Source organism: Candidatus Saccharimonadia bacterium (assembly GCA_035544015.1).
Lineage (GTDB): Bacteria > Patescibacteriota > Saccharimonadia > UBA4664 > UBA4664 > UBA5169.
Genome location: DATKIP010000082.1, coordinates 1 through 55,373 on the forward strand (window position 1 = coordinate 1; position 55,373 = coordinate 55,373).

The window sequence follows — 55,373 nt, forward strand, 5'->3', positions numbered from 1 at the left end:
TTGGGGCATGATGTGGTGTTGAATAATACGGGCACAGGACGGTATGATTTTTGGTGACGGCATTTTTGTTTCCTTCCCGAAACGTTTTGCCGTCATTTTTGTGCCTAAACGATGGTTATGTCAAAAGTGAGGGTGGGTCAGATCCCTCGTGGCTTGTGATGAGTGCCAGGTGGGTATGTAATGGAGATATCTTCGCTTAGCCGAGCGAAGATATCCTGTCCCGACGAGCGAGGGGAGCCTACTATGGCTACTACTGCTTCTCATCCGGCCCGGAGTCCCCCGGGCTAGCGCGCCATACTTGTGCGAGCCCTTCTTTGAGCGGCGGATGCCCACATCCACACTCAAAGATGGAGGCTCAAACCGTGGAACCGATTCGTGACAACGATGGTCTGCGCTGGCGCAAGTCCACCTACTCTGGAACCACTGAGTGCGTGGAAGTGGCGAAGGCCGCGGGCGGTGTCGTGCTCGTGCGCGACTCCAAGGACCCGCAAGGGCCCGCACTGGGCTTCAACGGCCCGGAATGGGCGGCCTTCTTGGCCGGGGTCAGGGGTGGCGAATTCGACGCCTGATCTAGCCTTCGGCTAGGAGCGGTACGGCGATGAGACCGAGGGTGCCGATCAGTTTGGCGCCCTCGGTCTCCCGAAGTTTTTGAGCTGAAATTTGTCGGCTAGCCTAGCTAGGGACTAAAATAAGGTTGATGAACATTCTGATGATAGCTGGCGAGGTTGCTCCTTATGCCAAAACGGGCGGCCTGGGGGAGGTAATGGCGGCGCTGCCCAAGGCGGTGCGGCGGCTGGGTCATGATGTGCGTGTGTTTATGCCGCGCTACGGCACGATTGACCGCCAAACGTATCCGCTCGTGCCGATCGGCAAGACGACGAATCTGGTGGTGGGCGGCGAAAAAACGCCGATTAGCTTCTCGGCTAGCATATTGGCGCAAGAGGTGCCGATTTATTTTTTGGAGTCGGCCGTGTACTTTCCGCCGGATCAGGCGACGATTTACGACTCTAAGCGCGGCAATTTGCCGTTTTATGCGTTTAATTTGAGTGTGTTTCGGCTGCTGGAGACGCTCGATTGGGTGCCGGATATCATTCATGTGCATGATTGGCACGCGGGACTGATACCCAACATTATCAAATACCTGCCGGCCAGTTCGCCGTTTGCGGGGATTGCGACGGTGGAGACGATTCACAACAGCGCGTATGTGGCGATTGCCGACCAGTGGGCGATTCCGGAGGCGGAGCGTGATTGTGGTGAGGGCCTGCCGCCAACGGATCTTTCGAAGGTGAAATATATTAACTTTTTGAAGCGGGGCATCGTCAATGCCGACATCGTGACCACCGTCAGTGAGCAGTATGCCAAAGAGCTCGTGATTCCGGGGACGAGCCATGGTCTGAGCGAGGCGCTGATCCCCCGCCTGCGGACGTTTTTTGGGATTCGCAACGGGGTGGATTATTCGTATTGGAACCCGATGTTTGACCACCACCTGCCGGTCAACTACGACTACGAGATTATGCACCGCAAGTACGACAACAAGCGCGCGCTGCAGCATCGGCTAAACCTGCCGATTTTGGATGTGCCCATTTTGGGCATGAATTCACGGATTACGGAGCAAAAAGGCTTTAGCCTAATTTTGAAAATTTTCGATAAGCTGATGGAAAAAGGGGTGCAGCTGGTGGTTGTAGGCGATGCTACCTCAGGGTCGTCATATGTGGAATTTTTGACCGAGAAAATGAAGCTGTATCCGAATCAGGTGTCGTTTCGACCGTATTCAGAAGAGCTGGGGAGCTTGGTGTACGCGGGGTCGGACATCTTTTTGATGCCGAGCCTGTTTGAGCCGAGCGGGCTGGGGCAGCTGGTGAGCCTGCGGTACGGCACGATCCCGGTGGTGCGGCGCACGGGGGGGCTGGCGGATACGATTTCGGATTACAATCCGCGCAACCACACCGGCAACGGCTTTGTGTTTGATGAATATACGGGCACGGCGCTGGCGGAGGCGATTTGGCGGGCTTTGGATTTGTGGGATCAGAAAGACAAATGGTGGAATTTGATGCAGCACGGTATGGCGCTGTCGTACTCGTGGGAGATTCCGGCCAAGAAGTATGTGCGGATTTATAAGGCGGCGCTGAAGGAGAAGGCGGGAGCGAGTTGGTCGATTCCGAAGCGGTGGTGAGGCGGGGTTCATTCTTTTTGGTACACTGGATTGGTAATTGGAAGCCGCCAGATGTTTTGGGCGCAAATTTTGCATTTTTATCAGCCGCACGGACAGAAGCGCGAGATTATCGACGCGATCGTGGCGCAATGTTATCGGCCGGTGGGCGAGGGAATTTTGGCGGAGCCGGCGGCGCGGCTGACGATTAACTTTACTGGCGTGCTACTCGATCAGCTGGCGGAATATGGCTACGACGACGTGATCGCGCTCTACGTGGAGGCGGCGCGGCGGGGGCAGGTGGAGTTTGTGGGGTCGGCCAAATATCACACGACTTTGCCGTTGCTGGAGCCGGGAGAGGCGCTGCGGCAGATTGAGATTAATGATGAGACGGCGCGGCGGCACCTGGGCGACGTGTATGGGCGGCGGGGGATTTTTTTGCCCGAGATGGCGTGGGCGCCGGAGCTGGCGCCGGTGCTAGAGCGCGCCGGGTTTGATTGGGTGCTGCTTGATGAGCTGGCCTGCGACGGCAAGATTGGCACGGTGGATTACGCGGCGGGCTACGCGATCGAGGGCACTGGCCTGCGGGCGCTGTTTCGCGAGCACCGGCTGAGCGCCAGCATTATGAGCGCCGGGCCGCGCGATGTGGCTGGGCTCAAGGAGGCGGCCGGGCCGGCACTGCACGAGCGGCGGATGATCGTGACGGCCATGGACGGCGAGACATTCGGTCACCACCGCGTGGGGCACGAGCAGCTGCTGTTTGGCATGTTTGCGGACCCCGAACTTAATCTGGTGCGGGCTAGCGATGTGATCGATGAATTTCCAGTGACGCGCACCGTGCCGACCGTGGCATGCACCTGGGCTTCGAGCGAGGATGACATCGAGCGCGGCCTTCAGTTTGTATCGTGGAACGACCCGAAAAACCCGATTCACCAGCTGCAATGGGAGCTCATGAATCTGGCAACCGCGGCCGTGCAGAGCGCCGATGCGGCGACGCCCGGCTCCGCCGTCGCCCGGCACAAGCTTGATCCGGCGCTGGCCTCGGACCAATTCTTTTGGGCGACGGCCAAGCCTTGGTGGATGATTGAGCACATTGAGGCGGGAGCCAATGCGCTACTCGATACGCTGGAGCACGTGCCGGCGGTGAGCCCGGAAACGGTGCAGCGCGGGCTGGATTTGTACCGGCAGATCTTGTGGCTGGCGTACGATTGGCAGCGCAATGGGACGGTGGACGCGCGGGCCGACGGCGACAGCGATACGGCGCGCATTCCGCTGCGCGAACGTACGCTGGAGCGGGGCGGCGAAGGCGCGGCGGTGTGGGCGGCATGTCTGGATTTGCTTGGCGACGAGGAGCGCAAGGCGGCCGCGAGCGGCGATTACGAGGCGGCGATTTTGTGGCGCGATGCGGCCTACAAACTAGTGCATAAGCTCGACATTTACGACGCTTGGTATGTGACTGATTTGCTCAAACACAAGCTGCCCAACGGCCGCATGCAGGAGGTCATCGACCGTTACCGGGCGGAGTACGATCATATTCGCGGCGGACAGGTGGAGCAGCGCAGCAATTAGCGGTCGATGCCGCGGGCGATCAGCTCGGCGCGCAGCTTGGTGAGGCCGTCGTAATGGATGCCGGCCAGCCCAGCGGCCTCGGCGCCGGCTACGTTGTACTCGCGATCATCGACGAGGAGGGCCTGCGCCGGTGACACTCCCAGGCGCTCCAAGGTTTGCTCAAAGATGCGGGGGTCCGGCTTGGTGGCGCCGGCTTCTTCGGAGCACAGCACCACATCAAACAGTCGGGCTAGCCGCTGCCGTACCACCTCGGCGTACAAGGCAGTGGTGGCGTTGGATAAAATAGCCGTTTTGAGGCCGCGGCGCCGCAGATGCCGGATGTATTCGACCAGTCCCTGGTGAGCCACCCCATGAATGACAAACTCGGATCGTACTGCGGCCTCGGGCAGGTCAGCGATTTTGGCGAGGCGGGCGAAGAATTCATCGCTGCTGAGGCCGGCATCTTGGTCTTGGCTGAGGGCCTCGATGTCGGCGGCGTGCGTGGCCTCGACGGCCGGGTGGCGCTGTAGCCAGGCCATGTACCGGTCGGTGGTGAGGACGCCGTAGTAGTCGAAGATAATTGCACTAATCATTGCCGGTATGGTAGCACAATCTGGCGCAGCCTAGGCATAATCTGGAGGCAGCTCGTCGAGTCGCTCGGTGCGGCTGCGCCGGACGAGCCCATAATACTGCCCGCCGCGCAGATCGGGGACGGGGGCTAGGGGGTCGGCGGCTAGCCGGATGATGTCTTGGGCCAGCAGGCGGTAGAGCGAGGGGCGCAAAATTGGCTCGGTGATACTGCCGCCGATGGCTAGTTTGGCCAGTTGATATAACCCGTAGAGCGGGAGATAAAATCGCAGCCGCACGAGCAAATCGTCGCCGAATTCCGCCTCGTGGGCCGCGGTGATCTGGCGCATGAGCGCCTGGAGCCGTGCGCCATGATTAGCCGCCGACCAGAAAAAGTTGCGGCTGGGAAAGGCGTTTTGGGAGAACCATACCTCGATGCGCAATTTGGCTATGTCTTCGGCAGCGTCGGCGCGACGAACCTCGTCCCAGTCGATGAGATAGGCTCCCGTGGGAGTGGCGATGATATTGGGCCACCAGAGATCGCCGTGAATGCGAGATTTTTTAACTCGAAAGGCCTCGGCGTGCTCATCGAGCAGGCGCTCAAGATCGCGAAAGAGCTGCTGGTATTGGGCTTGGTCGAGACCCAGCGCGGTCCATTGATCGAGCGCGATTTTGCACTGCCGGAGCCGATGCCGGAGGCTCGTCACCGAAACGCGCTGCTTAAACCGCACGCGATGCAGCTCAACCATTTGCTCGACCAACGCCTGCATGCGCGGCGGAGTAAGATCGGCCGACCGGAGCTGGTGGCCGGGGGGCATTTCGACAATAAAGAAATGGAAGATACTTCCCTCTTGTGGCTCCTCCCAGATGAAGAGCTGGCGGTCGGGCGGAGTGATTTTGCGCAAATGGCGCAGCTCTGCGTGCATGCGGGTCTTGGAGCTGTACACTTTGAGTACGTGGTAGACGCCGTCGATGGTAGCCGAAAACACGGTGGCATTATTGCCGACACCGAGCAAGCCGATGAGGCGCAGGCTCGACGGCATCAGGCCTTGGGCACGCAGGGTGGCCAGAAGTTCCTCGAGAATATGGGGAGATGTGAGTAACCGAGCTCGGTTCATAATAAACTACGCTATGATAATGTTAGTTGAACAAGGGTGCCCATGAATAAGCCTACCGTTGCCTATTTTTCGGCGGAATACGCCATCGCGGACGACATGCCGATCTATGCAGGAGGCCTGGGCGTGTTGGCGGCGGATATGGTGCTGGAGGCCGGAACCCAAGACTGCGAGTTTTATGCGGTAGGGCTAGTGTACCATTTAGCCTTCACCGGTGACGATCCGGATCAGCGGCCGATGACCGAGCGGTTGGCGAGCGACGGCTTTCAGGTGGCACGCGATAGCGCTGGTAAGCGATTGCTAGCCGAGGTGCTGGTGGCAGATCGCACGGTGGCGCTGCAGGCTTGGGTAAAGCGTTGGGGCCGCACGCAGCTGATTTTGCTCGACACCAACCTGAGTCAAAACGCGCCGGCCGACCGGGCGATCTGCGACCGGCTGTACGCGGCCGATCCGCAGCTGCAGCTGGCGCAGGAGATGTGTTTGGGATTTGGCGGGGTGCGGGTGCTGGAGCTGTTGGGGCTGACGCCCGAGGTGTACCATCTCAACGAGGGCCACACGGCCATGGCGGGCTTGGCGGTGGTGCTGCGGGAGCAGCGTGAGCGAGGTGAGGGCTTCGCGGCCGCGGTGGCGACGGTGCGGCCGCGGCTGGTGGGCACCAAGCACACGATTTTGGCCGGCGCCGGCATTTTGCTCGATTGGGGCAGCGTGGCACATCAGTTGGAGCCGACGCTCGCGGCGCATGGGGCGAGCATCGATGACCTGCGCGCGATGGCGGGCCTGCCGACCGGCGATTATTCTGACACCAAGCTGCTCATTGAGCTAACGCGGTTGGTCAACGGGGTGTCGGAGATCCACGTGGCCGAGGAGCTGGAGGCGCACCCGCAAAGCCGGCTCATTACCATTACCAACGGGGTGTTTCAGGGACGCTGGGCGGCGGCAAACTGGGGAGACGATCCGTTGGCGCTGGATGATGATGAATTATGGATGCGCCACACCGAAAATCGGCGGCGTTTATTTACCTTGATCCGCGAGCAGACGGGGGTGGAGCTGGATTCCGACGCGTTGACGGTAGTGTGGTCACGGCGGATGGCGGCCTATAAGCGGCCGGATTTGCTCGTGAGTGACATGAAGCGGCTGGCGGGGCTGGCCCACGATCCCGAGCGCCCAGTGCAGTTTGTGGTATCGGGACGCGCCAATCCGGCCGACGCGGTGGGCGTGGAGCTCATGCAGCGGGTGATCGCAACTTCCAAGCAGGCCCGGCTGGCGGGTCGGTTTGCGTATGTGCCGCGATTTAATCCGGTGACGGCCAAGATCATGGTACGCGGCGCCGATGTGTGGCTCAACACGCCGATCCGGGGGTACGAGGCCTGCGGAACCTCGGGCATGAAGGCTAGCATGAACGGCGCGCTGCAGTTTTCGACCTCGGACGGCTGGCTCGACGAGGTGAAGATCGGGCCGATCGGGTGGCGCCTGCCGGTGGATAACCCGGCCGCGGAACTCTACGCACGGCTGGAGCAGGAGATCGCGCCACTGTTTTACGAGCGCGGCGAAGACGGATTGCCACATGCTTGGATCAGGATGATGCGCGCCAATATGAAACTGGTACTTGAACGTTTTACCGCCAAGCGCATGCTCGATGATTACTACGCTAAGCTGTACGAGCCGGAGGAATCAGCGAAATCTGATGTGCGTGAGTAATGGCTATGGCAAGCCCATCAGCGGCGTCGTCGGGCCGGGGAATCTGTGGTAATTTGAGCAACGTTTTGACCATTTCCTGAATTTGCGGTTTTTTGGCGCCGCCGTAGCCAGTGGTGGCTTGTTTGATTTGCATGGGGGTGTATTCGGCGGGGATGAGCCCGGCCTCGGCGAGCGTGAGCAAAATGACGCCGCGCGCCTGGCCGACGGTGATGGCGGTGGTGACGTTGGTGGCAAAAAATAGTTGCTCCACCGCGGCTTGCTGCGGTTTGGTCTCGGCGATCACCTGCGCCAACTCGGTGTGAAGCGTGATGAGGCGCTCGGGCATGGGCTGGCCCGGAGGCGTGGTGATGACGCCGGCGTCGACGAAGGTGAGCCGGCCGTGATCGTGCTCGATGATGCCGAAGCCGGTGGTGGCAGTGCCGGGGTCGACGCCGATGATTCTCATGAGGTTATCTTAGCAGTTATCGAGGAGACGTTTGGTTTTGCTTCCGGGCAGGCACCATTTTGCTCAAAACGAACTCTTTCTCTTGGCTGGGTGGGGGCGTTGTTTTGTCAGGCGTTTTGGGCAAAATGGTGCCTGCCCTCTCGCCTATCCTATTCGTCTCACCGAGAACTTTGTCGCCTTAACGGCGGCGCTGGCGGAGGTAGACGGCAAGGCCGGCGGTCGAGGCGAAGGCGAACGCGATGAGCAGCAGCGTGAGGTTGGCGACTTCGCCGACCGCGGGGAGGGTGCTAGCGCCGAGGACCGAGCCGGTGGTGGGAGTTGGGGTCGGGGTGGCACTAGCACCGAGCACAATGCCGGCAGGTGCAGGGCTTGGGGTGGCGCTGGGAGTCGGGCTGGGGCTCACGGACGGCGATGGGCTAGGCGAGGGCGTGGGGTCTTGGACGACGGGCAGAGCGCCGGCGTAGATCTTCGCCGGCCAGGTGGCGCCGGCCAGAGCCGTGACGGCGGGCGTGGTGTCGAAGATATCGCCGACGCCGGGGGTGAACGACGAGGGGAACGAGCCGTCGGGTAGCTGTTGTGAGCTGAGGTAGCCTTGGGCGGCGGCGCCGGCGGTGGCATCGCCGAGGCCGAGGGCGTTGAGGGCGATGAGGGTCCAGGCCGAGCTAGAGACGTTGGAATCGGGACCAAAGGCGGGGTTAAACGGGAACCCACCGTCGGCGTGCTGCAAAGGCATCACGTAGCTCTGGGCGGCGGCGAGCGCGGTGGCGACAGCGGCGGTGCCGGCGCCGGACGCCTGGGCGGCGCGCAGGGCGGTGATGGCGGCGGCGGTGTCGTCGACGTCACTGCCGGTGGCGGGGCCGGTGGTGTAGGTGAAACCGCCGTCGGCGTGCTGGTACGAAAGTACGGCAGCGACCTCGTCGGCCAGCACCGGATCGGTATTGGGGACGCGGGCGGCGGCGAGCGCTATGAGGCCAAAAAAGTCGTCGTTGGTATCGGTGGCGCTGCCGAGCTGGTGGCCGGTGGCGAAACTTTTGAGCTTGGCGACGTAGTTGGTCCCGCCAAAGTCGTAGGGATTTTGGCCGTCGGCGGTGATGGCGATGATGCCGCGCGCCCAATCGTTGGGGGTGGCGGAGGCACCGGGCACATGGCCGGCGAGGTACGCGCGCAGGCTGGTGCCGCCGGCGGTTTGCACGGTGCCGAGGTCGCGACCGGCGGCGGCGAGCGCTACGGCCGACCAATCGGTGTCGCCGGCGGGCGCATTGCCGATGTGACCGTCGGCGGCCTGCAGGCCGGCGAGGTAGGCGCCGCCGTTATCGACGGCCGTCTGGTTGGCAGCGTTTACGGCAAAGGCGAACGGGGACAGGGCGAAGGTGAGGGCGGCGGACAAAACGGCTGATCTGACGAGTACTGCTTTCACTGGTATCTCCACGTTACGTTATCGTTTGGTTGGGGGCTAACTAGCGAACAACCTTTCGGTGATACCCCATTTAATTTCACCGTCCAGTTGTTCGCGTAGGAATTGATTTGGCGCACGTAGGCGCTGTGCAAGGTGGCTAGGTAGGAGTAATCGATGTCGACGAAGCTGATTTTGCCCTCGTTTTTGGCCTGAATGAGCACGCTGCAGGCATCGGTGCCGGGCAGAAGCCGCACGGTGTAGTGGAACGTGCCGTCGGGATCAATGAGGGTGAGCGTGATGGTGTCGGCGGCAAGCGTAGGCGCGGGAGTGGCGGCCGGCGCAGCTGGTTGAGCCGCCAGCTTGGCGACGGGCGCCGAGCTGGCAGACGGGGCCTGCGTGGCCGCACCGGCGACGGCGGGCTGGCTGGTGGCGGCCGGCGCGACGACGGGGGCCGGCGTGACCGCGCTGGTGGCCGCCGGCGTGGCGCGCGTCGCGTTGGCTACTTCGGCGGCGCGGTGCGGCGCCTGAGCCAAAACCGCCGCGCCGGCTACCAGCACGGCCCCCGCGGCGAACGTGAGTATGGTAGTAAGTTTAATTTTTGGTCTACGCAGAGCCATAAAATCCCCTTATCGAACAGCCGACGGCAAAAGGGGCGAGCAGTAAAAAAGCTTCTCGCGGGGAGAAGCTTGGTACCTAAACTAAGCCACTCTCTCCTTTGATCCGAAGGATAAGTGAACGACCTGAGGTTTGGTCCGGCTTTACGGTAGCGGTACTGCTCTGAATCTCACAGATGCTTGCCTCAGGCGAACGAATTGTTAAATCTCTCGGGCACGGACGGTATGACTGATCTTAGGATTGGCTTGGGGCGGTGTCAAGCCTTGACAGGTACCCGAGCTTGGTGAAGTACTCGATGGACGGCGGGGGTAATTTGTGGTGTTTGAGCTCATCTGGTTTTACCCATTTGAGGGTGGGGAGTTCGGCCGAAGGTTGGACCGGAATTTTGGCGGCGGGGAGCGGAATGTCGACGCGGAAGTTGATGAATTTCATTTTTACATTCACGCGCTCGCCGGTTTCGAGTGTTTTGGGGGAAGTATGGTCGGAGGGGGCTTCGAGCGGGGTAATGGGATACGCACCGATCTTGAGCCCAACTTCCTCGAGGACCTCGCGGTGAAGAGCCTCAAGGGTGGTCTCGCCCGGTTCAACGCCGCCGCCGGGGATGAGCCACGAGCCGTCGGCGTAGACAGCGCCCGAGGCGGGGTCTTTTTGCCCGAGCAAAATTTTGCCGTCCGCCGAGATGATGAGCGCGCCGACGATATCGCGGTTCACCCGGCGAGCTGCTCCATTACGGCCGCTGAGATGTCGAAGTTGGCGTAGGTATTCGTAACGTCGTCGAGCTCGTCGAGGGCGTCCATGAGGCGCACAAGCTTGCGAGCGGCGGCTTCGTCGGTGATTTCGACGGTGGTGCCTGGCTCGAATGACAATTCGGCTTTTTCGGGCTGGTAGTTTTTGGCGGCGAGGGCCTTACGAACGGCGTCGAGCTCGGTGGGCTTGGTGTAGACGATGAGCTGGCCCTCCCCCGCCTCGGCGGATCTTCGACCCTCTTCCACGTCCTCGGCGCCGGCTTCGATGGCGTCCATGGTGGCGGCCTCGAGATCGGCGGCAGGAATTACGATAACCCCGCGCTGGCTAAATTGGTACGCCACCGAGCCGGGCGTGCCGAGGCTGCCGCCGTGCTTGCTGAAGGCGCTGCGGACCTCGGGGGCGGTGCGGTTGCGGTTGTCGGTGGCGGTTTCCACGATGATGGCGGCACCACCGGGGCCGTAGCCCTCGTAGGTGATTTCCTCGAAGGTGCCGGCGTCGTCTTGGCCCGAGCCGCGCTTGATGGCGCGCTCGATGTTGGCGTTGGGTACGCCCGATTTGCGCGCGAGGTCGACGGCCAGGCGGAGTTTGAAGTTGGAGTCGGGGTCGGCGCCGGCACGGGCGGCTACGGAAATGAGGTTGGCAAATTTGGTAAAGCTGGCGCCGCGGCGGGCGTCTTTGATGCCTTTTTGGTGCTTAATGGAAGCCCATTTGGAGTGTCCGGACATGGGATAGTTCTCGTTTACGGATAGAATTCGGCTTGTATTATACCATTTTTGAGGGTGGTTGACAGATGGGCAGGGGTGCTTATACTGAGAGTTACAAATAGGCAATGCCCCGCCCCCCGTTATCTTCCCAGAGGCGGGGGGAGAACTTTTTGGGGCCGGCAATAAGAGTTGCTGTGCGGTGGCGAATAATTCCGAGGTCGGCGTCGCTGACGCGGCCGGCCAGGTTGATGAGACGACGCGCGTCGAGGGCGCGGACCTGTGAAATGAGCGCGGTCGTGAATTGGGGAGACGACTGAAACCCATAATAATGGCGGCCGATGTGCGGTTGGGTCGATAGCGGGACGCCGAGAAAAAAGCGGTAATTGAACTTGCGTAGAATAAGCACGGGCCGGGAAAAGTCGACGTTTTTGCCATTTTCCTCAAAGCCGATATTGAGGCCGAGGGCAGTCCACCAAACTTCTTGTTCGTAAAAATATTGCGTGCTCTGCCGCCCTTGAAGGAGGGTCTTTTGATCATGCCAGGCGATGTAATCCTTGACGTCCATGCCGATATGCTACCGAACTAAAAGCGAACACACAAGCTCAGACATTATGCCTGGACGGGCTCGAGGAGGTGAGAGGACGGCGCCTCGGCATGGCCGCGACGGGTGTTGATGCGCTTGAGGGCTACGGTACCAGCCAGAATGAGCGCGTACATGGCCAGCATTCCGGCCAGGCTGATGTGCTCGGTGCGGCCGGCCCAGGGTAGGGCGGCGAATTGGTCGATGACCTTGGTGATGAAACCGAGCACCAGCATGGCCGGCCAGGCAAACCAACCCGCAAAGGCGGGCACGAACATGCCCGCCAAACCGGCCGCAAAGCTCACGGCCATGGCCAGCGGTACAAGCGGTAGGATGAGGACGTTGGAGAGCGGCGCGACGATGGAGAGCTGGCCGAACATCCATAAAATGAGCGGCAAGGTGAGGATGTGGGCCACGAACGACTCAATGAACAGCCGGACGATGACCGACCGCGGGTGGTGCAAGCGCGCTTCGACAGCCGGCGCCACCACCAAGATGCCGAAGAATGCCAAAAACGAGAGTAGCCAGCCGAGGTCGGTGAGGTAGCCGGGATCGAAGGCGGCGGTAATGCCGGCCGCGACGAGAATGAGGGCGAGCGGGTTGAAGCGACGGCCGTAAAACGAGGCCAGCAGCGAGAGCACGGCCACCAGACTGGCACGCACAATACTCGCGGAGGCGCCGGTGACAATGAGGAAGCCGGCGATGAGCCACAGCGAGGTCACCAGCGCCACGCCGCGGCCCGCGCGCTTGAGGGCCCGGTCGACGGCAGCGACGATGATGGTGAGGTTGTAGCCGGAGACGGCCACGAGGTGCGACAGGCCCACGAGCGTGAGCTCGGTTTGCATGGGCTTGGGTATGAGGGCGCGGATGCCCACGAGCAGGCCGAGGCCAAATGATGACAGCGGCTCGGGTAAGGCGGTTTTGACGCCGGTGAAAAAGCGCTGGCGGGTCTGCTCGAGCGGGTCTTGGTAGGTGGACAGCACTTCAAGCTTGGGGAAGCCGAGCGAGGCCACCGCCGTGCCAAAGCCGGCTTTTACCGGGCCGGTGAGGCGCACCCGGTAGCCCCGCTGGAGCCGCACCGGATACTGGTGCACGCTGAGGCTGCCGGGCAGGTGGCGGCCATCCACGGTGAGGTCCGAGAGCTTGAAGTCGACCTGGCCGGTGGTGCCGGTGCTGGGATCGTCGGCGACCGATCCGGTGACCGTGATGGTGTGGCCGATGAGGTTGGCGAGCTGGTGGCGGCCATCGGCCCACGCGGTGGCACGCCACAGGCCGAAGGCGGCCAGGGCGAGCAGGAGGCACGTGAATGCCAGGCGCGTGCGGCGGGCAAACAGGGCGGCGGCCAGGGCGAGCGCCAGCAGCTCGGGCCCGGCCTGGAGCCCGGCGCGCCCCAACGCCGCGCCGACGACGAGCGCGGCGAAACTGAGGCTGATCTGGGTAGTGCGACGCATGGGGCGATTATGTGCGAACTAAAAGCGAACATCAAGCATGAGCGGCGAAATTATTCGGCCGGCTTGGCTCGACGATTGGCCCGAATGCGCAGCACCAGCCCCAGGATCAGCATGAGCGGCGCTGCTCCGAGCAGGATCAGGGCGCCGAGGTTGATAAGATCCCAATAGGCGTAGGGCTGGCAGTCGTTTTTTGAGGAGACGCAGCGGCCCAAAAGATCATACATGTAGCTAATGTTGGCCGCCAAAATAACGATAGCCAAGGCGGCTACCATGCCCGAGGCCACGAGGGTTTTGTTCGCAATGGTCATTTGATGCCAGTATAGCAAACCACTTTTATAACTCGTCACGAGAAGAGCCCCCGGCGCGAGGCCAAGGGCCTTCCCGCTGGGGGCTACTTGTCATGGTTACTGCGACAGAGCACCGGCGATGGAATTGGCCGAAACCAGCGTCCAGGTCGCGCCGATCGATCCATCCTTCACATACAGGCTGCCTCCGCCCCAGACATCGACACGCGTATCCGAGACGCTGAAGCCATCGGCACCGCCGGACACCATTGTCCAGCTTGCGCCGATGGCGCCTTCCTTGACGCTGAGGTAGCCATCACCGTCAAGCACCGCGATGCGCTTGGGTGACATGTCGAAGTCGATGACGTTGGTGGAGACGGTCGTCCACCCGGCCCCGAGGGGTCCTTCCTTGATGGACAGGTCGTTTCCGAAGAGAGCGCCCACCCGGTTGTCGGTCACCCGGAAGGCGCTGACGTTCGTTCCTACGGTGACCCAGGGGGCATTCATTGCCCCCTCCTTGATGGCGAGGGTTGACCCTTGCAGGATCGCGATGCGGTTGAGAGAGAGCCCGAACTGGTCGACACCCGTCGCTACCTGCGTCCAGACAGCGCCGATCGCCCCCTCCTTGATCCACAGCGTGTGGCTGCTGTCGAGGCTGGCCACGCGCGGGGGCTGAGGCCCCTGCACCGGCTTGCAGCTCGGAAGCTGCGTATTGACGCTACCCGAGCCCGTATTGATGGCATAGGCGCAGACCTCATGTGCGCCGCTCCCGATGGCGTACTGGGCTTCGTAGCCGTGATTGTTGCCGTAGCCGGGGTAGGCCGCCCCGATGTCGGGGCGCGACATGTTGGCCGTGGTTGCACCAGCGTAGGCTCCGTCGATGTAGATGTGCACGGTGATTGAGCTCGTCGTATCGGGGTCGATGGCCCAGCCGCGGACACGAACCTTGGCTTGGTCGGCTACCGACCCGGCCTCATCGAGGCTGCCAAACGGGTTGCTGGAGGGGGCCGGCGCTGGTGATGGCGCAATGTCCGTTGACGGCGGCGTCGAGCTAGTTGGCGTTGCCGATGAGAACTCCCACCAACGATAGCCATCGAAGATGAGCGACACGTTGTTGTTGTAGGCATGGCTGAGATATACCCTCGTTTTGCCGAAGACACACTCAGCATCGCCCATGGATTGACGCCACAGAGCGCAGAACCCCTGCTCTGCGACGCTCGAAGCCCAGTAGCTTGGCACCCACTCGATTGAAACCCGTGGGCTTCCGTTGGCAGGAACCAGCGGTTGGTTGAAGATCACATCCGCGTGATACTCGGTCCCCGCCTGGAGGTCGGCTGCGCGGATGCGAGTCAAGCCAGGAGTGGCGTCGTTGAGCGCGTAGTCCATCGTAGCCACATCGTGAATGGCGCCCGGAATGTTGGTCGACACCGAGTAGCGGTCCCACTCTGACGGTGTGCTGAACCCGAAGATATGGAAGTCCAGCTCCAGGTAGGGCGACACGCATTCCAGCGAGTTGATCTGAGACTGCGTCATCTTGAAATCCAGCGTGGCGACGTAGTTGTCGCCCGAGATGTGCGTGGTCTGGAAGTAGCCCGTAGAGGGCCAGAACCGACCACAGTCCGCGAGATAGTGCTGATCTGCCGGCAACAGGAAGCTTGTGTCCGCCGCATGCGCAGCGGAGACCCCCATCACCGCGCCAGTGGCTGCGAATGTGGTGACGAGCATAAGCCTCGCCCACAGTCGCCTTGATCGATTCATGGTGGCCTTTCTGATCGGCTTGGACCGGGGATGTGAACGTACAAAAACAAGCACCTTGTGGATGCCTGTTCCATGCGGTTGCTATCGCTTTTTGGGCGAATGCTCAGCAATTATAGTTTTTCTACCTTATCTAAGCAAGAAACGAACTATTTGAAGTAACCCTCATCAAGCTGCAAAAAGTCACAGCCTAACTCAGTTACCGATTTGGATTCAGCCTCAAACAACTTGTGCAGACTCATTACAACGGCGTAGTAACGGGGGTCATTGGGGTCATCGCTGACGTAGGCAGAGTTTGTGCAATATTTGGTTTTCTCGTCAGACGATATCGCCCTCACTTCATCAACATGTATTTGTTGGGTAAAGCTGGGCATAGGGCTGACACTAGAATTCTTCTGCTCAAAGCTCAGTGCCTTCTTTGCAACTTCTTGTTTTGCACCCGTAAGTTTCTCAGTCCCATCGTGGCGGAACAGCGCGAAAGCGCCGCCAGCGGCGAGGGCAAGAGCCACCAAAGCAGCCGCACCGATAAGGATCATTGATTTTCGAGAGAACCTGCGATTGCGTTGACCTTGGCTTGCATTCATATGGCAATATTTTAGCATCAAAAACAAATTAAAAGGTAGCGGTATATGCGAGCGGCGCCTGACCAATAAACTTAATATCGTGCCGTGGGGCAGTGGCCATATAGGCGCTGGGGCGGATGAGGCGCTGGTTTTGGCTAACGGGCAACTTTGCCGCCTACGCCCCTATCCACTTCTGCGAGTCGAAGGACATGCGTGTGAAGCGGGAGATTCTCATGACATTATGTGAGAATTTTGCGTCGAAAGACTAAAAGCGGCACTAAATAATTCCTTGGAGGGCCCACTGGGACTCGAACCCAGGACACGCTGCTTAAAAGGCAGCTGCTCTAACCAACTGAGCTATGGGCCCATAGCTGTTAAACCGCTCAATAGTACCGGATTTGGGGCATTTTGGCAACGCTAGTGGCCTTTGTGCTCTTTGCCGTGCATGAAGCCCATTAGTAACGCGACGACCGGGAGTAGGCCGAGGATCCAGAGGTGAAACTGCTGGAGATTGAGCGCGAGGAAGGAATCGTTGTCGATGGCGGACATTTGGCTGGTGGGGAGCAGCTGCAGGGCGCTTGAGACGATGAGCGCGCCGGTGCATAGGCCCACGAGCAGGTTGGCGATGAAGGCGCCTTTGTCGTGGGCTTTTTTGTGCGCGATGCCGACAATCCCAAAGATAACGATGGGTAGGCCAAACAGGAGCCAGGCGACCTGATCGGCGCCGAGCATGGGCAGGTGCGGCGCCAAAGTGTCTTTTAATTGCCCGGCCAGCACGATGCCGACGTACACACTGAGAATGAGAATGCGCAGGCGCTGCTTGCCGGCCACAAGCCCGTAGAGCGCCGTGACGATGAGCACGGCGATAATGATAATGTTGGCGTTGAGGGCGGGCAGCTGCATGGGCGACGTTGACGCTTATGGTTGCCAGTATATCACTGGCGGCTGGCAACCATGGGCGCTTGACGCGACCACTTGCCGGCGGGGTCGGTGGCGGCGGCGACCATAAACCTGGCCACATCGGCGCGGCGGGCGGTGGTGAAGAGACCAATTTTGAGGTAACCAACGCGATAATGGTGCGTGGCCGCGCCGCCGGTCATGACGGGTGAGCGCACGAGGGTCCAATCGGCGGCGCTTTCGCGCATGAGGCGGGCATGCGCGGCGCCGTCGGCGTAGAGGCCGCCGGGCACGAGCTTGATGCCGGCGGTGACGAGGCGCGCGCCGAGGGTTGGCGCTGGGTCCCTGGGGTCGGACACGCCCTGGCCGGTGAGGCTGACGAAGCGCTGACCGGGCTGGAGGGCGGCGAGCACCGCGCGGGTGGCGGCGGTTTGAATGTCGGATTTGGCGAGCGATTTGTGGCCGAGGGCGCTGATGACAGCGTCTTGGCCCGCGAGGGCCTGGCGCATGACGTCGGGGTCTTTGAGATTGCCGGTGATGACGGTGAGGTGCGGGTGGGTTTGAGCAACTTTAGCGGGATTACGCACGAGCGCCGTGACGTCATGGCCGCGAGCAAGCGCTTCGGCCACTACGAGTCGGCCGACCTTGCCGGTGGCACCGAGGATGAGGAGATTCATAGTGGCATTATACGTTTTTGGGGTCATCTTTGCTGGTGAGCTTGATGATTTTTGCCCCTCCGGGTCATCTTTGCTGAGTGCAGAGCCAACCTAGGGTTTCAAGGTGATGCATTGAAAGCTTGGGTTGGCGACAGAGTAGATCGCCGGGGTCTGCGGTGGCGGCAGGGGAAAGAAATGGTGCCCGAGATACGGGTTCATTTCACCGGGCCGAAGCCCGTCCGTGCCGCCGAGGGCGGGTGGATGCGTCAGTTCATCCTGCGGCCATCGGGAGGACCCGATTGAGGATAGCCGCGGAGACGATCTCCACCTTCTCCTCCGGGGTCGCGGAGCGGCACAGACGGAGCCGAGCCGAGCGGTTGGAGATTTCCGTGGCCCACAGGGGCCAGCGGCCATGCTTTACCGTGACGGTCCAGGCTTCGTTGATGCTGGAATACGTCGCGGTGAAGCCGGAGCTCTGGCCCGTGCTCGAGTTGAGCTCGGCTGTCAGGCCGCGTGGGTTGAGGCCGTATTTCTCGATCAACTTCCGCGCCAGCTTGGTGACCTGGCGCTGGTCGTGGTGGCGCCCCAGGGCGGTGCCACGAATGACACGGCGCCCGGCCCAGCGAAAGGGCTGGGACAAGAAGACGCCGGCGAGGGCAGCGGCGAAGGCGACGACGACTTGCGGCGTCATTGGGGCTCCTTACACGAAGAGACGGGACGGAAGGTGGGAGCGAGACTACTCTGTCAGTGCCTCCAGAGGAGGACGGCATTCATACTACCATTATTCTTATGTTTTGTCAATGGCGGCGACGGACGTTAGCGCTTGAAGAAGCCTTTTTTGCCCGCGGTTGATTCGGCGGCGAACTCTTCGAGGAGCTGGCGTTGTTTGGCGGAGAGTTTGGTGGGGATGTCGACGGTGACGGTGACGAGGTGGTCGCCGCGTGATCGGCCGCCCAGTCCGGGCACACCGCGGCCGGAGAGCTTGAAGACCTTGCCGCTTTGGGTGCCGGCCGGAACTTTGAGCGTGACGGGGCCGTCGACGGTTTCAACGCTCACCTCGGTGCCGAGGGCAGCTTCGGTCATGGAAACGCCGGTGTCGGAGAGGATATCGCGGCCATCGCGCTCAAAGCGGCGGTCACGGCGAATGCGGATCTGGACGTAAAGGTCGCCGCGCGGGCCGCCGCCACGAGCCGCGGCGCCTTGGCCGGTGAGCCGCATGGTGGCGCCGTCGTCGACGCCGGCCGGGATTTTGATGCTGAGTTTCTTGGATCGGCGCAGCACCCCGGCGCCGCGGCAGACGCTGCAGGCCTTCTCGGGCACTTGGCCCCGGCCGGCGCAGGTGGGGCAGACGCTGGCCTGCTGCACGGCGCCCAGAATGGTCTGCTGCACACGCACCACCTGCCCCCGGCCTTTGCAGGTGTCGCAGGTCTTGAGCTTGGTGCCGGGCTCGGCGCCGCTCCCCGTGCAGTGCTCGCAGGCGTCGTCCATAGTGACGGTGACATCGGTCTCGGTGCCAAAAACAGCGTCGGCGAAATCGATGGTGACCGAGACCTCCAGGTCGCGGCCGCGCGCCGGGCCGCGAGTGGCTCCCCCGCCGCCGGCGCCGCCCATGAACTGGTTGAGGATGTCGGAGAAATCAAACCCGGCGCCGTTGAAGTCGAAGCCGCCAAAACCCTGGGCTCCACCGGCCTGGCCGCCTCCCGCGCCGCCGCCAAAGGGGTTGCCGCCGGCGCCGGCGTGGCCAAATTGGTCGTAGCCGGTCTTTTTTTGCGGGTCTTTGAGCGTGTCGTAGGCCTCGCCGATTTCTTTGAACTTGGCATCGTCGCCGCCGTGCTTGTCGGGGTGGTGCTCCATGGCCAGCTTGCGGTAGGCGCGCTTAATTTCCTCGGCCGTGGCCGATTTGCTCACTCCTAAAATGTCGTAATAATCACGCTTGGTCGCCATCGGGCTGGTTCTCTTTTTTTACCTTGTCGAATATCTTAATGAGTTGGCCGTCCTGATACGTTTGCCACTCGCCGGCCTGGCGGGCGAGGCCCCAGGTGAGCGAGTCGGCGGGCGCCAAAATTTTGACGCGGGCTCCCCGGCCTTTCACCACCTCCACGGCCGGCACGAGGTCGGCGTCGGAGCTCCAAATGACGAGGGTTTTGTCGGTTTCGGAATCGACGACGAGATCGACAGCCAGGCGCACGTCCACGCCCTTTTCGCGAAATATTGGCTCTCGAAAGCCACAATTCTTGCAGACATGCCCATCTTGCACGCGGAGTTTACCAGCCTTGATAATCTCAATTCCTTGATCCATGAGGTGATTGGTCCAAAGAGCTGTCCAGGCGATCATTTCTTGGCTGCGTTTTTCGAGTTCTTCGTCGTTTTTGGCGACCGAGAGGGTGGTGGTGTAGTACTTAACCTTGAGCTCGCGCGCGCCTACGAGCTGCTTGATGAGCTCCACGAGGTTGACGTTGAGGAGATCTTCGCGCGACTTGAGCCGCCCGGTGCGGCGCAGCACGTCCATGAGTTGGTGAACGACGTTTTCGCCGTCGAGATAAACGATCATGCGGCCTCCTGTATACAAAAGCCCCGCGAGGCTGGACTCCAAGCGGGGTGACTTGGATTAAGATTAACCTGATTAGGGCCGGGAGTCAACGTCATTCTTTGCCTTTTAATTCCTTTGGGGCTTTGCCCAGCCGGCGCTTGACCTTGCCGATATCTTCTTGAGCCGCGAGTGCTTCAGGTTTAATACTACGCTCTAGCAGCGCTTGGCGCACGGACCGGTTGTTTTGGTCGTGCTCGCGCTTGACGATTGGCTTGCCCTGGAGCTCGTTTTGGAGCGTGTTCACGCTGGTCATTTCGGTGGCGAGGTCCTTGGCTTTGAGGGTAATGGTTGGCAGGTAATCGGCCAGGGGTTTGGCCGAGGGGACGCCGTATTTGGACTTCATGTCCGCAGTGGAATGGCCGCCGAAGAGTTCTTGGTCGCCCGAAGAACGGATTTCGGCAATGCCTTTGCTATCGACGCCATGGGCATTGAGGACGCCGGAGAATTTCTTTTCGGTGGCCGTGAGGCGTTCGCGGGCTTCGACGCGCTTGACCTCGGCTTGGTGTTGGTCGGTGAGCTCCTGTTTGCGGGTCTGAGCGGCAAAGTACGTTTGGGCTTGGGCGATGGCTTTTTTACGCGGGTCGCCGTTTTGGGCGATGAGGTAGCAGGCGTAGCGGGTGAGTTTGTAATCGGTTACTTTGCGTTCTGCTCCACTGCCTGTCAATACCAATTTCGCGGCGCCGGGAAAATGGTCCTCTAGCGATGCCCCGGATGTCTGGGCCGCGATTATGGCACGCTTAATAGCGTTTTCAAACTTCTCCCAAGTGGTGTATTCGAGGAGAGGCATAAGCTCGCGCGCCGACCAAAACTCAACGTTGTTTTCGATGTGCTTGATCTCTTCAAAACTAGCTTGTGTGGCTTCGATTTGCTTGTCCAATGGTTATCCCCCTTGTCCGTTATTTATGCTCTCATTTTAACACGATTTGAGGCTAAAAGCGAACTAAAACCGATCACTTTATGGATTAGCTGGTCCACTTACTTCTGTCTACGTTCCCCGACTACTTCGCCCTCGATAATCCGACTCCCAATGACCGGCCCGCGGCCGCTCCGGGGACCACGTGCGGAACGAAGTGCGAACACCACGATAGCCACGAGGATGGCGGGAGCTATGAGAATGATGAGCAGAATAGCAAGGAGGACGCCCTGCATTACTTCTTGTCCGGGCCGCCCTCGTCGACGACTTCGCCCTCGACGGGGCCGTCGGCCGGCTTGTCGCTGGGCTTGCCGTCGGCCTCGGTGGCGCCGACTTCTTCCGGTGCGCCCTCGGTGCCGGGCTGGCCGGCGGGTTCAGCGGCGCCGGCGGCATACATGGCGGCGCCGACTTTTTGCATTTTCTCGCTCAGGTCACTAGCCAGCGATTCGAGCTTGGCCTTGTCGTCGGATTCGAGCTCGGCCTTGGCAGCGGTGATGGCTTCCTCGACGGCCTTTTTGTCTTCTTCGGGCGCTTTGTCGCCGGCGTCTTTGAGCGTCTTTTCGGCAGTGTAAACGAGGCTGTCAAGGTGGTTGCGGGCCTCGATGAGGTCCTTGCGGGCTTTGTCGGTCTCGGCGTTGGCCTCGGCTTCTTGCTGCATGCGTTTGACTTCGTCTTCGCTGAGGTTGCCGGAGTTTTGGATGGTGATGTGCTGGACTTTGCCCGTGCCTTTGTCCATGGCCTTCACGTTGACGATGCCGTTGGCGTCGATGTTGAACGTGACCTCAACCTGCGGGACGCCGCGCGGGGCGGGCGGGATGCCGTCGAGCACGAAGCGGCCGAGGGATTTGTTGTCCTGGGCAAACTCGCGCTCGCCTTGGAGGACGTTGATTTCGACCTGGGTCTGGGAATCGGCAGCGGTGGAGTAGACCTGGGATTTACTGGTGGGGATGGTGGTATTGCGCTCGATCATGCGCGTGGCAACGCCGCCCATGGTCTCGATGCTGAGGCTCAGCGGAGTGACGTCAAGCAGCAGCACGTCTTTGACGTCGCCGGCTAGCACGCCGCCCTGCACGGCGGCGCCGATGGCAACGACTTCGTCGGGGTTCACGCCCTGGAGGGGCTTCTTGCCAAAGAGTTCTTCGACCTTCTTCTGCACAGCCGGCATGCGGGTCATGCCGCCGACGAGCACGATTTCGTTGATGTCGCCCTTGCTGAGGCCCGCGTCTTTGAGCGCGGCTTCGCAGGGGCCGGCGGTCTTGGCGATGAGGTCGCCGACGAGCGATTCGAGCTTGGCGCGGGTCATGGCGTATTGGAAGTGCTTGGGGCCGGAGGCGTCGGCGGTGATGAAGGGCAGGTTGATTTCGGATTCGTTGGTGGTGCTCAGCTCAATCTTGGCCTTTTCGGCAGCTTCTTTGAGGCGCTGCACGGCGGCTTTGTCTTCTTTGAGGTCGATCCCCTGCTCGCGCTTAAATTCGTCTACGAGGTGGTTCATGATGACGAGATCGAAGTCGTCGCCGCCGAGGTGGGTGTCGCCGTTGGTGGATTTGACCTCAAACACCCCGTCGCCGAGCTCGAGGACCGAGACGTCGAAGGTGCCGCCACCGAGGTCGTAAACCACGATCTTCTCTTCTTTTTTCTTCTCCAGGCCGTAGGCGAGGGCGGCCGCGGTGGGCTCGTTGATGATGCGCTTCACTTCGAGGCCGGCGATTTTGCCCGCGTCTTTGGTGGCCTGGCGCTGGGCGTCGTCGAAGTAGGCGGGCACGGTGATGACGGCTTCGGTGACGGTGGTGCCGAGGAAGGCTTCGGCGTCGGCCTTGAGCTTGCTGAGAATCATGGCCGAGACTTCCTCGGGTGTATAGGACTTGTCTCCCATTTTGACCTTCACGCCGCCGGCGGCTTTTTCGATCTTGTAGGGCATGAGCTTAATGTCGCGCTGCACCTCGGGGTCTTCGAATTTGCGGCCGATGAGGCGCTTGACGCTGAAGATGGTGTTGTCGGGGTTGATGACGCCCTGGCGCTTGGCGACCTGGCCCACGAGGCGCTCGCCGTTTTTGGACATGGCTACCACACTCGGGGTGGTGCGGCCGCCCTCGGCGTTGGCGATGATGGTAGGCTGGCCGCCCTCCATCACGGACATGGCTGAGTTGGTGGTGCCGAGGTCGATTCCGATAATTTTACCCATAATTCTCCTTCTCAATTCGCGCGGGTGGCGTGTGATTTGCGATTATTTTAGCACTCCCCGGGTGGGGCTGCTGATACGTTCTCATATTAGGAAATTGGCACTCGGGTGTCAAGAGTGCTAATGAGTGGGGTGGGTGAACTTCAGACAATTTTGCGTATTGTTGCATTCTTTGCTAATTTGTTGTATAATTTCGCGGTCAGATTTTGGACCTGAATAACCTATACCGATCAGATCGCTTGTTTGCGGCCATGCCGCCCGACCGAGGAGTGATCAATGGACACCAACACGACCACCAGCACCACCGACGAGGCCATTCGTGCCCACTTGCGCGAGTGCAAGCACATTACCGAGGAAGTAGTGCGCTACGCGCTCACCGAGGGCGGTAGCGTCGACCTGCTCGCCAACCGGCTGCTGATGAACTGGTTCGTCTACAGGCAAGGTGCCGACGACAACCCCCGCGTCGAGAAGACCCACCTGTACGCCCAGTTGGCGCGGGAGGTGCGCGGTGACGACTTCGCGCGCGGCCTCGTGCGGCGACTGTGCTGCACGGAGAGCTACGCCGACCGGTACCACCGGATCACCTTCTGGATGGACCCGGCGGCGCAGGACCTGTTCGGCAGCGAGAACAATGTGGCCTACGAAATGGCCATCGCGCTGGCGCGTCTGGACCCGGGCGACGTCATCAGCCACCACCGCGAGACCCTCGCGGCCTGGTTCGCCCGCGTCAGCATGGGCGCGATGGGGCCAGGCTGGGTCGATCTCGTGCTGCGCGAGGCGGCCAGCCATTTGCGCTACATCGACGATGCGGCGCAGCTGGAAGCCGCCCTGGCGCTGCCGTGGGACAAGCTCCTGGCCGTGGCGGCGCGATGCGAGCCCAACGGGTGGAACCTCATCCTGATGGGCTATGCACTGGCGAGGGGCGGCAACCCGCAGCTGGTCGGGGCCATCGAGCGCTCCATCTCCCAGCAGCTCGAGAGCTACCCGCACCAGGCGCCGCTCGTGTGGCGCTGGGTGGCCGAAGGGTTCCGCCGCGAGGCGGAGAAGTCGCTGGAGGAGTACCCGGACACGGATCTCACGGTGGACGCGCTCTGGCGACTGCGGATGTACCGCAGCGCGTCGGGGCCCAGCTCGGTGCACCGCTTCGTCACTGCCCTGGGCTGGCAGATCGTCACCCTGGGCAAGGGGCTGCAGGCGACCGTCACCGTGCCCGGCCAGCGGCCGATCGTGTTCCGGCACGTCGCCACGGCGGAGGGCGACGAGGTGCTCCACGAGGGCGACGAGGTGCTCGTGAGCGTGAAGGCGCTCACCGAGGGCCGCACGCCCACCGTGACGCCGGCGGGCCGGATGTACCCGGTGGTACTCATGCCGGCGACACCGCCCACCGCGGAGATGCTCGCCGAGCGTCTCTACTTCTACGTCGGGCCGCGCTACCGGCGGTGGTGGCCCGGCATGGGGCCGCCCACGAGGGAGAGGGCGAAGTAGGTCTGACGAAGTCCCGGAGCCGCGCGAACCTGCGCGGCTCCGGGGTCAACCTGGCGACTCAATTTTTTGAGTCTTGAGGTTGATGTGATGCGGATCATTCCTATAACAACGTTTCGCCGCGAGCGAGCATGTCCACGAATTTAGTGATGCGGGCGGCGCGAGTTTCAGGGCGCTTGGCGTCTTGGATTCGGTACAGAATCGCGTAACGGTTGCTGCCGTTGATCGCGGCGAAGAAGGCTTTAGCTTTGGGATTGGCCTCAAGCGCGACGGCAAGGTCGTCCGGGACGGTGGCGGTGCTTTGGCTGGCATAGGCCTTGGCCCAGCGACCGTCCTGTTTGGCGACTTCGACTTGGGCGAGACCGGCCGGGTGCATTTTGCCGGCAGTGATGAGCTGCTCGGCTTTAGCGGCGTTTATCTCCGACCAGGCGCTTTTGGGCCGGCGGGGGGTGAATTTTTGGAGCCAAAAATGGTCGTCGAGAGCGTTTTTTTGACCGTCGATCCAGCCATAACAGAGGGCTATGTCGAGAGCCTGCGGGTAGGTTACGGATGGGGTATGTGAGGATTTTTTGGCTATTTTGAGCCATAATCCGCCGGAGGAGGCAGAATTCTTAGCCAGCCACTGCTCCCAGTCGACGGGAGTGGCAAAGGCGAGAATGGGGAGGTCTGGGTTGGTAGACATGGTTCTAGAATAACAAAAAGCCGCGGCGGCGGCTTTTTGCTTAGATCATGAGATTATTTTTCGCTCTTGTCGGCTTTTTTGCCACTCGACAGCTGCAGACGCTTGGGCTGCGGGGGCTCTTTGCGGTCGAAGGTGACGCACAGAACGCCGTTTTCGAACTTAGCATCGGCGGAGTCGGTGTCAATGTCTGAAGGCAGCATAAACTGGCGGTAGTAGCTCGACTGGGTGCTTTCGCGGCGCAGGTAGTTGCGGTCTTTTTTCTCGTCTTCGGAGCGGTGCTCGGCTTTGATCTCGAGGCGGTCCTGGTTGATTTGTACGTTTACATCATCGTCTTTGAAGTTGGGCAGGGCGGTTTCGACAACGAGCTTGCCGCCCTCTTCGTAGATGTCGGTGGCGGGTGCAGCGGGTAGGCCGGTGCCGACACCGGTGAGACTGCGGCTGACGAGCCGGTTCATGTGGTCGGTCATGTCGTCGAGCTCGCGGAACGGGTCCCAAGTGATGAGTGAATTGGCCATAATAGTACCTCCTTAGGGGCTTAAGGTTTACTATTTTTTGTACGATTTTAGGTTAGGAAATTGGCACTCGGGTGTCAAGAGTGCTAATTACTAGCGGCGCGTTTTGCCAGTAAGGTCTCATACCGCCGAATCTCGGGAGAAAGCATGTGTTCGTGGATATCATCAAAACTGGCTTCCACCGTAATTTGCTTGCTGTCTGGCATGCTTTCATCAGGCATAGGGTCGGCGGCAACGAACCCAAATCTCTTAGCAATAGTGGCCATCGTTGGATTGGTTTTGCCTCGAATTTTTGTTGGCCGAGCGATATACCCGGCGTCTACGAGTAGCAGGTAATCCTGCATCCCGCGTATACCCATCAGCATGATACGTGTCATATCTTCACGCTGGGGGGTGCGGGCAACTACCCCATTGGCCGTGGAAGGCGGAAGGAAATCAATCCTGCTGGTTGACTCATCCTCTAAATCTGGTGGATGAATTATTAATCCTTCGTTATCGTACGGGCTTTCTTGGCCGCTAAACTCGCTTTTATTCGTTACCTTGTCTCTGGCTACTTCTACAAGCCTTTTTAATCGGTCTAAATCAAGGGGGATTTCATATTCGCGAGCGGTTGACATGATGGCCCGGGAAGCGCTTTCCTCGTCGAAATGGATTTCTTCCGGGGCAGCGGGCCGACGCCGCTCCTCACGTGCGGGCGCCTGATTTCTATTGGAATTCCTTCGGAATACCTCTCTGACCGATTCCCGGACAGCTTGTAGGGGTCCCTTGCGCCGGGCTTTTGGGGCTGGGCTAGAGTCCTCGTCCGCCATACTATCTGAGCCATGGGTGGTGCGGCCCTCTGGGCTGGCTGGCTGAGAGGCTTCGGCCGGCGTTTTCGGGAAGGATGCGGCTTCGACGGCTACGCGAGCGGCTTCGACGCGGGCTTGCGTGCGCGGGTCGTCGGGACCCCAGTCGGAATCTTGGTCGCTCCAGCGATCGTGATGGGCGGGGCGGCCGGAAGCTTTGACCGGCGAACTGTCGACATGGCTAGCGGCTTGTTCCGGGGTTGTGCCTGGGGTTGGCCAATCCTCAAAGGCATCACTGCGACGCCGGACTTGATCATTGAGCGAGGGAAGGTGTTGGAGCTCCCAATCGGTGGGGGTCGAGTCGTGGGGCGTAATCGAGGATTCGGGAGGTGGGCCTTGTTGCCTCATAGTACGATTATGATAGCAGATCGGTTTACGCTGCGGGCTCGGACGAGCCGCCCACTTCCACCATGGCGGGGCGCAGGATGGTGTCGCCGAGTTTGTAGCCGGCCTGGAGCTCTTTCGTGACGGTGTCGCCGGCGCCGTCTGAGGCGACGGCCTCGTGGCGGTGGGGGTCGAAGGATTGGCCGACAGACTCGAAGCGCTCGACGCCGAGGTTGGATAGGGCCTTGTCGAACTGCGCACGGATGGCGTCGATGGAGGCGGCCCAGGCGGCGTCGAATTTGGCCGGGCGGTGGGCCTGCTCCTGGTCGAAGCTGTCGCGCACCGCCAAAAATTCGCGCACCACGCGGGCGGTGGCGAAGTTGGCGAGGTCGGCGCGCTCGGCGTCGGCGCGGCGTTTGTAATTGATGAATTCGGCCTGGAGGCGCTGGAGGTCGGCGGTGAGTTCGGCGACTTGGTCGTTGGAGACGGTGCCGGGGGTTATGGTCTGCTCGGAACGAGCTTCAACGTGGACTTCGGTGGTGGATTGGTTTTGGGCTTCGGACTGCTGATCTTCGGTCTTTTTGGCCATAATTTCTCCTAATTGAGGGCTTCCTCTAATAGTTTACCGGTATATTGCACCAGGCCAATGACCGGGCCGTAATTTTGGCGGGTGGGACCGAGGACGCCGATGTAGCTACGGCTCGAAAACGGCGACTGGAAGCGGCTGATGATGAGGGTGGCGCCGGAGGCCCGGCCAATGGGGTTCTCGCGGCCGATGTAGACGCTGATGGGCGCGTTGGGGGCGGCTTCGGCGAGCCATTCTTCGAGGCTGTCGAGCAGGCGAGCGACTTCGTAGGCCTGGCGGCCGCCGTTGAATTCGGGGTGCTGAAACAGCCCGGCCATGCCGGTGAGGTAAAGGTTGGCGCCGATGGTGGCCAGCCCGAGATTGGAGGTGACGTGCGCCAGCGACTCGACGGCGTTTTTGATGGTGCGCTCATGCTCGCCGGAAGTGCGGATTTGGTGGGCGAGCGCCTGCTCGTGGCGGCCGTCGTGGGTGGGCTCATCGAGGGCGTTGACGTAGGCGCGGTAGCCTTTGTCGGTGGGGACGCGGCCGGCGGAGATGTGGGGCTGCATAATGTAGCCGCCGGCTTCGAGCGCGGCCATCTCGGCACGAATCGTAGCGCTGGAGGTTTCGAATTGCTCGCAGAGCGCCATGGAGCCAACTGGCTCGGCGGTTTTGGCATATAGCTCCACGATGGCGCCGAGAATGTCTTGCTGGCGGGGTGTCATAAGATTATTTTACTGGCTTTGGCACTCATGCGTCAAGAGTGCCAATCTGGTGAAGGACTGTAGTTTTTGATGAGGCTAGGCTTATTTTTGGTTATCTTTTGTAATTATGCACAAAGTAATGATGCTTTAAGCAAGGCAAAATCACACGAGTAACTGGAGGGAAGTATGATTTATACCATAATTGTGGTCCTGGTGATTTTATGGCTACTGGGGTTGATCGGTCATATTGGTGGCAGCCTTATTCATATACTGTTGGTGGTGGCGTTGGTCGTGTTTATCTACAATCTGATCACGGGGCGCCGAACCGGGGTGTAGATTTGTGCTAGGATGCGTCCATGAAGATCTTTCAGGCGATGCGAAGCATAACCTTGGTGGCTGCGGCAGCCTTGGTGGCGCCGACCGGTCTGGCGCAAGCGGTAACGGCGGCGCCATCGGCCGCGGTCACCAGGTGCGCGCGAAACCCCACCACGCCGGCCGGATGGCAGGCTTTGTTTCGTCAGCTGCCGCGGGCCGGTGACGGGGCTCTCTCGACCCTACTGCCGGATGGTCGAATAGCCTGGATATTTGGTGATACGGCGCGGCTCGATAGTCATGATTTTATTCATAATATGGTGGTTTTTACCTGCGGAACGCAGATCCAGCAGTTGGGGACCGCCGAGGCGATTCCGAATCAGGCCGACGGAAGCTACTACTGGGGTGGGCCGGCGGTGGTTGATGGGGGCAAGCTGTACATGATGGCGCCGCATGTGAAGGCGTCTGATAGTTGGCCCTATTTTGCCGCACTCGGCACGGATATGGCTAGCTTTAACGTAGGAACGGCGGTGACCCCCGCCTTTACCGGCTTTGCCCCCACGCCGTCGACCGGCCGGGCCGGGGGCGTGCAATGGGGAACCGGCGTGATGGCAACCGGTGGATATGTGTATATTTATGGAGCCTATTTGCCGGCCGGGGCGTGGGGATATTCGGTGCGGGTGGCGCGTGTGCCCTCGGGCCATCTCGCTACAATGTCGGCGTGGCGTTTCTGGGATGGTCATAGCTGGGGGACCTCTGAGCCAGCGGCCACGGATATCATTAGCAGTAGCGTAGATGGAACTGATAGCGCGTTTTCGGTGCAGCTGGAAGGTGGCAAAGTGGTGATCACGACGAAACGCGGCGGGGCTTTCTCGGCGGATGTGGGTCAGTTTGTGAGCGCCCAGCCGACCGGACCCTTTACCTGGACGCCGCGGGCAAACGTACCTACTACCGAGCTGCTTCATACCTACCTGGCGGCGGATCACCCCGAAACCGGCCTGCGCCTGATAACGGTAAATCAACAGCCCCAGGGACGGGCCTGGCCAGATGATGTCTGGGCAAATCCCGATGATTACCGGCCGCTATGGCTGGGGTACTAGGGCTTTGAATAGGCCTACTTGAGGGCTTTGAGGCCGTCGGCGATGGTTTTGGCGGCGGCGCGGGCGGCGGTGAGATCGTCGCGGGCAGTCACGAGTACCAGGCGGTTGGCCTCAAGGATGCCGCGGTCGGCGTTGTAATCGGACGGCTGGAGTGCGAGCAATTTGACGCCGAGACCGCTGGTGCGGCTTTGCGACGCGGCTAGTTTGGCGTCGAAGGCTTTTTTGGCGGCGACGAGCGGAGCGGTGTCTTTGCCCGCGGTCTTGGCGGCCTCGAGGCGAATTTGCAGCTGCGCTTGGAGCTGGGTAAATTTGGCTTGCGCGGCCGTGATGCGATCGTAGGTGGCGACGAGGCGAGTTTTGGGGAGCACCAGCGCGTACACGCGGTAGTCGCTGACGATACTGGCGGCGTCGGTGCGGGCGGCGGCAAGGACGGTGTCGGCTCTGAGCTTGGTTTGGAGGTTGGCAAGGCCGGTAAGTTCGGCGTTGATTTGGGCGGTAAGCCCCGCGAGATCGGCCGGGGTCAGCTTATTGCTGGCACGGAGTTTTTCGGAGGCGGCGGTGAGGCTGGCGATGCGGCGCGTGATTTCGGCATCACCTTTGACCTTGAGGTTGGTGAGCCGCTGAGCATTGTCGGCCGGGGCGGCGGGGGTGGCGCTCGCGACACCGTTGACGGTGGCGTACGGCATAGCCGATAGCAGGGCGGCGACGAGAAGGCGGCGAGTAATGGCGCGGTAGGTCATTCGGTGAGGTCTCCGGCTTTATCATTCAACGCGCTACTGGTGTTGTCCAGGCTGGTATTGGCGTCTCCCAGGCTGGCATCGGCGGCCTGCAATGAGGCGTCGACGCCGGCGGCGTAGTTGGTGATGGGGGCCTTTGGCGCGGATGACGGCCCGAGCCCGACCTTGGATTTGATTTGGTCGCCATACAAGAGATAGACGGCGGCGAGCAGCGCGACAAGGACTACCGGAATGAGTAGGGCAATGATTCCGCCAAAGCTGCGCTTGCGTTTGATTTGTTCGGGCGGAGGCGGCCCGCCGCCGGATTCAAACGGCTGAACGGTGGGTGATGGGGGCGGGACGACGGGAGCGGTTTCGGGTGGTGCGGTTGTATCAACAGCGCCGGATGTGTTGGTTTCGGGTGGTGTATCGGTTGGTGTATCAGTCACGATTCATCCCCTCGGTTAGATGGCTCTGGTTCTAGTTATACCACTTATGGTACGTTGATGCTCAAGAGGATAGTCATGAAACCTGCCCCCGATTTTCGTTTGCCAGATCAGAGCGGAACTATTCGTAGCCTTAAGGATTATGCTGGCAAATGGCTGGTGCTGTATTTTTATCCGGAGGACGACACGCCGGGTTGTACCATTGAGGCCTGCGCCTTTCGCGATGACTACCCGGCGCTGCAGGCCAGGGGCTTGAGCGTGGTGGGCGTGTCGCGCGATTCGGTGGAGAGCCATCAGCAGTTTGCCGAGAAACACCACTTGAATTTTCCGATTTTGGCAGACGAATCGCGCACCGTGCATGAGGCGTATGGGGCTTGGGGAAAGAAAAAGACTTTAGGCGTGGAATACGTGGGCGCTACGCGCAAAACCTTTTTGATCAACCCGCAGGGACAGATCGCCAAAGAATACCCCAAGGTGACCCCGATGGGACATTCGGCGCAGATTATGAAGGACTTTACGAAACTGGCGGGACCGGAGGGGTCGAAGCCGGAGGCGTAGGGTCTTTGGGGCCACGCCCGGCGCGGTGGCGGACTATCAGCACGATGGCGATAATGATGGCGACCAGCGCCACGAGCAGGCCCGAGGCGGCACCAGCGCTGAGGCCCAGCACGCGCGTGGGTTTGGCGGCCGGGCTGGCGGTGGGCGACGGCGAAGCGCTCGCGCTGGGGCTGGCGCTGGCCGAAGCGCTGGGGCTCGCGCTGGCGGCCGGCGGGGTGGCCGAGGCAGCAGGGGCCGGCGTGGCGGTGGCGGCCGCGGCCGAGACCGTTACGGTGCCGTCGCCCTTGTGGCAGCCGCTCGAGGGCCAGTAGCCGGAGAACGAGATGTTGGAGCCGGCGGTGAAGGTGGTGCTAGCCGAGCCGCCGCGGGCTATCTGGAAGGTGCCGCCGGGAAAGCCGCGCACCTCCATGCCGCCGGCATAGGGATCGTTGGCCGGCACCGAGAAGGTGAGCGTGACGGATTCGCCCGACGTGGCGGAGATGGACGGCGGCGTAAAGTAGCCGCCAGAACCGCAGCTGGCGCCATTGGTGCCGGCCGTGATGGCGTGCGTGGCGGCGCTGGCGGCGAGCGGAATGAGGCTCCCCAGAGCAAATAATGACATGGTGATGGATTGAACTAGTCGACGCATAAAACTTACCCTCGTTTTGGGGTTAGTTTAGCACGGTCTGGCGGGGTGTGGCCTGGTATTATGGTGCGAACATTTCGGCGAGGCGGTCGAGGATGAGATTGAGCTGGTCTTCTTCGAGCCGGCCTAATTTTGACACAATCCGAAGCGGACTCAACGCCCTGATTTGGTCAAGCTGAGCCTGCCCTTGCCTCCCTCGAAACTGGCAATCGACGCGGCTGGGATAGCGACGATGCTGCGAGGAGAGCGGCGCTATGATGAACGTGCCCGCCCGACGATTGAGGTCATCGGGAGATATCACTACGCACGGCCTGGGCTTGCCGACTTCGTTGCCCATGACTGGATCGAGGTTCATCAGGTAGACCTCACCGCGCATTACTCCCACCAGGGGTCCTCGTCGGCCGGCAATTCGTCGGGGAGAGATTTCATGTTGAGCCAATCGAGATCTTCTTCGGTGAGTTCGAGATCGCCGCGCGCGTAGGCGGCCTCCATGGCTTCGGCCCAGCCTTCGCGGGGACGACGATGGTTGGCGATGAGGATTTCGCCGTCACGGGCGATGAGCTCGAGCTCGCTGGCTTCGGTGAGGCCGGCCTGCTCGATGAGCGCCTTCGGGATGCGAATGCCGCGGGAATTGCCGATTTTGGTGAGATGGGTGATGGTTTTGGGTCGAGTGGGCATGACTACATTGTAATTACTTACTGGTGTAAAGCAATTGTTTGACGACCTTCGGGGGCGGCTACCTGGGCGGGAGGCTGGTGGTGAAACGGGGTAACCAGTTTGCCCTGAACGCCATGATGGTGCTGATGGTCGTCTCGGGTTTGGCATTGATACTCGGCGCGCTCTTCTAGGGGCCCGGAAGGGGCTCGAGCGAATTATCCCCTGTACCTGTCTGGGTACAGGGGATTAAAATATTTACTGACCGGGCACAACTCTACCCGGGCACAACTCTACGGTAACTGGATTAACCCGAACTCATACGCAACAAATAACCCCCAGCCAACAATTGCGAGATAGGTACCGAGCTTGCGGGCGAGCCAAAGCCGCTTGCGACGCTTGAGGTCCTGTGTGCGACGAGCAAGGATGGTGAGGACTACGAAGGCGAGGATCAGAACGACGAGGAATATGCCGGTGTAGGCTTCGTAGGTGTGGTAGCGGTGGGCCCAAAGTGAAATCCAATATGGGTCGTCGGGAGAAAGTGCGAAAAATGGTGCTGAAAAGTTCATGTCCAGATTATATACGAAAGAGCATAACAATTTTTTCATGTCTAGCTTTGCGACCTCCCGACGATGACTGGAAACGTCACCGTCGGGAAGCCGTGCCCGAGTTACCTCAGGCCGTCGTTTGCCAGATTGGCAATTCTGCTTTGTCCGCTATCGTCGGGGTGGGGATAGCCGTAATATCTGGTCTGCTGGAGCTTCGGGAGAGGGTTGTCGCCAAACCCGGAGCGGAGATCGACATGGATCACGTCGGCCCCAGTTAGCGTCAGATGAAGATCATCGAGGGTATCGACAACGCTCCCAGCCCCATGCCATGTTGTGGTCTGCGTGGGATCGCTCGGGTTTGGGAATATTTGCCGGTCGAGCTGACAGATGTTGCCGGCCTTCAGGACGTATGGGTATAGGGCGTCCAGGAAGCGTGTGGTGTTTGACGCCGCGCGCCCAGTCACCAGGATTTGCGTCAGGTCGGTCCTGATGATGTTTGACTCGCTCAAGGCGCGGGCATACATCGCCTGGGTATCGGGGCAGTCGGCCCACTCAGTTACATTCCATGGTCGGGGCCTACCGAGCTTGTGCGCGCTGTAGAAGTCCGACAGCATGTCGTCGAGCTTGGCGTTGTTCGCGCCGCCGGTGAAGCCGACGATGCTCCAGGTGCGGCCGCGGGCGGCGAGACCCTGAGCCATGGCGGCGATTTGGCCCTGCTCGAACATCTGGCGGGTGGTGGCACCGCTCTGCGCTAGGTCTACTACGCGGTAGGTCCAGGCGGGCGGGATACTGGCGTTGAGTTTGCGCCCAAGCCGTGTGATCCACGAGAAGTCAGAGTCGTTTTCGATGAGCGAGACGGGATGACAGGGTCCGATCACTGGCAGTGATTGCGGAACGCAGAGCGGGTTGTCGACATCCTGGTGGTGGCCGCTGGTGTACGAATCGCCGACCCCAATGAGCGCCGGGGCGAAGGGAACGACGAGATGCGCATTGCCATCGTCACCGAAGCCCGCCTCCTTGGAGCGCGCGATGTAGGCGACGACGGTAACGGTGGTGCCGGGAGTGAACTGATGGTTGGCGTTGAAGACCTTCCAGTTCAGTGCCAGCGTAGCCGGACTGTTGCCTCCATTATCACAGATGGAGGATCGCTTTTCCCAGGTGTCGATCGCGAGCACGAGCGTGGCCGGACAGGACACCGCGGCGAGCCCGACCTGTACATCCATGTTCCACAATGGCGTGGTAGCGCCGACCGACCAGGTGACGCTGGTGACGCGTCCCCGCTGCTTCCCGGGAGGCGGAGTGCTTCCTGGGCCGAGGATCAGGAGCGGGACGGACCAGTCGCTGATGAAGCCGCCCTGGAGGTTCGCCCGCATCATGAAGTAGAGGCTTGCCTCGGGATTGTGGTCGGCAACGTCAAGAGTGAGATCGACGGGGCGATCGAGTGGCTCGTCTGGCGGCGCGATGGAGACGATGTTGACGTTCTCGTCGTCGGGGATCACGGCCGAAGGGCTTGAGGCGTACCCGAACAGGTACGAGGTTGCGAAGTACGCACCTGCCCATCCGGGCGGAATTTCGGCGTGTACTACGCGCTGGGTCGCCACTGGCTGTGCCGATGCCAACGTGGCGATTGGTCCGGGCGGAATGGTTACTTGGGCGGATGCCCAGGAGGCGGGCACGAGGGCCAATACGAGGCCCGCGATGATCGCCAGCAGCACTTTCGTACTGCGAACAGCGAAGGGATGCGGCACGAGGACCGCTCCTTTCTTGTCGGAGGAAGTTCGGCTTTTGTTCTGCCGAACGCGCAAATCCTAGCCGATGGCGGTGCTGGAGTCAAGCAAAGGAATTTTGAATTAGCTATCTTTGCTCACCAGGATCATGAAGGCTTCGGCCGGGATGTCGAATTTGCCGACGCGTTTCATGCGTTTTTTGCCCTTCTTTTGCTTGTCGAGAAGCTTGTTTTTGCGGGTGACGTCGCCGCCGTAGAGGCCGGCGATGACGTCTTTGCGCACGGCTTTCACGTCTTCGCGGGCAATGATCTTGCCACCGATGGCGGCTTGGAGGGAGACCTCGAAGTTTTGCTTGGGGATGAGGGTTTTGAGCTTTTCGACGATTTGTTTGCCGGCGCGGTAGGCTTCTTCGGAGTGCGCGATCATGGACAGCGCGTCGACGGGGTCGCCGCCCACGAGGATGTCGAGGCGGACGAGTTTTTCGGTGCGGTAGCCGGAGAGCTCGTAATTGAAGCTGCCGTAGCCGGAGGTGATGGATTTGAGGGAGTCGTAGAAGTCGGTGAGGACGTTGGCAAGCGGGGCGTCGAAGGCGACGAGGGCGAGTTTTTCGTCGACGTAGGTGAGGTTGGTTTGGAGGCCGCGGATTTGGTTGATGAGCTTGATGACGCCGCCGATGTAATCGCCGGGTACCACCACTTCGCCTTTGATCCACGGCTCACGGACTTCGGCGATGTGGCTGGGGTCGGGGAGGTCGGCGGCGTTGCGGATGGTGCGCTCGGTGCCGTCGGTGGCAACCACGACGTAGTCGGTGCTGGGGCTGGTGACGACCATGTCGAGGCCGTATTCGCGCTCGAGGCGCTCGCGGATGATGTCTAGATGCAGCAGGCCGAGGAAGCCGACGCGGTAGCCGAAGCCGAGGACCTGCGAGGATTCGGGCTCGTAAATGAGCGCCGCGTCGTTGAGCTTGAGTTTTTCGAGGGCGTCTTTGAGTAAGGGGTATTGCTCATTTGAGGTGGGGAAAAAGCCGGCGAACACGAAGGGTTTGACTTGGCGGTAGCCGGGGAGTTGGTCGGTGGCGCGGCGGGCGGTGAGGGTGACGGTGTCGCCGACGCGGGCCTCGGAAATGGATTTGAGGTTGGTGACGACATAGCCGATTTGGCCGGTGAGGATTTCGGGGGCGGCGGTTTGTTTGGGCGCGAAGGTGCCGACTTCGACGGCGAGGCCGTCGGCGCGGGTCGCCATGAGGATGATGGTATCGTGGCGTTTAATAACGCCATCGACGACGCGGATGAAGAGGATGACGCCGCGGTGAACATCGTAGATGGAATCGAAAATGAGCGCGCGCAAGGGGGCATCTGGGTCGCCTTTTGGCGCCGGGACCTGCTCGATGATGGCGTCGAGGACCTCGGGCACGCCTTGGCCGGTTTTGCCGGAGACGCGCAGGATGGTGTGCGGATCGCAGCCGAGGAGGCTCGCAACTTCGCCGGCGACGCGCTCAGGGTCGGCGGCCGGGAGGTCGATTTTGTTGAGCACGGGGATGATTTCGAGGCCGGCTTCGATGGCGAGGTAGACGTTGGCGAGGGTTTGGGCCTGAATTCCTTGCGACGCGTCGACTACCAATACGGCCCCTTCGCACGCCGCTAGCGATCTGGACACTTCGTAGCTGAAATCGACGTGGCCTGGTGTATCAATCAAATTTAATGTGTACTCCCCTTTTGCTATGTAGGCTGCGGAAGATTCGCCTTCGCGTCGGCGAACGCTATCCGTCTCTTCGGGGAGTGCGGTATCTGAACCAGCGCCTCCGTGCTCAGGCGAATCTTCCTCCGCACTACCCGTCGCGCCACTGGGGGTCCACTTCATCTTTACGGGCTGGAGTTTGATGGTGATGCCTTTTTCGCGCTCGAGGTCCATGGAGTCGAGGAGTTGGGCCTGCATGTCGCGGTGTGCGACCGTGCCGGTGAGCTCAAGCATACGATCGGCCAAGGTGGATTTGCCATGGTCGATGTGCGCTATGATGCAAAAATTTCGGGTGTGGGATTGATTCACGGGATTTGATTATACCTTACGCGAGCTTGTTGTTAGGAGGGACGGGCGGTGCAGGGACCGCCCGTCCTTGCGTCCAGGGTGGTCAGCGATTGACCCATTGTGCGCAGACGAATCCGACGACGGCGCCCACCACGATGCCGACGACCATCGCCGGGCTTCCGATGGGGCCGAGGCTGGCGCCGAGAATTGCGCCAAAGGCGGCAAAACCGGCAACTATCGGCTTTTTCACCGATCTCTCCTCTTTGGGTCGGGGGGGGCGAGTAGTGGTGTGGGCCTAGCGGGGAGGGCCTTGGCGGCGGGGGTAGATGATCAGGAAGAAGATGCCGCCTATGAGGCCTCCTGCGATGAAGCCCCCTTCGCCCCGCCCGATCGCGCCACCGATTAGAACGCCACCAACAACGGCGGCGACAACCCATAGGGCAGCTTTCAGGTTCACCGACTCCTCCTTTGAGGGGTTTTTGCGAGGGCTTTGTCCACCTGGTTTGGACTTCTATTTTATAGCATATGATCAGAACGTAAGAACCCCGGAGGGGTCACCCCGGCACCGTAGCACCGGGGGACCCCATCCGGGGGTGGAGCGCCCGAGCGAGAGCCCAACCCCGAAGCGCGGGGCATCAGACTCGGGTTTGGGCTAGGATCAGCCCGCGAACCGGCGGCGGCGTCGCCGCGCCGGGACCCCCTGGAGCGCGAGCAGCTTACGAGGCTCCTCGCGCAGGGCGTACCGCCGGTTGCTCTCCGTCTTCACGACGGAGTCTTCCTCGAGCCGCTGGATGATCCAGGCGATCGTCCGCGCGAGCACGAAGCCGTCTTCTTCCCCACGGTTCGCGCTCTGGACGATCTTCCGGAATCGGTAGGACTGCCACACCTCGACGAGGGTGGCGTTGAGCTGAAGATTCAGCTCGTCCAGCTCAGCCAGCAGGCCGGGGGTGTCGCAACCGTCACTCGCGTACCAACCCTCCAGGATCTGGAAGGCGGTCTCGTGAATGGTGGCCGCGACGAGCAGGGTGAAGGGGCCGTAGTTGCCCTCCTCGACCCGCTCGAACACCGGGCTCGCCCCGAATAGCTCGCACGTGCGCGCGAACAGCTCGTCCAGGATGGAGCCCTGGACGAGCGGGGTCGGAACAACGGTGAGGTGCGACATGGTGCTCTCCTTCATTCACCCTCTCCCCTCTGGAGAGGAAGACCGTGTGCTGCCGAACACAACGGTCTGATGTGAAATGAGGCGATGCGAGCGATATGTGCGCATGAGGTAATTTCAAAGGTGGTGCATGTGTTTTGAACCGGTGAATGTTGCTTGCAGAGAATTCCGGTCCGGCAGCACGTAGACATGCTACATTAACTTTTGGGTTTTTGTCAAGGTTGGGCGACCTGAGTCTCGAAACCCCCTAAATCTTCCTCGCTCTCACTGAGTCCATTAGAACGGATAGGCAAAAAATGACAAAAATTGTCAAAAATCACCGAGTCACTCGAAATAAGGCTGGGGTTTTGAGATTCAGGTTGGGCGGAGCGGTCTATTGGGGCAAGGTGAGCAACACTATGGCGGCCAGGGCGGCGGCGAGGCCGGCGGCTTGGGTGCGATGGAGGCGTTCGGCGAGGAAGATGCGGCTCAGCAGCACGGTGGCGGCCGGCGAGAGCGCGATAACGGTGCCGGCCACGGCTAGGCTGCCGCTGCGCACGGCGGCCAGAGCGGCGACGGTGGCCACCGTAGAGGCCAGGCCGTCGCCGACCGAGAGCCGGATGGCGACGGGGCCGGCGGGCCGGGAGCGGGTGACCACCACGGCGCCCCAGGCGAGCACGGCCACCACGGTTTGGGAGGCTAGGAGCGGCCAAAAGGCAGTGGTGTGGTCGGTGTGTGAAATCAGAACGTGGTAAATGCCAAAGGCAGTGCCGGAGCCCGCCGCCAGCAACGCGACGCGCAGATCGGTGCGGGTTTCGCGGGGCCAGCCGAGCACGACAACGGCGGCGAGGGCTAGTGCCAGGCCGGCCGCGGCGAGGGCGCTGGGCGGACGGCCGGTGGCACAGCCGGCAATTACCGGAACGGCCGCCGCCGTGGTGCCGAGCAGGGCCGCGGCTACGCCGATAGGGCGGCCGAGCGAAAAGCACACGTAGGCGAGCAGCGCACCGGCAAAGGCCAGCACGCCGGCCGTGGCGCCGAGCATCAGGGAGCCGGGTCGGCCGCCGGCCTGGGGCGCCATGATACACACCATGAAAAAGGTGGTGATTTGGGACAAAAACATGGTGATGGCGGCCGGTTGTCGGCGCGAAGCTAGCCCGCCGAGAAAGTTGGCGGTGCCGTAGCCCAGCGCCGCGACGAGAGCGGCGATGATGAGTAGCATCTAGGGCGCAGGAGTGGGCCGATAGGCTGCTAGTTGTGCCGCGACGTATTTGCCTATGACGTCGGCCTCGAGATTGACGTGATCGCCCGGCTGGAGGCGGCCGAGGGTGGTGTCGCGCAAGGTGGTGGGAATGAGGCTGACCGAGAAGCCGGTACGGTCGGGCTCGACCACGGTAAGCGAGACGCCACTCACGGTAATGGAGCCTTTGGAAACGAGGTACTTCAGCACCTCGGGCGGTGCCTCAAACCGCAGTACCTCCCAGGCCTCGCCCGGCGTGCGTTTGGTGAGCGTACCCACGCCGTCGACATGGCCTTGCACCAAGTGGCCGCCGAGGAATGACCCCAGTGTGGCGGCACGCTCGAGGTTGACGCGGTCGCCCGGCTGGAGGCTGCCGAGGGTGGTGTGCTTGAGGGTTTCGTCCATGACGTCGGCCATGAACACGCCGTGCCGAGCGTCGCCGGTGGCCGTGAGACAAACACCGTTGACGGCCACGGACTCGCCGTGCGCTACATCGGCTGGAACGCCGGATACTCCGAGGCGGATGGAGTCGGCCAGGCGCTCGAGCTTGGTGACCTCGCCAACGTGCTGGATGATGCCGGTAAACATATTACTTCTCCTGATTAGATTCAAAATTAGATTCAAAACGGGCAAACGTAGGTTCGTTGAGGTGGCGAAATTGGGCGGCGAAGGCGGGATCGGGCAGCTTTCGGACGGTGAGGCCGGCAGCCTGGAGTAATTCTGCGCCCTGGCAGTCTTGCAGGAATAATGGCTCTTCTAAGCCGTAAACCACCCGTCGCAGACCGGCGTCAACGATCCGCTGAGCACACGATGTCGGTTGCGAGACGCGGGCCGAACAGGGCTCGAGCGTGGAATAGAGGGTGGCGCCGGCGAGCTGGGCGCTACCGGCGACTTTGGCGAGCGCCACCTCCTCCGCATGGGTTTTGGGGCCGGTTTCGCGCGAGTAGCCGCGAGCGATTTCGCGGCCATCGGCACCCACGATGACGGCTCCGACCGAGTAGGCGGCGTCGGTGGGCGGGCACTTGCGAGATGCCTCGAAGGCGAGCTTCATCCAGGTCCGATCGGCGGCGTCGAGCTCGGGCGCAAGGTAGTGCGCGACCACGACGTCGCCCAGGGCGGTGACGTCTTCGAGCACGAGGTGGTGGTCTTTGCCCCACACCACCGGCCCCGCGGCGGCAAAGCGAGGGGCTTTGCTATCGCCCACAAAAAAGCTGGCGGTGGCTAGCCTGAGTTCATCCACCAAGCCCGAGGCGAAAAATTGGCTCAGTATGTGGCTGCCGCCCTCCACGAGCAGGCGCCGTACTCCCCTGCCCGCCAGGTCGGCCAGTATCGCCTCTACGGTGGCGTGCGCACCCAGGCTCACCACCGCGGCGTGACTATGCAGCTGCTGCTGGTGCCGCTCGAGGTGCTCGTCGGTGGTGTACACCAGTCGCTGCGCCGAACCGGCGGTGAAAAACGCGGCGGCGGGATCGAGCTCGCCGGCGCCGAGGAGCGTGACCTTGGTGGGGCTAGCCGAGGCCTGGCGCTGGGTGCGGGCTTGCTGCCGGGCCGCAGATCGCACCAGCAGCCGGGGGTTGTCGGCGCGGATGGTGCCGGCGCCTACCAGAATCGCGTCCACCGAGGCGCGCAGCGCGTCGACCTGGTCGAAGTCCTCGTCGTTGGACAAGATGAGGCGCTGGGGCGTGCCATCATCGAGATAGCCATCGAGCGATTGGGCGCTAGAAATGATGACGTAGGGGCGCTTATTCAAGTGAGAATTCCTAATTGTTGTAATGTGGTTCTGGTTTGGCCGGTATCGTGGTGCAGAATACCGGTGCCGCCGGCGCGGGTGATGGCATCAACGTTGGGCGGGCTGTCGTCGATGAGTATGAGCTCGGTGACGGCGGCGTCGTGGTCGCGCAACAGGGGAGCGAAGAAGTCAAGTGACGGCTTGCGCACCCCGATCTGGTACGACACGTAGAGCGGCAGGCCGGCAAATTTGGTGCGGCGCAGGTCTTCGATCCAGGCGGTGTAGTTGGAGGCGAGTACCACGGTGTGGCCGGCAGCTCGCAGATCGGCCAACAGCTCGCGGGCGCCGGGCAGCCAGGCGTAACCCTGGCGGCGGGCCTGGTGGAACACCGTGGGATCAACCGTGACGCCGCCGGCGTGCAGGCCTCGCCAATAGGCCGCTTCGTCGATGGCGCCGGCCTCGAGATCTCGCCACAGCGCCGGGTCTTGGCGGCGGTTGATTTCGGCGAGACTGAGGCCGGCGGATTGCTCGAGCGCGTCCATCCAGGCCTCGCGCACGAGCGTGTCCATGACGTCGACGGCGATGAGGCGCGCGCGAGGAGCGGACATGCCTAGGTGGCGTCCGGTCGGTATTTGCGCTTGAGTAAGGCAAGGTCAAGCGCCGCGTGCATAGCGCCGGCGCCCTTGTCTTCGTGGGTGCCGGGGCCGCCGGCGCGCATTTCGATTTGGCCGCGGTCGTAGGCGGCAATCACACAATCGCCGATCGCGACCGCGTCTTCCTCTAGTGCCACGCGCAGCAGCCCATCGGTGGCGCGCTGCAGCACGGTGTCGAAATGGGGCGTGCCGCCGCGCAAGACGACGCCGATGGCGACTACGGCGTCGAATTTGCCCGAGCGGGCCAGGGCCTGCGCGCCGCTCGGCAGTTCGCCCGAGCCATCGACGTGCTCGACCGCGACCTCAGTGACCCCGTGGCGTTTGGCCTCCTCGACGGCCCGGGTGACCATGCGCTCGATTAAATCTTCATTCCAGCGAGCGGCTACAACGGCTACTCGTAGGCCTCCGGCTTCTAGGGTTTGGCTTTGGCTACGGCCGTCGGTGCTCATACTGGTTCCTTCGTGGTTATTTTTTTGGGGGCTGTCTCGCCGAGCGCTAGGTGGTGATGGAGCCGCTGCTTTTTGGTCTGAAGGTAGTGGAGATTGTGCACATTGGGCTCAATCTCAAGCGGCTCACGACTAATGATCTCGATGTGGCTGGCTAGGCCGGCCTGCTTATCGGGATTATTGGTGAGCAAGCGCGCTTGACGCACGCCCAGGGCTCGCAAAATTTGCCCGGCCACGTGATATTCGCGCGCGTCCACTGGCAGCCCCAGCTGGAGGTTGGCATCGACGGTATCGGCGCCCTGATCCTGGAGCGCGTAGGCGCGGATTTTATCAGCAATGCCAATCCCCCGCCCTTCGTGCCCGTCCATATATACAACCACACCGGCGCCGGCTTTGGCTATGATATCCAGCGAGGCGGCTAGTTGCGGACCGCAATCACAGCGAAGCGACCGAAAAATATCACCGGTCATGCATTCGGAATGCACGCGCACGAGCGTGGGCTCAGTGGCCGTGATGATGCCGGCGACGAGCGCCAGGTGTTCGTCGCCCGTGATCTCGTCGCGCCACACCGAGACGCGGAATTGGCCAAACTCAGTGGGCAGCTTGGCCGCGGCCAGCTCCTCGATTTGCGCTTCGTTTTGGCGGCGGTAGGTGGCGAGATCGGCGATGGTAACGAGGGCCAATTTGTGCTCGCGGGCAAACTCCACGAGCTCCGGCATGCGCATCATGGTGCCGTCGAGATTGACCATCTCGGCGATCGCCGCCACCGGTCGTTTGCCGGCCAGGCGCATGAGGTCGACACTAGCTTCCGTGTGGCCGCCGCGCACGAGTACGCCGCCGGGGCGGGCGCGCAGGGGAAACATATGACCGGGCCGCGTCAGTACGGAGGGCGTGGTTTCGGGGTCGGCCAGCAACCGCAACGTGCGAGCTCGATCGGCGGCGCTGACACCGGTGGTGACGTCTTCGCGCGCGTCGACCGAAACGGTGAACGCGGTTTTGTTGCGGTCTTGATTGTCGGGGTACATGGGCGGCAGGTCTAATCGATCGCAGACTTCACCGGTCATGGGGGCGCAGATTATACCCGTGGAATAGCGCATAAAGAAGGCTAGCCACTCCGGGGTGGCGTCCTCGGCCGCCATCACAAAGTCGCCTTCGTTCTCGCGGTCGGGGTTGTCAACGACGATCACGGGCCGGCCGGCCGTGATGTCGGCGAGAGCACGATCAATGCTCTGGAATTTGTTTTGCTCGGACGCTTTGCTCATAGAATACCTTGCTCTTGGGGTTATTGGTCTGCCGGGGAATAATGCTAATGCTTAATTAAAATGCGCTCATTGTAATTGCTTCAAAAAAACTTGCCGATTATTATCCCATTTTAGGAATTTTATACCTATCCATGAGCCCCAGCTAGCATTGCCGGTATGACGAGCTGAATGGCGTTTTTTATGTCAAGGGGGGTTTTCCACACTTTTTGAACACTCGAATTGTTTGAAACTGGTTTGAAATGGCTTTTGGCTTTGTGTGGTAGAGTTCTACTCTACAATTTTAATCGGCTTTTTTGCTTTAGTGTAGGTATTTTATGCCACAGTAAAGCTCGGTAGCTATATATTGTGGACAGGTGTCTGAAAACAACTTAGGATCGCGATATGGAACATGACCACATCTTGGAGACCGCTCTATCTGAGCTGGGGCTAACGCCTAATGCGATTCGCCTGTATTTGCAAAGTAGCCGAATGGGCCGGATGACGGTGGGACGACTCGCGGTGCTGTGTGAGATGGACCGGTCTTCGGCGCACTTGGCGGCGGGCCAGTTGCGAGCGGCAGGCCTGCTCGAAGAGCTGGCGGACGGCGGGCGGCAGCTGGTGTGGGTGCGGCCGCCGCGGGAGCTGCTGACGCGGCTGCGGCTGGGGATACGCAAGCTGCGCACGCATTACGATGCGGTGGAGGACGCGCTGCCGCGGCTGGAGGCAAGCTACCAAGAAAAAGGCACGGTGCCGGCCCTGCAGGTATTTTCGGGCAAGGATGGTTTGCGGCAGGTGGTGGCAAACATTATGGCCAATGCTGAGGGCGAGATTTTGCTCATGACCAACCAAGAGTCGGAGCGGCGGGTGTTTACGCGCCAGGATCACCAGGAGTTTATTCGCGAGCGGCTGCGGCGGCGGCTGGCTATTCGGGTACTGGCCCTGGACACGCCGGCGGGCCATGAACTGGCAAAGACCGACGGGGTTAATCTGCGTCAGACGCGGGTGATTCGGGATGGTGGAGCGACGCCGTTTTTGAGCGAAACGTACATTTATGGTGATTGCGTGGCGATGCTGTCGTTTCACGATGTGGCAATGGGCTTCGTGGTGCGGTCGACAGACTTTGCGGGTACCCAGCGATGGCTGTTTGAGCGGCTGTGGCGGGAGTGCGACTAAGTGCGGATGTCGGCCATCAAAGCGGTGGAGCTGCTGGCGGCCGGACAACCGGGAGTGGTTTCGTTGGCCCAAGGCATTCCGTCGTTTGACACGCCGGAGCCGATCAAGCAAGCGGCGATTGCGGCGATTCGCGATGGGCGGGCAGCGGCGTATTCGCTGACGTACGGCCTGGCGGAGCTGCGGCAGACGATTGCCTGCGAGCTGGGCGAGGCGGGTATGGATTACGATCCGGATCACGAGATCGTGGTGACCTGCGGCGGCGCGGAGGCGATCGCGGCGACTCTGCGGGCGCTCATCACCGACGGGCGACGGGAGGTGATCGTGCCGGCGCCGTCGTATGCTTCGTATCCGGAGATGGTGCGGACGGCCGGCGGAAGTGTGCGCTACGTGGCGCTCGATGAGGCCAACGGCTGGGCGCTCGATCCGGCGGCGGTGGCGGCGGTCATGGGGCCGGAGACGGCGGCGGTGCTACTGGCTAATCCCAATAATCCGACGGGGCACTGCTACCCGGAGGAGCAACTACGGGCGGTGGCGGAGCTCGCCCAGCAACACGGCTGCAAACTCATCTGCGATGAGGTGTACAAGGATTTTGTGTTTGACGGGGGAAGTGCGTATACACCGGCGGCCGAGCCGGCTTATCGCGACATCGTGATACGGATTTTTAGCTTTTCGAAGGCGTACGGCATGACGGGGTGGCGCGTGGCGTATGTGCACGGAGCGGCCGAGGTGATGGACCGCGTGGTGGGAGTACACGATAATTTGGTGACGTGCGCGCCGGTGGTGTCGCAGTACGCGGCGATGGCGGCGGTGACCGAAGGCGCACCGTATGTGCGGGAATTTCGCGCCGTGCTGGCTCGGCGCCGCGATGAATTGTGCCGGTGGCTCGATCAGTATCCGGATGTTTTTGCTTATCAAAAGCCAAATTCGGCGTATTTTGTGTTTCCGCGGCTGGTGAGTGGCGAAAACGACTGGGATTTTGTGCGGGCGGCGTTGGCAGAGGCGGGAGTAGCCGCGGTACCAGGGGTGGCTTTTGGTCCGAGCGGGGCCGGGCACATTCGGCTGTGCTTTGGCCGCAGCGATGCGGACATGCGGCTGGCCTGCGAGCGGCTCGACCGTTGGCTGGCGAGGCGACGAAGCCCCTACCCCAACGCCCGGGATGCGGTTAAGATAGTTTCATGAATGTACTGGTACTGGGGGGCGGCACAGGAGCAGAAAAAGAGGTTTCGCTGCGATCGGCGGCGGCGGTGTGTGATGCGCTGACGGATTTGGGCCACCACGTGCGGCAAGTGGATCCGGCCGAGGGTGATGCGACGGTGCTGAAGGCGGCCGCGGCCACCGATCTGGTGTTTCCGATGCTGCACGGTACCGGCGGCGAGGACGGCGTGATTCAGCGACTGCTCGACACGACCGGCAAGCCGTATTTGGGCAGCGGAGCGGCTGCCTCGGCATTATGCTTCGACAAAGCGCGGTTTAAAGACCTGCTGGAGGCGAATGATATTCTGACGCCTCAGAGTGAGGTTGTGACGGCTGAGGCGTTTGAGGAATCGAAGCTCGTGCAGGCACCGTTTGTGCTTAAACCGGTCGCCGAAGGTTCGAGCGTGGGCATGATGCTGACGCGAGAACTTCCCTACGATCAGGCAAAGGCTCATGATTTGTTCCACGAACACAAAACGATGCTGCTCGAAGAGTTAATCGTGGGCCCAGAAATTACGGTGCCGGTGTTGGGATCTAAGGCGCTGCCGGTGATCGAGATTGTGCCCCCCAGCGGCAAGGAATTTGATTATGAGAACAAATATAATGGCGCGACGGCCGAGCTCTGCCCGCCGCGCAGCGTCAGCCCAGAGCGCCAGGAGCAAGCCCAGCGGCTGGCGGAGCGCGTGCATGCGCTGAGCGGGGCACGACACTTGTCGCGCATCGATATGATGATTGATGCGGAAGAAAAATTGTACGTTTTGGAACTCAATACGATGCCGGGCATGACGGCCCAGAGCTTGTTTCCGAAATCGGCGGCAGTGGCGGGGTTGGCCTGGAACGAGCTGGTGAAGACCTTTGTGGACCTGGTCTGGGCCTAGGTGAGGCTCAGTGACCGGGCCAAGAGCTCCTTGGCGCGGGTGGCGAAGTGCCGCGCCTCATTGAGCCGCAGCGCGTAGCAAGGTACGAGGTAGGTGAGGAGGGCGACGGCGACAATGAGCGCGAATTTGGGCATGAGCGTGAGGAAGCCGCGGTCGTCGGCGTAGAGCGGCATGATCTGCGCAATGAGCGGGTAGAGCGCGCCGAGCATGATGGCGGCGGCGACCACCATCCGCCACACGCCGTGCATGATGCTCTTTTCGCCGAACCGACCGTAGCCATGGCGCAAAAGGGCAACCAGTGCGAGTGTTTCGAGCACCGCCACGATGGACGCGCTCATGGCCAACCCGGCCACGCCATAGACGCGCCCGAGCCAAATGCTTAGGGCGATGTTGAGCGGAATGCTTGCGAGGCTGAGATAGAGCGGGGTGCGGGTGTTTTGCATGGCGTAGTAGACCCGGCTCACAAGCATAAACAGGCTCGTGAACACGATGGTGCCGGCGAACCACCCCAGGGTGGTGGCGGTGTCGAGGTCGCCGAAGCCGTAGAGCAGTCGCACGATGTAGCCGCGCGCGACCACGGCAAACAGCGCGGACGGGATGGCGAGGAATAATATGAGGCGGGCGGTTTTGACGTAGGCCTCTATGAGCTGTTCGCGCTGTCCCTCGGCGGCGCGGGCGGCGAGACGGGGGAAAACTGCGGTGGTGATGGAGCTGCCGATGAGCACGAGCGGGACGTTTTTGAGGTCGTTGGCGTAGGCAAACTGGGCGATGGCGCTCGCGCTGATAGTGGAGCCGATGACGGTTTCGACGGTGTAGTTGATTTGATCCAGGCCTTGATCGATACTGCGCGGAAGCATGAGGCCGAGGGTCTGGCGTACGCCGGCGAGCCGGAGCGAAATGACAGGCCGGTATTTGAAACCGAGCCCATGGAGGCCGAGCCATTGCAGCAAGGCCTGCGTGATCACGCCCAGCACCACCCCCCAGGCGGCGCCGTACACGCCCAGATGCGGCACAAAGGCGATGATACCCACGATAATGCCGACGTTGTAGAGTACCCCCGAAAACGAGTAAATGAGGAAGCGATTGAAGGCCTGCTGCACGCTACCAAGCACGCTTGAGACGGCAAACAGCACGGGGGTGATGGCGAGAATGCGCGTGAGACCGGTGGCCAGCTCGTGGGTGTGGGCGTCGAAGCCCGGAGCCATGATGCGCATGAGCGGGTCGGCGAACACCACGATGACCACCCCGCCGGCGATGGTGATGAGCACGAGGAGGTTGAGCAGGCTAGAGGTGACGCGCCAGGCTTCGTCTTGCTGCTTTTGCTCGAGGTGGCGGCTGAGCACGGGGATGAACGCTACCGCGAAGGCGCCTGAGACGAGCAGCGTGAAGAGCAGGTCGGGCAGGCGGAAGGCGGCGTTGTAGGCGCTGAGGTCGGGACCGAGGCCGAAGTGCGCCGCGAGCAGGCGGTTGCGCAAGAGTCCGAGAATGCGCGAGAGCAGGTACGCACCCGAGATGATGAGAGTGGCGCTGGCGACGGTTTGGCCGGCGTTGGCGCGGCCCAGCAGGTGTTTGGCCCGGTCTACCATGGTTTGGTCTTGATTTTCATGCTGGGGGTATTATACCTTTACCCTCGGTAAGCCTCCAGCACTTGACGGGGGTTTTGGGAAAGAAACTTCAGGTTGGCCAGGGACCCCGCCAGTACGCTCGCCAATATCACGGCTAGAGCCCAGTCTGGGATCGCGGACCCGTTTACGAGAAATACGGCCAAGATGGAGATGAGGAGGCCGTTGCCGACTTGAGCTGCAACGCCGATGACGACGAGCTCGTGCACACCTACGGGTGTCTTGCCCAGCCGGATCAGCAGCCAGCTGATGACGGCGGCATAGCACACTACCACAAGGCCCAATGGACTTACGCGGGAGACGACGATAACGGCCAGGAGCGTCCCCATGCCGAGCAATATTTGGCTGGCCCAAAGCGTGGCGGCCTTGCCGTACCGCAACAAAAACGTCGGCTTGCCATATTTGGCATCTCCATCGCGATCGCGAAAGTCCTTGAGATTAATGCGAGCGAGAAACAACCCATATAGCGCCGCCAGCACCCAGCCGTCTCCCGAGCCGAAACTGGCTTGGACCACGCTCAGTCCCAACCCGTAGGGCACGTAAACGTAGCCAACTGCGAGTACGAATGGCACGAAATGGGTGCGGTAAGACAGACGAAGGGGCGGGAGGGAGTAGGCTAGATTGACCGCCAGGGCCACCAGCGTCGTGACGCCCGCAGCCGGACCCAGCAGGAATCCGCAGCCGAGCATGACGGTGCTGGCGACGAGACCAACGGCGACCAGTTGGCGGGCGGTGGCTTGGCCGGTGACCAAGAGACGGCCGGGCTTGCCGGCGTGGTTGATTTTATCGATGTCTTCGTCGGCTACGTCATTAAAGCTAGTGGCGCTCACATAGCTGCAGAGGAGTGCCACCACGGCCACGGCGTGCCTCCATGTGAGCACCTCCAGACCATGGTGGTAGGCCAGGGCAATTGCCATAAACAGCACGAGCATCACGGCTACGCGATACCGCAAAAGCGACCAAAAGATCGACAGATACTTCATTTGCTTCCGGAAGGAAGAAAGGTTTTGAATGGCCAGATGGTGACCAATGCTGACATAAATATCACCCAGACAACATGGTACATAAGTATTAGGCTTAAGCAGAGCCAAAATACCGCGGCTAAGGTTGCTCCACGCGCGAGTGGTGACGGCGCATTGCGACCTAGCGAGCGGAATGACAGGGCAGCGAGAGATCCCGCGACCAAGAGCACGAGCGTAATGAGCAGAGCGTAGGGGCCCAATTTCCCAATGTAGTCGAAGAGCGGCCCAGCGACCATAACCAAGGGGAGAACGAGGTACTGCCAGCCGATCAGGGCAAAAATTGCGACGAGAGATAGGGCAACCAGCCATTTGAAGCCCGCAGAGAAGCGCTTTGCTCGATTTGAGGGCGTGGTGCTGGTGTTGAAGATGGCAATGAGGCTAAAAACTAAGACATAGAGTATTCCGGACGCCGCGGCGGCCCACAGGAACCCGCTGGTGTCATTGTTGATGACTGGTCCGAAGCCGTTTTCGACAAAGGGATTTGCGGCATTAGAGGTGTAGAGCCCAAGAGGCGCCAAAACAAACTTTACGACGATGATGGCGACGTTGAATCCCAGGACGGTGTACCAAGTGGCGCGCGGTAAATTGAGCCCCGCCCGCATGGCGACGGCCATGATGAGACCCACGCCGGCGGTTACGGCCAGGCCGAAACCGAGCAATAATCCAAGAGGCGGCGGCTGCAACGAGCCCGACTGGCCGACAGAGGTGCCGAACAGGCCGGGCAGGCTTGCGGCAACGACCGACAGGGTGACGGAGACGATGGCCAATGCCGCTGTGGTGCTGGCCGATAGCTTAAAACGGCTCAATGGTAGGGATGGCATGGGGCCATAATAATGGTATTGGCCCGTCCGGGCTAGAGGTGATTACGCGGCGGCGGGTTCGCCGGAGACGACGGGGGCTACGTCCTGGGGATCGACGCCGGGCTTGCGGGGATCGTCGGGCTTGGGAGCGCCGGGGCGGGGGCCGATGAGGCTGTTGAAGTCGTCGCGGTCGATGACCTCGTCTTTGACGAGCTTGGCAGCGATTTTGTCGACCTTGTCGCGGTTGGCGTTGATGACCTCGCCGGCGCGGGCGGCGGCTTCGTCGATGAGCTGGGCAACCTCGCCGTCGATGACAGAGGCGACCTGCTCGGAATAGTTTTTGCCTTCGGAGAAGTCGCGGCCCAGGAAGATGGCGTCGGATTGGGAGCCGAAGACGCGGTTGGGGAGCTTATCGCTCATGCCGTTGTCCATGATCATGTGGCGGGCGAGTTGGGTGGCTTTTTGGAGGTCGTTGCTGGCGCCGTTGGTGATGTCGCCAAAGATGATACTCTCGGACATGCGGCCGCCGAGCATGACGGCCAGGTCGTCTTTGTAATCGGCTATGGACGTGAGGTGGCGGTCTTCATCGGGCAGCTGCCAGGTGAAGCCACCGGCGCGGCCGCGGGAGATGATGGAGACTTTGTTGACGGGGTGAGCGTTGGGCAGCATATGCGCCACAATGGCGTGGCCGGCTTCGTGATAGGCGGTGATTTCTTTTTCCTTGACGTTCATGACGTGGGTTTTGCGCTCGGGGCCCATGAGGACTTTCTCGACGCTGGCGTTGAGATTTTTTTGATTTATTTTCTTCTGATCGAGGCGGGCGGCCAGAATGGCGGCCTCGTTCATGAGATTTTCGAGGTCGGCGCCGGAGAAGCCGGGGGTTTTCTTGGCAATTTCTTCGAGGTCAATGTTTTTTTCGAGCGGCTTGCCCACGGAATGAACCTCGAGGATGGCAACGCGGCTCTTGAGATCCGGCGGATCGAGGGTGACGCGCCGGTCGAAGCGGCCGGGGCGCAGGAGGGCAGGGTCGAGCACGTCGGGGCGGTTGGTGGCGGCCATCACGATGACATTGGTGCCTTGCTCGAAACCGTCCATTTCGACCAGGATTTGATTGAGGGTTTGCTCGCGCTCGTCGTGTCCCCCGCCCATACCGGTGCCGCGCTGGCGGCCGACGGCGTCGATTTCATCAATGAAGATGATGCAGGGGGCGTTTTTCTTGGCTTTCATGAAGAGGTCGCGCACGCGTGAGGCGCCCACGCCCACGAACATTTCCACGAAATCTGATCCGGCGATGGAGAAAAACGGTACGCCGGCCTCCCCTGCTACCGCGCGGGCCAGGAGGGTTTTACCGGTTCCGGGAGGGCCAAACAGCAGCACGCCCTTGGGAATTTTGGCGCCCAGGGCTTCAAATTTGGCCGGGTATTTCAGGAATTCAACAATTTCAGTGAGCTCTTGTTTGGCTTCGTCGGCGCCGGCGACCTCTTTGAACGTGACCTTCTTCTTGTCGGAGCCATACAGCTTGGCGCGGGATTTGCCAAAGTTCATGGCCTGGTTCCCTTGCCCTTGTGCCTGGCGCATCATGAAGTAGAAGAAGGCGATAATGAGCGCGATGGGGCCGACGGTGATGAGTAGCTGAAACCAAATACTGCCGGTGCCGCTGTCACTGCCTTTGACGCGCGTGGTGACCTTGGTGGTATCGATACCGTAATCCTTGAGGGTGGCCGAACTTTCTTTGTTGGTGACCTGCTTGGGGGCAGTGGGGTCTTTGAGCGTAGCGGTGAGTTTGTTGCCGTCGACCTCGATACTGTCGACCTGACCGCCCTTGGCCTCGTCGACGAGCTGCGAGAGCGAGACGTTTTCGGTGCGCACGGCGGGCAGAGATACCACCACCAAGACAGCAGCCACTAAAATGGCGCCGACGAGGAAGAGGAAGCTGCGGGTATTTTTCTTCATTTTCATGGGTTACCAACTTTCGTTAGAGTACGTAACTATAACACTTCGGCGCCTGAGGTACAGGGGGCAGCCGAAATACCCATACAGTATACCTTATAGCGGGCGGTTTGTGGTGAGGACGATTATGCCTTTCTTGAGCATAAGGACGATGCCCTGGCGCAGGGGACGGTGGGTGCCGGTGCGGCCGGTGCGGGCGAAGGCGGCGACTTCGGCGATGAGCCGGCGATCGAGCTGTACGCCCGGGGCCAGGCGACGGGCGGTGGCCAGAATGAGCTCTTGGAGCTCGGCTAGGGTGAGCGTGTGGATGACTTCGCGTGAGAACGAGTAGATTTGGGGTTCGATGTGGGCCGCGCTTAGCATTTCGCCGAGGGTTTCGTCGATGGCGGTGTTTCGGGCGGCGAGCTCGGTGATGAGGCCGAGGTAGTGCGCACGCCACGCGTCGGGAGCGCCGGCGAGCAGGCGGTGGCGGAGAAGATTACGAGGGTTGGTGAGATCGGCGTTGGTGGGATCTTCGCGCCAGCTGACCTTGTGAGCGACGGCGTAGCGGCGTAGCGGCGTGCGCGAGACGCCGATGAGGGGGCGCAGGATCGCAGGACTGAGGGCCATCGGCGCCAGGCCCAGCCGGCCGCTGCCGCGCGCGAGGTTGAGGAGGCTGGTTTCGAGCTGGTCGTCGGCGTGGTGCGCGATGAGGACGGCTGCAGCGTGGTGGCGCGCACGGACCGCCTGGAGCCAGTCGTGGCGCGCCGTCCGCGCGGCCGCTTCGCTGGCGCGGCCGAGGTGCGCCGCATGCTGCTCGAACGGCAGGCCATAGCGAGCGGCGGTGGTGGCCACAAAGGCGGCGTCGGCGGCAGAGGTAGCGCGCAGGCCGTGGTCGAAATGCGCCACTACGAGTTCATAATGGCGCGACGCGGCGGCCTGGGCCATGAGGTGCAGTAGCACCATGGAGTCGGCGCCGCCGGAGATGGCCAGAATGTAGCGGCCGGGGGGCGGCCATTGGATGAGCTCGTTCATGGTGGCCATGATACAGGGATTTACCGTCTATACTCCAACTATTCCATTTTTCGGAATAGTACTCAGATGCATGAAAATTTATGCCTTTGCTAAGGTTTATTTCGGGTGATGATGGACCACTATTCCAAAAAATGGAATAGTGGCGACGCAAGTGTGGTCCGTAGAATTTAGCCCGCGCAGGCGGACTTGGGCAGATGGATGAGGTGATTGAAGCGGTCTTTGATTTGGCCGGAAGTGGGTGGGTCTTTTTGGGCAAAGATCACTACGCTACCGATAACGTCGTTGAGCTTGGCCAGCTGGCCGCCCTCTACCGGGGTACCCTTGAAGAAATCGCGCAGGTCTTGCTGCAAAAAGTCGTTCCAATTGCGCAGCACGTGGCCGTTTTTGTCGCCGGTGTAGACGTAGTAATGGGTGCCGGCCGGGACGGTAGGCAGGGCGTGGCCGTGAATGGGGATAGCGCTGATTTTGGGGAGTTGGTCGAAGCGGTAGCCGAGAATACCACCGGTGCCGCCAATGAAATTCCAGCCATACTGCTTGAGTACCATGCCGCCGGTGAGGTGGTTCCAGTGAATGTGAACGAATTGATCGAGCCCATCATGGAAGTGAATGGGTTCTTTGGTGAGCGCGGCGCTGCAATTGTCTTTGTTGAAGTCGGTTTGGAACTTGTCGGCGGCGAAGTTCACGGCGTGGTCGTCGACGAGTAGCTGGAGGCGAAAATGGTAGTGCGCTTGCGTGGGGTGGCGCAATACCGCGGGGGTGGAGGCGTAGGCATACAAAATGCCGGCGCCGATCAGCAGCATGGCGGCGCAAACGGCGACGACGAGCAGACGCAGCACCTTTACGGTGCGGTCGGCGGGGTGGGGAGTGTTTTCGGTCTCCATGGAATCTATGGTACCACTAGCTGTGATCGTGGTATTGGTGCATCACGGCGTGGCCGAGACCGCGGGCGATGAGCCAGCGATTGACGGGCACGGTGACCACGAAGGCCACGGCCAGTGAAACGACCAGGCTGATCCAAAACAGGGCGGTGGTGAGGCCGGCGTTGATGGCGCCGGGGACGGCGAGGATGAAGGCGTTGTCCATGAGCTCCATCGACGTGATGGAGACGGTGTCGGCGGCGAAGGCGACGGCCAGGGCGCGGCGGAAGCCGACGCCGGCCCGGAGCACCGGCGCGAGGGTGAGCGAGTAGCCGAAGACGAACGCGAGCACGATGGAGAGCACCACGGACGCGGCCGATCCGAGGCCGAGGGCCGTGGACACCACCATGCCGAGCACCTCACCAATGGCACAGCCAGTGAGGCAGTGCCGAGTGGCGGCGATAGCTTGGTGGGTGAGATCGGTCGTAAGGGTCTCCTGCTATAGGGATAGTATATACCGCACCCGGGTGTAGAGTATTATTAGACCATTTTTTGAAATTATTGACAATTAACTATCTGGGGGAGTAGTATTTCTAACCGTGGTTAAGCCTTTGTGCCTAGCCATCGTGTCCTTGATATTGTTGTGTGCAAATTTTGATTGGTGATGGTTTTGTGGGCAAAGGTCTGTGCGGCTACTCTTTAACGAGGGCGCTGCGCGGATCCGCTGCCCACAAGTGGGACCAACACGGGCTTTATCGCTCGGCGGAGGCAATTCCTCATCCATCGCGGCTACGGTCGCAATCTGACCCGGAGGTCAACCATGAATGCTGGATCTACCCGCAAAGGCACCCTGCCCGGTCTGGGCCTGGCGGTGTGTGGCCGCGACTGGGATGTCGTGTTCCACGACGGCCGGACGCACTCCGGCGTGGTACAGCCGGGGGAAGACACCATCGCGCTCGTGAAGCGGGTGGCCGACCTCCTCGGGACCACCGCTCGCGTGATCGGCGTGTCTCACCACGACTTCGAGACGATCCGGTCGATGCCAAGCCCGGACGGACTGAGCATCGTGCCCGTCTCGCCAACCCTGGCGACCCTCGCCGGCGTGAGCGCGAGGGGGCAGGCGGAATTGTACCGCCAGACCCTGGTCGCCGCGACCAAGACCGCCAACCCGGGGCCCACGGCCCTGCTCAAGATCGGCCCGCGGAACGTGACGTGGGCGTCCGATGAAGACGCGGCCCCCACGGAGGTCGGTATCGCCGACGTCATTCACGCTGTCAGCCCCTTGGCCGGGGTGTACGCCCAGTTCCTCCTGGAAAACGGCCAGCACCGGTCGGTGGAGCTGCTGGGCAACCCGGGGTGGGTCAACGGGGCGCGCTTTTTCGCGGCGCGCGACTGGGAGGTGCCCGAGCGCACTCGAGACCTTCTCGCCCAGGCCGTAGACCAGTCGACCGTCCGGGTCTTCGTGTCACACCTGGGCGTGATGGCGCGGAACGGCGACCCCTTCGCGGGGGAGGTAGCGCGGTTCATGACCCAGCCCTTCGCCGCGGCGGTGGGGCAGGTTGCGGCTGCGACCGAGGCGCGTCACCTGTACGTGCAGTGGAATGCCGTCTCGGCGGTGCCGAGGATGCCGGGGTGGATGTGCAATCCCGCCGGCGGGGGCCTCGCGCCCCTGTTCCGCAACGGACGCAACTCGATCCCGGCGGTTCCGGCTTCGACCAACGTCACCCTGCTAGGCCCGCGGC

60 protein-coding genes and 1 tRNA gene (1 of these 61 running past the window's edge) are annotated in these 55,373 nt (G+C 61.4%); 13 read left to right on the plus strand and 48 right to left on the minus strand.

The annotated features are described in order from the left end of the window. Positions 1-347 precede the first annotated feature (347 nt). The 3 genes from VMT30_05485 (at position 348) to VMT30_05495 (ending at position 3,718) form a co-directional block, all read left to right on the plus strand. Positions 348-569 (plus strand): DUF397 domain-containing protein, encoded by a 222-nt coding sequence (locus VMT30_05485; protein ID HVQ44389.1) that lies wholly within the window; start codon positions 348-350, stop codon positions 567-569. A 128-nt stretch (positions 570-697) separates the two neighbouring features. Then, positions 698-2,173 carry a glycogen/starch synthase gene (locus VMT30_05490; protein HVQ44390.1) on the plus strand — a complete coding sequence of 492 codons (1,476 nt, stop codon included), beginning with the start codon at positions 698-700 and terminating at the stop codon, positions 2,171-2,173. Positions 2,174-2,224: 51 nt separating this feature from the next. After that, a complete protein-coding gene (locus tag VMT30_05495) occupies positions 2,225-3,718 on the plus strand; it encodes a hypothetical protein (GenBank protein ID HVQ44391.1) in 1,494 nt (497 codons plus the stop codon). Here the strand turns inward: VMT30_05495 and VMT30_05500 are convergent. Beyond that, positions 3,715-4,290 (minus strand): HAD-IA family hydrolase, encoded by a 576-nt coding sequence (locus VMT30_05500; protein ID HVQ44392.1) that lies wholly within the window; start codon positions 4,288-4,290, stop codon positions 3,715-3,717. The genes VMT30_05495 and VMT30_05500 overlap by 4 nt on opposite strands. A gap of 30 nt (positions 4,291-4,320) precedes the next feature. After that, positions 4,321-5,382: an aminoglycoside phosphotransferase family protein gene (locus tag VMT30_05505; GenBank protein ID HVQ44393.1), complete on the minus strand. Its 1,062-nt coding sequence runs from the start codon at positions 5,380-5,382 to the stop codon at positions 4,321-4,323. A gap of 42 nt (positions 5,383-5,424) precedes the next feature. Here VMT30_05505 and glgP point away from each other — a divergent pair, with 42 nt between their 5' ends. Further along, entirely contained in the window at positions 5,425-7,077 is a 1,653-nt protein-coding gene (glgP, locus tag VMT30_05510) for an alpha-glucan family phosphorylase (protein ID HVQ44394.1), read from the plus strand. Here the strand turns inward: glgP and ruvC are convergent. From ruvC to dnaK, 18 genes are all read right to left on the minus strand, one after another. Then, entirely contained in the window at positions 7,028-7,522 is a 495-nt protein-coding gene (gene ruvC / locus VMT30_05515; GenBank protein HVQ44395.1) for a crossover junction endodeoxyribonuclease RuvC, read from the minus strand. The two genes, glgP and ruvC, sit on opposite strands and share 50 nt — an antisense overlap. 178 nt (positions 7,523-7,700) lie before the next feature. After that, positions 7,701-8,939 carry a hypothetical protein gene (locus tag VMT30_05520; GenBank protein ID HVQ44396.1) on the minus strand — a complete coding sequence of 413 codons (1,239 nt, stop codon included), beginning with the start codon at positions 8,937-8,939 and terminating at the stop codon, positions 7,701-7,703. Then, entirely contained in the window at positions 8,936-9,535 is a 600-nt protein-coding gene (locus VMT30_05525; protein ID HVQ44397.1) for a hypothetical protein, read from the minus strand. Before VMT30_05525 ends, VMT30_05520 begins: the two co-directional genes overlap by 4 nt. 232 nt (positions 9,536-9,767) lie before the next feature. Then, positions 9,768-10,244 (minus strand): NUDIX hydrolase, encoded by a 477-nt coding sequence (locus VMT30_05530; protein ID HVQ44398.1) that lies wholly within the window; start codon positions 10,242-10,244, stop codon positions 9,768-9,770. After that, on the minus strand, positions 10,241-11,005 hold the full coding sequence (locus VMT30_05535; protein ID HVQ44399.1) for a YebC/PmpR family DNA-binding transcriptional regulator: 765 nt from the start codon (positions 11,003-11,005) through the stop codon (positions 10,241-10,243). Before VMT30_05535 ends, VMT30_05530 begins: the two co-directional genes overlap by 4 nt. Positions 11,006-11,096: 91 nt before the next feature. Beyond that, positions 11,097-11,549: a type II toxin-antitoxin system PemK/MazF family toxin gene (locus tag VMT30_05540; protein HVQ44400.1), complete on the minus strand. Its 453-nt coding sequence runs from the start codon at positions 11,547-11,549 to the stop codon at positions 11,097-11,099. Positions 11,550-11,593: 44 nt separating this feature from the next. Further along, the gene (locus VMT30_05545; protein ID HVQ44401.1) at positions 11,594-13,015 is read right to left on the minus strand and encodes a ComEC/Rec2 family competence protein; all 1,422 of its coding nucleotides are present in this window, start codon (positions 13,013-13,015) and stop codon (positions 11,594-11,596) included. Positions 13,016-13,065: 50 nt separating this feature from the next. Beyond that, positions 13,066-13,323 (minus strand): hypothetical protein, encoded by a 258-nt coding sequence (locus tag VMT30_05550; GenBank protein HVQ44402.1) that lies wholly within the window; start codon positions 13,321-13,323, stop codon positions 13,066-13,068. Between the two features lie 96 nt (positions 13,324-13,419). After that, positions 13,420-15,057, minus strand: a complete 1,638-nt coding sequence (locus tag VMT30_05555; protein ID HVQ44403.1) for a hypothetical protein — start codon at positions 15,055-15,057, stop codon at positions 13,420-13,422. Positions 15,058-15,203: 146 nt separating this feature from the next. Next, complete coding sequence (locus tag VMT30_05560) at positions 15,204-15,638, minus strand: hypothetical protein (GenBank protein ID HVQ44404.1); 435 nt, start codon at positions 15,636-15,638, stop codon at positions 15,204-15,206. Positions 15,639-15,907: 269 nt separating this feature from the next. After that, positions 15,908-15,984, minus strand: a tRNA-Lys gene (locus VMT30_05565). A 50-nt stretch (positions 15,985-16,034) separates the two neighbouring features. Continuing rightward, positions 16,035-16,520, minus strand: coding sequence for a hypothetical protein (locus VMT30_05570; protein ID HVQ44405.1), 486 nt, complete (start codon positions 16,518-16,520; stop codon positions 16,035-16,037). A gap of 32 nt (positions 16,521-16,552) precedes the next feature. After that, on the minus strand, positions 16,553-17,191 hold the full coding sequence (locus VMT30_05575; GenBank protein ID HVQ44406.1) for an NAD(P)H-binding protein: 639 nt from the start codon (positions 17,189-17,191) through the stop codon (positions 16,553-16,555). 250 nt (positions 17,192-17,441) lie between these two features. After that, positions 17,442-17,861 carry a hypothetical protein gene (locus tag VMT30_05580; GenBank protein ID HVQ44407.1) on the minus strand — a complete coding sequence of 140 codons (420 nt, stop codon included), beginning with the start codon at positions 17,859-17,861 and terminating at the stop codon, positions 17,442-17,444. A 125-nt stretch (positions 17,862-17,986) separates the two neighbouring features. Further along, the gene (gene dnaJ / locus VMT30_05585; GenBank protein HVQ44408.1) at positions 17,987-19,114 is read right to left on the minus strand and encodes a molecular chaperone DnaJ; all 1,128 of its coding nucleotides are present in this window, start codon (positions 19,112-19,114) and stop codon (positions 17,987-17,989) included. Continuing rightward, entirely contained in the window at positions 19,098-19,721 is a 624-nt protein-coding gene (locus VMT30_05590; GenBank protein HVQ44409.1) for an NYN domain-containing protein, read from the minus strand. The genes dnaJ and VMT30_05590 overlap by 17 nt, the downstream gene beginning before the upstream one ends. A 91-nt stretch (positions 19,722-19,812) precedes the next feature. After that, on the minus strand, positions 19,813-20,637 hold the full coding sequence (gene dinD / locus VMT30_05595) for a DNA damage-inducible protein D (GenBank protein HVQ44410.1): 825 nt from the start codon (positions 20,635-20,637) through the stop codon (positions 19,813-19,815). A gap of 271 nt (positions 20,638-20,908) precedes the next feature. Next, on the minus strand, positions 20,909-22,855 hold the full coding sequence (gene dnaK / locus VMT30_05600; GenBank protein ID HVQ44411.1) for a molecular chaperone DnaK: 1,947 nt from the start codon (positions 22,853-22,855) through the stop codon (positions 20,909-20,911). Positions 22,856-23,128: 273 nt separating this feature from the next. Between dnaK and VMT30_05605 the strand changes: the two genes are divergently transcribed. Beyond that, positions 23,129-24,337, plus strand: a complete 1,209-nt coding sequence (locus VMT30_05605) for a hypothetical protein (GenBank protein ID HVQ44412.1) — start codon at positions 23,129-23,131, stop codon at positions 24,335-24,337. Between the two features lie 100 nt (positions 24,338-24,437). On the opposite strand, the gene VMT30_05610 is transcribed toward VMT30_05605, so the two are convergent. The 5 genes from VMT30_05610 to VMT30_05630 form a co-directional block, all read right to left on the minus strand. Beyond that, positions 24,438-25,016, minus strand: coding sequence for a YdeI/OmpD-associated family protein (locus VMT30_05610; protein ID HVQ44413.1), 579 nt, complete (start codon positions 25,014-25,016; stop codon positions 24,438-24,440). A 53-nt stretch (positions 25,017-25,069) separates the two neighbouring features. Further along, positions 25,070-25,531 carry an Hsp20/alpha crystallin family protein gene (locus VMT30_05615; GenBank protein HVQ44414.1) on the minus strand — a complete coding sequence of 154 codons (462 nt, stop codon included), beginning with the start codon at positions 25,529-25,531 and terminating at the stop codon, positions 25,070-25,072. An 83-nt stretch (positions 25,532-25,614) separates the two neighbouring features. Continuing rightward, complete coding sequence (locus VMT30_05620; GenBank protein HVQ44415.1) at positions 25,615-26,145, minus strand: hypothetical protein; 531 nt, start codon at positions 26,143-26,145, stop codon at positions 25,615-25,617. Positions 26,146-26,746: 601 nt separating this feature from the next. Next, positions 26,747-27,286, minus strand: a complete 540-nt coding sequence (locus VMT30_05625; protein HVQ44416.1) for a nucleotide exchange factor GrpE — start codon at positions 27,284-27,286, stop codon at positions 26,747-26,749. Positions 27,287-27,294: 8 nt separating this feature from the next. Then, entirely contained in the window at positions 27,295-27,987 is a 693-nt protein-coding gene (locus VMT30_05630; GenBank protein ID HVQ44417.1) for a transcriptional regulator, read from the minus strand. 165 nt (positions 27,988-28,152) lie between these two features. On the opposite strand from VMT30_05630, the gene VMT30_05635 reads away from it, so the two are divergent. Both VMT30_05635 and VMT30_05640 read left to right on the plus strand, forming a co-directional pair. Then, complete coding sequence (locus tag VMT30_05635; protein HVQ44418.1) at positions 28,153-28,302, plus strand: lmo0937 family membrane protein; 150 nt, start codon at positions 28,153-28,155, stop codon at positions 28,300-28,302. 20 nt (positions 28,303-28,322) lie between these two features. Next, positions 28,323-29,378, plus strand: a complete 1,056-nt coding sequence (locus tag VMT30_05640) for a DUF4185 domain-containing protein (GenBank protein HVQ44419.1) — start codon at positions 28,323-28,325, stop codon at positions 29,376-29,378. Between the two features lie 14 nt (positions 29,379-29,392). Here VMT30_05640 and VMT30_05645 read toward each other — a convergent pair whose 3' ends face one another. Both VMT30_05645 and VMT30_05650 read right to left on the minus strand, forming a co-directional pair. Continuing rightward, complete coding sequence (locus tag VMT30_05645) at positions 29,393-30,118, minus strand: hypothetical protein (GenBank protein HVQ44420.1); 726 nt, start codon at positions 30,116-30,118, stop codon at positions 29,393-29,395. Continuing rightward, the gene (locus VMT30_05650) at positions 30,115-30,543 is read right to left on the minus strand and encodes a hypothetical protein (GenBank protein ID HVQ44421.1); all 429 of its coding nucleotides are present in this window, start codon (positions 30,541-30,543) and stop codon (positions 30,115-30,117) included. The genes VMT30_05645 and VMT30_05650 overlap by 4 nt, the downstream gene beginning before the upstream one ends. A 75-nt stretch (positions 30,544-30,618) precedes the next feature. Between VMT30_05650 and VMT30_05655 the strand changes: the two genes are divergently transcribed. Next, positions 30,619-31,098, plus strand: coding sequence for a peroxiredoxin (locus tag VMT30_05655; protein ID HVQ44422.1), 480 nt, complete (start codon positions 30,619-30,621; stop codon positions 31,096-31,098). Here the strand turns inward: VMT30_05655 and VMT30_05660 are convergent. The 3 genes from VMT30_05660 to VMT30_05670 form a co-directional block, all read right to left on the minus strand. Further along, positions 31,055-31,699, minus strand: a complete 645-nt coding sequence (locus tag VMT30_05660) for a hypothetical protein (GenBank protein HVQ44423.1) — start codon at positions 31,697-31,699, stop codon at positions 31,055-31,057. The two genes, VMT30_05655 and VMT30_05660, sit on opposite strands and share 44 nt — an antisense overlap. Before the next feature lie 85 nt (positions 31,700-31,784). Continuing rightward, complete coding sequence (locus VMT30_05665; GenBank protein ID HVQ44424.1) at positions 31,785-32,099, minus strand: type II toxin-antitoxin system PemK/MazF family toxin; 315 nt, start codon at positions 32,097-32,099, stop codon at positions 31,785-31,787. Continuing rightward, positions 32,099-32,401, minus strand: coding sequence for an AbrB/MazE/SpoVT family DNA-binding domain-containing protein (locus VMT30_05670; GenBank protein HVQ44425.1), 303 nt, complete (start codon positions 32,399-32,401; stop codon positions 32,099-32,101). The genes VMT30_05665 and VMT30_05670 overlap by 1 nt, the downstream gene beginning before the upstream one ends. 38 nt (positions 32,402-32,439) lie before the next feature. Here VMT30_05670 and VMT30_05675 point away from each other — a divergent pair, with 38 nt between their 5' ends. Then, positions 32,440-32,571 (plus strand): hypothetical protein, encoded by a 132-nt coding sequence (locus VMT30_05675; protein HVQ44426.1) that lies wholly within the window; start codon positions 32,440-32,442, stop codon positions 32,569-32,571. A 99-nt stretch (positions 32,572-32,670) separates the two neighbouring features. On the opposite strand, the gene VMT30_05680 is transcribed toward VMT30_05675, so the two are convergent. The 11 genes from VMT30_05680 to VMT30_05730 form a co-directional block, all read right to left on the minus strand. Next, positions 32,671-32,946, minus strand: coding sequence for a hypothetical protein (locus VMT30_05680; GenBank protein ID HVQ44427.1), 276 nt, complete (start codon positions 32,944-32,946; stop codon positions 32,671-32,673). Between the two features lie 101 nt (positions 32,947-33,047). Next, entirely contained in the window at positions 33,048-34,673 is a 1,626-nt protein-coding gene (locus tag VMT30_05685; protein HVQ44428.1) for a hypothetical protein, read from the minus strand. A gap of 102 nt (positions 34,674-34,775) precedes the next feature. Beyond that, complete coding sequence (gene lepA / locus VMT30_05690; protein ID HVQ44429.1) at positions 34,776-36,698, minus strand: translation elongation factor 4; 1,923 nt, start codon at positions 36,696-36,698, stop codon at positions 34,776-34,778. An 82-nt stretch (positions 36,699-36,780) separates the two neighbouring features. Beyond that, a complete protein-coding gene (locus VMT30_05695) occupies positions 36,781-36,927 on the minus strand; it encodes a hypothetical protein (GenBank protein HVQ44430.1) in 147 nt (48 codons plus the stop codon). 408 nt (positions 36,928-37,335) lie between these two features. Beyond that, complete coding sequence (locus tag VMT30_05700; protein ID HVQ44431.1) at positions 37,336-37,854, minus strand: hypothetical protein; 519 nt, start codon at positions 37,852-37,854, stop codon at positions 37,336-37,338. Positions 37,855-38,209: 355 nt separating this feature from the next. Then, on the minus strand, positions 38,210-39,034 hold the full coding sequence (locus tag VMT30_05705; GenBank protein HVQ44432.1) for an EamA family transporter: 825 nt from the start codon (positions 39,032-39,034) through the stop codon (positions 38,210-38,212). Further along, positions 39,035-39,640, minus strand: a complete 606-nt coding sequence (locus VMT30_05710; protein HVQ44433.1) for a riboflavin synthase — start codon at positions 39,638-39,640, stop codon at positions 39,035-39,037. 1 nt (position 39,641) lies between these two features. After that, positions 39,642-40,802: a dihydrofolate reductase family protein gene (locus tag VMT30_05715; GenBank protein ID HVQ44434.1), complete on the minus strand. Its 1,161-nt coding sequence runs from the start codon at positions 40,800-40,802 to the stop codon at positions 39,642-39,644. Then, positions 40,799-41,389 carry an HAD-IA family hydrolase gene (locus tag VMT30_05720; GenBank protein HVQ44435.1) on the minus strand — a complete coding sequence of 197 codons (591 nt, stop codon included), beginning with the start codon at positions 41,387-41,389 and terminating at the stop codon, positions 40,799-40,801. The genes VMT30_05715 and VMT30_05720 overlap by 4 nt, the downstream gene beginning before the upstream one ends. Before the next feature lie 2 nt (positions 41,390-41,391). Next, positions 41,392-41,883, minus strand: coding sequence for a 6,7-dimethyl-8-ribityllumazine synthase (gene ribH / locus VMT30_05725; GenBank protein HVQ44436.1), 492 nt, complete (start codon positions 41,881-41,883; stop codon positions 41,392-41,394). Next, positions 41,880-43,142 carry a bifunctional 3,4-dihydroxy-2-butanone-4-phosphate synthase/GTP cyclohydrolase II gene (locus VMT30_05730; protein HVQ44437.1) on the minus strand — a complete coding sequence of 421 codons (1,263 nt, stop codon included), beginning with the start codon at positions 43,140-43,142 and terminating at the stop codon, positions 41,880-41,882. Before VMT30_05730 ends, ribH begins: the two co-directional genes overlap by 4 nt. Before the next feature lie 381 nt (positions 43,143-43,523). Between VMT30_05730 and VMT30_05735 the strand changes: the two genes are divergently transcribed. The 3 genes from VMT30_05735 to VMT30_05745 are packed head-to-tail and all read left to right on the plus strand — an operon-like array spanning position 43,524 to position 46,366. After that, positions 43,524-44,294: a hypothetical protein gene (locus VMT30_05735; GenBank protein ID HVQ44438.1), complete on the plus strand. Its 771-nt coding sequence runs from the start codon at positions 43,524-43,526 to the stop codon at positions 44,292-44,294. Positions 44,295-44,300: 6 nt separating this feature from the next. Beyond that, the gene (locus VMT30_05740) at positions 44,301-45,473 is read left to right on the plus strand and encodes a pyridoxal phosphate-dependent aminotransferase (protein ID HVQ44439.1); all 1,173 of its coding nucleotides are present in this window, start codon (positions 44,301-44,303) and stop codon (positions 45,471-45,473) included. Then, positions 45,470-46,366 (plus strand): D-alanine--D-alanine ligase, encoded by an 897-nt coding sequence (locus VMT30_05745; protein HVQ44440.1) that lies wholly within the window; start codon positions 45,470-45,472, stop codon positions 46,364-46,366. Before VMT30_05740 ends, VMT30_05745 begins: the two co-directional genes overlap by 4 nt. On the opposite strand, the gene murJ is transcribed toward VMT30_05745, so the two are convergent. The 7 genes from murJ to VMT30_05780 all read right to left on the minus strand — a co-directional run bounded on the left by murJ (position 46,363) and on the right by VMT30_05780 (position 54,094). Then, the gene (gene murJ / locus VMT30_05750) at positions 46,363-47,952 is read right to left on the minus strand and encodes a murein biosynthesis integral membrane protein MurJ (GenBank protein HVQ44441.1); all 1,590 of its coding nucleotides are present in this window, start codon (positions 47,950-47,952) and stop codon (positions 46,363-46,365) included. The genes VMT30_05745 and murJ overlap by 4 nt on opposite strands. A gap of 38 nt (positions 47,953-47,990) precedes the next feature. Then, on the minus strand, positions 47,991-48,971 hold the full coding sequence (locus VMT30_05755; protein HVQ44442.1) for a UbiA family prenyltransferase: 981 nt from the start codon (positions 48,969-48,971) through the stop codon (positions 47,991-47,993). After that, a complete protein-coding gene (locus tag VMT30_05760; protein HVQ44443.1) occupies positions 48,968-49,816 on the minus strand; it encodes a hypothetical protein in 849 nt (282 codons plus the stop codon). The genes VMT30_05755 and VMT30_05760 overlap by 4 nt, the downstream gene beginning before the upstream one ends. 57 nt (positions 49,817-49,873) lie before the next feature. Continuing rightward, positions 49,874-51,763 (minus strand): ATP-dependent zinc metalloprotease FtsH, encoded by a 1,890-nt coding sequence (gene ftsH, locus VMT30_05765; GenBank protein ID HVQ44444.1) that lies wholly within the window; start codon positions 51,761-51,763, stop codon positions 49,874-49,876. A 93-nt stretch (positions 51,764-51,856) separates the two neighbouring features. Further along, on the minus strand, positions 51,857-52,774 hold the full coding sequence (gene tilS, locus VMT30_05770; protein ID HVQ44445.1) for a tRNA lysidine(34) synthetase TilS: 918 nt from the start codon (positions 52,772-52,774) through the stop codon (positions 51,857-51,859). A 167-nt stretch (positions 52,775-52,941) separates the two neighbouring features. Continuing rightward, positions 52,942-53,655: a hypothetical protein gene (locus tag VMT30_05775; GenBank protein ID HVQ44446.1), complete on the minus strand. Its 714-nt coding sequence runs from the start codon at positions 53,653-53,655 to the stop codon at positions 52,942-52,944. 16 nt (positions 53,656-53,671) lie between these two features. Continuing rightward, positions 53,672-54,094, minus strand: coding sequence for a DUF4396 domain-containing protein (locus tag VMT30_05780; GenBank protein HVQ44447.1), 423 nt, complete (start codon positions 54,092-54,094; stop codon positions 53,672-53,674). 357 nt (positions 54,095-54,451) lie between these two features. Here VMT30_05780 and VMT30_05785 point away from each other — a divergent pair, with 357 nt between their 5' ends. Then, on the plus strand, positions 54,452-55,373 hold the 5' portion of the coding sequence (locus VMT30_05785; protein HVQ44448.1) for a hypothetical protein. Its footprint extends 65 nt past the window's final position; only the first 922 of its 987 coding nucleotides appear in the window; its start codon is at positions 54,452-54,454; its stop codon lies off the right edge, out of view.

Excerpts from the sequence above, each read along its gene's own strand:
- VMT30_05615 (HVQ44414.1), bottom strand. The coding sequence starts at position 25,531 with ATGGCCAATTCACTCATCACTTGGGACCCGTTCCGCGAGCTCGACGAC.
- VMT30_05620 (HVQ44415.1), bottom strand. The coding sequence starts at position 26,145 with ATGTCAACCGCTCGCGAATATGAAATCCCCCTTGATTTAGACCGATTA.
- VMT30_05735 (HVQ44438.1), top strand. The coding sequence starts at position 43,524 with ATGGAACATGACCACATCTTGGAGACCGCTCTATCTGAGCTGGGGCTA.
- VMT30_05665 (HVQ44424.1), bottom strand. The coding sequence starts at position 32,099 with ATGCGCGGTGAGGTCTACCTGATGAACCTCGATCCAGTCATGGGCAAC.
- VMT30_05605 (HVQ44412.1), top strand. The coding sequence starts at position 23,129 with ATGGACACCAACACGACCACCAGCACCACCGACGAGGCCATTCGTGCC.
- VMT30_05640 (HVQ44419.1), top strand. The coding sequence starts at position 28,323 with ATGAAGATCTTTCAGGCGATGCGAAGCATAACCTTGGTGGCTGCGGCA.
- VMT30_05655 (HVQ44422.1), top strand. The coding sequence starts at position 30,619 with ATGAAACCTGCCCCCGATTTTCGTTTGCCAGATCAGAGCGGAACTATT.
- VMT30_05560 (HVQ44404.1), bottom strand. The coding sequence starts at position 15,638 with ATGAATGCAAGCCAAGGTCAACGCAATCGCAGGTTCTCTCGAAAATCA.
- ftsH (HVQ44444.1), bottom strand. The coding sequence starts at position 51,763 with ATGAAGAAAAATACCCGCAGCTTCCTCTTCCTCGTCGGCGCCATTTTA.
- tilS (HVQ44445.1), bottom strand. The coding sequence starts at position 52,774 with ATGAACGAGCTCATCCAATGGCCGCCCCCCGGCCGCTACATTCTGGCC.
- VMT30_05540 (HVQ44400.1), bottom strand. The coding sequence starts at position 11,549 with ATGGACGTCAAGGATTACATCGCCTGGCATGATCAAAAGACCCTCCTT.
- VMT30_05680 (HVQ44427.1), bottom strand. The coding sequence starts at position 32,946 with ATGAACTTTTCAGCACCATTTTTCGCACTTTCTCCCGACGACCCATAT.
- VMT30_05625 (HVQ44416.1), bottom strand. The coding sequence starts at position 27,286 with ATGGCCAAAAAGACCGAAGATCAGCAGTCCGAAGCCCAAAACCAATCC.
- VMT30_05550 (HVQ44402.1), bottom strand. The coding sequence starts at position 13,323 with ATGACCATTGCGAACAAAACCCTCGTGGCCTCGGGCATGGTAGCCGCC.
- VMT30_05670 (HVQ44425.1), bottom strand. The coding sequence starts at position 32,401 with ATGCCCACTCGACCCAAAACCATCACCCATCTCACCAAAATCGGCAAT.
- dnaJ (HVQ44408.1), bottom strand. The coding sequence starts at position 19,114 with ATGGCGACCAAGCGTGATTATTACGACATTTTAGGAGTGAGCAAATCG.
- VMT30_05635 (HVQ44418.1), top strand. The coding sequence starts at position 28,153 with ATGATTTATACCATAATTGTGGTCCTGGTGATTTTATGGCTACTGGGG.
- VMT30_05720 (HVQ44435.1), bottom strand. The coding sequence starts at position 41,389 with ATGTCCGCTCCTCGCGCGCGCCTCATCGCCGTCGACGTCATGGACACG.
- VMT30_05660 (HVQ44423.1), bottom strand. The coding sequence starts at position 31,699 with ATGTCATTATTTGCTCTGGGGAGCCTCATTCCGCTCGCCGCCAGCGCC.
- VMT30_05705 (HVQ44432.1), bottom strand. The coding sequence starts at position 39,034 with ATGCTACTCATCATCGCCGCTCTCGTCGCGGCGCTGGGCTACGGCACC.
- VMT30_05535 (HVQ44399.1), bottom strand. The coding sequence starts at position 11,005 with ATGTCCGGACACTCCAAATGGGCTTCCATTAAGCACCAAAAAGGCATC.
- VMT30_05730 (HVQ44437.1), bottom strand. The coding sequence starts at position 43,142 with ATGAGCAAAGCGTCCGAGCAAAACAAATTCCAGAGCATTGATCGTGCT.
- VMT30_05630 (HVQ44417.1), bottom strand. The coding sequence starts at position 27,987 with ATGACACCCCGCCAGCAAGACATTCTCGGCGCCATCGTGGAGCTATAT.
- VMT30_05485 (HVQ44389.1), top strand. The coding sequence starts at position 348 with ATGGAGGCTCAAACCGTGGAACCGATTCGTGACAACGATGGTCTGCGC.
- VMT30_05775 (HVQ44446.1), bottom strand. The coding sequence starts at position 53,655 with ATGGAGACCGAAAACACTCCCCACCCCGCCGACCGCACCGTAAAGGTG.
- dnaK (HVQ44411.1), bottom strand. The coding sequence starts at position 22,855 with ATGGGTAAAATTATCGGAATCGACCTCGGCACCACCAACTCAGCCATG.
- VMT30_05610 (HVQ44413.1), bottom strand. The coding sequence starts at position 25,016 with ATGTCTACCAACCCAGACCTCCCCATTCTCGCCTTTGCCACTCCCGTC.
- VMT30_05700 (HVQ44431.1), bottom strand. The coding sequence starts at position 37,854 with ATGAAGGAGAGCACCATGTCGCACCTCACCGTTGTTCCGACCCCGCTC.
- VMT30_05755 (HVQ44442.1), bottom strand. The coding sequence starts at position 48,971 with ATGAAGTATCTGTCGATCTTTTGGTCGCTTTTGCGGTATCGCGTAGCC.
- VMT30_05645 (HVQ44420.1), bottom strand. The coding sequence starts at position 30,118 with ATGACCTACCGCGCCATTACTCGCCGCCTTCTCGTCGCCGCCCTGCTA.
- VMT30_05500 (HVQ44392.1), bottom strand. The coding sequence starts at position 4,290 with ATGATTAGTGCAATTATCTTCGACTACTACGGCGTCCTCACCACCGAC.
- VMT30_05545 (HVQ44401.1), bottom strand. The coding sequence starts at position 13,015 with ATGCGTCGCACTACCCAGATCAGCCTCAGTTTCGCCGCGCTCGTCGTC.
- VMT30_05570 (HVQ44405.1), bottom strand. The coding sequence starts at position 16,520 with ATGCAGCTGCCCGCCCTCAACGCCAACATTATCATTATCGCCGTGCTC.
- VMT30_05495 (HVQ44391.1), top strand. The coding sequence starts at position 2,225 with ATGTTTTGGGCGCAAATTTTGCATTTTTATCAGCCGCACGGACAGAAG.
- VMT30_05525 (HVQ44397.1), bottom strand. The coding sequence starts at position 9,535 with ATGGCTCTGCGTAGACCAAAAATTAAACTTACTACCATACTCACGTTC.
- VMT30_05575 (HVQ44406.1), bottom strand. The coding sequence starts at position 17,191 with ATGAATCTCCTCATCCTCGGTGCCACCGGCAAGGTCGGCCGACTCGTA.
- murJ (HVQ44441.1), bottom strand. The coding sequence starts at position 47,952 with ATGGTAGACCGGGCCAAACACCTGCTGGGCCGCGCCAACGCCGGCCAA.
- ruvC (HVQ44395.1), bottom strand. The coding sequence starts at position 7,522 with ATGAGAATCATCGGCGTCGACCCCGGCACTGCCACCACCGGCTTCGGC.
- VMT30_05505 (HVQ44393.1), bottom strand. The coding sequence starts at position 5,382 with ATGAACCGAGCTCGGTTACTCACATCTCCCCATATTCTCGAGGAACTT.
- VMT30_05710 (HVQ44433.1), bottom strand. The coding sequence starts at position 39,640 with ATGTTTACCGGCATCATCCAGCACGTTGGCGAGGTCACCAAGCTCGAG.
- VMT30_05555 (HVQ44403.1), bottom strand. The coding sequence starts at position 15,057 with ATGAATCGATCAAGGCGACTGTGGGCGAGGCTTATGCTCGTCACCACA.
- VMT30_05590 (HVQ44409.1), bottom strand. The coding sequence starts at position 19,721 with ATGATCGTTTATCTCGACGGCGAAAACGTCGTTCACCAACTCATGGAC.
- VMT30_05490 (HVQ44390.1), top strand. The coding sequence starts at position 698 with ATGAACATTCTGATGATAGCTGGCGAGGTTGCTCCTTATGCCAAAACG.
- VMT30_05580 (HVQ44407.1), bottom strand. The coding sequence starts at position 17,861 with ATGACGCCGCAAGTCGTCGTCGCCTTCGCCGCTGCCCTCGCCGGCGTC.
- glgP (HVQ44394.1), top strand. The coding sequence starts at position 5,425 with ATGAATAAGCCTACCGTTGCCTATTTTTCGGCGGAATACGCCATCGCG.
- VMT30_05745 (HVQ44440.1), top strand. The coding sequence starts at position 45,470 with ATGAATGTACTGGTACTGGGGGGCGGCACAGGAGCAGAAAAAGAGGTT.
- VMT30_05740 (HVQ44439.1), top strand. The coding sequence starts at position 44,301 with ATGTCGGCCATCAAAGCGGTGGAGCTGCTGGCGGCCGGACAACCGGGA.
- ribH (HVQ44436.1), bottom strand. The coding sequence starts at position 41,883 with ATGAGCACCGACGGCCGTAGCCAAAGCCAAACCCTAGAAGCCGGAGGC.